The organism is Parundibacterium terreum, from assembly GCF_014636315.1.
GTDB classification, from domain to species: domain Bacteria; phylum Pseudomonadota; class Gammaproteobacteria; order Burkholderiales; family Burkholderiaceae_D; genus Undibacterium; species Undibacterium terreum.
On sequence record NZ_BMED01000002.1, the window covers coordinates 230,685 to 288,355 of the forward strand.

55 protein-coding genes (2 of these 55 cut by a window edge) are annotated in these 57,671 nt (G+C 53.9%); 16 read left to right on the forward strand and 39 right to left on the reverse strand.

Features of this window, described 5'->3' with window-relative positions:
* The 5 genes from IEW12_RS10045 to IEW12_RS10065 form a co-directional block, all read right to left on the reverse strand.
* On the reverse strand, positions 1-770 hold the 5' portion of the coding sequence (locus tag IEW12_RS10045) for a competence/damage-inducible protein A (protein WP_188565928.1). 16 nt of this gene lie to the left of the window's left edge; only the first 770 of its 786 coding nucleotides appear in the window; it begins with the start codon at positions 768-770; the stop codon falls past the left edge of the window.
* 356 nt (positions 771-1,126) lie between these two features.
* A complete protein-coding gene (locus tag IEW12_RS10050) occupies positions 1,127-1,933 on the reverse strand; it encodes an EI24 domain-containing protein (RefSeq protein ID WP_188565929.1) in 807 nt (268 codons plus the stop codon).
* A complete protein-coding gene (locus tag IEW12_RS10055) occupies positions 1,933-2,970 on the reverse strand; it encodes a sterol desaturase family protein (protein WP_188565930.1) in 1,038 nt (345 codons plus the stop codon). Before IEW12_RS10055 ends, IEW12_RS10050 begins: the two co-directional genes overlap by 1 nt.
* Positions 2,971-3,029: 59 nt before the next feature.
* Positions 3,030-3,785: a polysaccharide deacetylase family protein gene (locus IEW12_RS10060; protein WP_188565931.1), complete on the reverse strand. Its 756-nt coding sequence runs from the start codon at positions 3,783-3,785 to the stop codon at positions 3,030-3,032.
* 35 nt (positions 3,786-3,820) lie between these two features.
* A complete protein-coding gene (locus IEW12_RS10065; RefSeq protein ID WP_188565932.1) occupies positions 3,821-4,822 on the reverse strand; it encodes a YVTN family beta-propeller repeat protein in 1,002 nt (333 codons plus the stop codon).
* A 241-nt stretch (positions 4,823-5,063) separates the two neighbouring features.
* Here IEW12_RS10065 and IEW12_RS10070 point away from each other — a divergent pair, with 241 nt between their 5' ends.
* Positions 5,064-5,420 (forward strand): FKBP-type peptidyl-prolyl cis-trans isomerase, encoded by a 357-nt coding sequence (locus tag IEW12_RS10070; RefSeq protein WP_188565933.1) that lies wholly within the window; start codon positions 5,064-5,066, stop codon positions 5,418-5,420.
* A gap of 113 nt (positions 5,421-5,533) precedes the next feature.
* Here IEW12_RS10070 and orn read toward each other — a convergent pair whose 3' ends face one another.
* Positions 5,534-6,133, reverse strand: a complete 600-nt coding sequence (orn, locus tag IEW12_RS10075) for an oligoribonuclease (protein ID WP_188565934.1) — start codon at positions 6,131-6,133, stop codon at positions 5,534-5,536.
* A gap of 213 nt (positions 6,134-6,346) precedes the next feature.
* Here orn and IEW12_RS10080 point away from each other — a divergent pair, with 213 nt between their 5' ends.
* The 3 genes from IEW12_RS10080 to rsgA are packed head-to-tail and all read left to right on the forward strand — an operon-like array spanning position 6,347 to position 8,869.
* Positions 6,347-7,615, forward strand: coding sequence for a M48 family metallopeptidase (locus IEW12_RS10080; protein WP_188565935.1), 1,269 nt, complete (start codon positions 6,347-6,349; stop codon positions 7,613-7,615).
* A gap of 1 nt (position 7,616) precedes the next feature.
* Positions 7,617-7,967 (forward strand): 4a-hydroxytetrahydrobiopterin dehydratase, encoded by a 351-nt coding sequence (locus IEW12_RS10085; protein ID WP_188565936.1) that lies wholly within the window; start codon positions 7,617-7,619, stop codon positions 7,965-7,967.
* Positions 7,967-8,869, forward strand: coding sequence for a ribosome small subunit-dependent GTPase A (gene rsgA, locus IEW12_RS10090; protein WP_188565937.1), 903 nt, complete (start codon positions 7,967-7,969; stop codon positions 8,867-8,869). Before IEW12_RS10085 ends, rsgA begins: the two co-directional genes overlap by 1 nt.
* Positions 8,870-8,993: 124 nt before the next feature.
* On the opposite strand, the gene IEW12_RS10095 is transcribed toward rsgA, so the two are convergent.
* Positions 8,994-9,431, reverse strand: a complete 438-nt coding sequence (locus IEW12_RS10095; protein WP_188565938.1) for a hypothetical protein — start codon at positions 9,429-9,431, stop codon at positions 8,994-8,996.
* Positions 9,432-9,737: 306 nt separating this feature from the next.
* On the reverse strand, positions 9,738-12,404 hold the full coding sequence (locus tag IEW12_RS10100; RefSeq protein ID WP_188565939.1) for an ATP-binding protein: 2,667 nt from the start codon (positions 12,402-12,404) through the stop codon (positions 9,738-9,740).
* A 432-nt stretch (positions 12,405-12,836) separates the two neighbouring features.
* Here IEW12_RS10100 and argF point away from each other — a divergent pair, with 432 nt between their 5' ends.
* From argF to ppnP, 3 genes are all read left to right on the forward strand, one after another.
* Positions 12,837-13,760 carry an ornithine carbamoyltransferase gene (gene argF, locus IEW12_RS10105; RefSeq protein ID WP_188565940.1) on the forward strand — a complete coding sequence of 308 codons (924 nt, stop codon included), beginning with the start codon at positions 12,837-12,839 and terminating at the stop codon, positions 13,758-13,760.
* Between the two features lie 82 nt (positions 13,761-13,842).
* Entirely contained in the window at positions 13,843-15,075 is a 1,233-nt protein-coding gene (locus tag IEW12_RS10110; RefSeq protein ID WP_188565941.1) for an argininosuccinate synthase, read from the forward strand.
* Between the two features lie 73 nt (positions 15,076-15,148).
* Positions 15,149-15,463: a pyrimidine/purine nucleoside phosphorylase gene (gene ppnP / locus IEW12_RS10115; protein ID WP_188565942.1), complete on the forward strand. Its 315-nt coding sequence runs from the start codon at positions 15,149-15,151 to the stop codon at positions 15,461-15,463.
* 82 nt (positions 15,464-15,545) lie between these two features.
* On the opposite strand, the gene murB is transcribed toward ppnP, so the two are convergent.
* Positions 15,546-16,574: a UDP-N-acetylmuramate dehydrogenase gene (gene murB, locus IEW12_RS10120; protein ID WP_188565943.1), complete on the reverse strand. Its 1,029-nt coding sequence runs from the start codon at positions 16,572-16,574 to the stop codon at positions 15,546-15,548.
* A 91-nt stretch (positions 16,575-16,665) separates the two neighbouring features.
* Between murB and IEW12_RS10125 the strand changes: the two genes are divergently transcribed.
* Together IEW12_RS10125 and IEW12_RS10130 are read left to right on the forward strand one after the other, a co-directional pair.
* Entirely contained in the window at positions 16,666-17,151 is a 486-nt protein-coding gene (locus tag IEW12_RS10125; RefSeq protein WP_188565944.1) for a YajQ family cyclic di-GMP-binding protein, read from the forward strand.
* Between the two features lie 34 nt (positions 17,152-17,185).
* Positions 17,186-17,827, forward strand: a complete 642-nt coding sequence (locus IEW12_RS10130; RefSeq protein ID WP_188565945.1) for a retropepsin-like aspartic protease family protein — start codon at positions 17,186-17,188, stop codon at positions 17,825-17,827.
* Between the two features lie 21 nt (positions 17,828-17,848).
* On the opposite strand, the gene aroG is transcribed toward IEW12_RS10130, so the two are convergent.
* The gene (aroG, locus tag IEW12_RS10135; RefSeq protein ID WP_188565946.1) at positions 17,849-18,910 is read right to left on the reverse strand and encodes a 3-deoxy-7-phosphoheptulonate synthase AroG; all 1,062 of its coding nucleotides are present in this window, start codon (positions 18,908-18,910) and stop codon (positions 17,849-17,851) included.
* Positions 18,911-18,939: 29 nt separating this feature from the next.
* Between aroG and IEW12_RS10140 the strand changes: the two genes are divergently transcribed.
* Positions 18,940-19,212 carry a hypothetical protein gene (locus IEW12_RS10140; RefSeq protein ID WP_188565947.1) on the forward strand — a complete coding sequence of 91 codons (273 nt, stop codon included), beginning with the start codon at positions 18,940-18,942 and terminating at the stop codon, positions 19,210-19,212.
* An 11-nt stretch (positions 19,213-19,223) separates the two neighbouring features.
* Here IEW12_RS10140 and tldD read toward each other — a convergent pair whose 3' ends face one another.
* From tldD to IEW12_RS10155, 3 genes are all read right to left on the reverse strand, one after another.
* Entirely contained in the window at positions 19,224-20,684 is a 1,461-nt protein-coding gene (gene tldD / locus IEW12_RS10145; RefSeq protein WP_188565948.1) for a metalloprotease TldD, read from the reverse strand.
* Between the two features lie 297 nt (positions 20,685-20,981).
* The gene (locus tag IEW12_RS10150; protein ID WP_188565949.1) at positions 20,982-21,779 is read right to left on the reverse strand and encodes a carbon-nitrogen hydrolase family protein; all 798 of its coding nucleotides are present in this window, start codon (positions 21,777-21,779) and stop codon (positions 20,982-20,984) included.
* A 41-nt stretch (positions 21,780-21,820) separates the two neighbouring features.
* Positions 21,821-26,029: a YhdP family protein gene (locus IEW12_RS10155; RefSeq protein ID WP_229751030.1), complete on the reverse strand. Its 4,209-nt coding sequence runs from the start codon at positions 26,027-26,029 to the stop codon at positions 21,821-21,823.
* Positions 26,030-26,382: 353 nt separating this feature from the next.
* On the opposite strand from IEW12_RS10155, the gene glnE reads away from it, so the two are divergent.
* Positions 26,383-29,124, forward strand: a complete 2,742-nt coding sequence (gene glnE / locus IEW12_RS10160) for a bifunctional [glutamate--ammonia ligase]-adenylyl-L-tyrosine phosphorylase/[glutamate--ammonia-ligase] adenylyltransferase (protein ID WP_188565950.1) — start codon at positions 26,383-26,385, stop codon at positions 29,122-29,124.
* A gap of 56 nt (positions 29,125-29,180) precedes the next feature.
* Here glnE and pbpG read toward each other — a convergent pair whose 3' ends face one another.
* The 5 genes from pbpG to IEW12_RS10185 form a co-directional block, all read right to left on the reverse strand.
* Positions 29,181-30,251: a D-alanyl-D-alanine endopeptidase gene (gene pbpG, locus IEW12_RS10165; protein ID WP_371874526.1), complete on the reverse strand. Its 1,071-nt coding sequence runs from the start codon at positions 30,249-30,251 to the stop codon at positions 29,181-29,183.
* A gap of 210 nt (positions 30,252-30,461) precedes the next feature.
* Positions 30,462-30,938 carry a hypothetical protein gene (locus IEW12_RS10170; RefSeq protein WP_188565951.1) on the reverse strand — a complete coding sequence of 159 codons (477 nt, stop codon included), beginning with the start codon at positions 30,936-30,938 and terminating at the stop codon, positions 30,462-30,464.
* Positions 30,928-31,536, reverse strand: coding sequence for a hypothetical protein (locus IEW12_RS10175; protein WP_188565952.1), 609 nt, complete (start codon positions 31,534-31,536; stop codon positions 30,928-30,930). Before IEW12_RS10175 ends, IEW12_RS10170 begins: the two co-directional genes overlap by 11 nt.
* Positions 31,533-32,222 carry a nitroreductase gene (locus IEW12_RS10180; RefSeq protein ID WP_188565953.1) on the reverse strand — a complete coding sequence of 230 codons (690 nt, stop codon included), beginning with the start codon at positions 32,220-32,222 and terminating at the stop codon, positions 31,533-31,535. Before IEW12_RS10180 ends, IEW12_RS10175 begins: the two co-directional genes overlap by 4 nt.
* Before the next feature lie 55 nt (positions 32,223-32,277).
* Entirely contained in the window at positions 32,278-32,709 is a 432-nt protein-coding gene (locus IEW12_RS10185) for an acyl-CoA thioesterase (protein WP_188566773.1), read from the reverse strand.
* A 384-nt stretch (positions 32,710-33,093) separates the two neighbouring features.
* Between IEW12_RS10185 and IEW12_RS10190 the strand changes: the two genes are divergently transcribed.
* Entirely contained in the window at positions 33,094-33,660 is a 567-nt protein-coding gene (locus tag IEW12_RS10190; RefSeq protein WP_188565954.1) for a phasin family protein, read from the forward strand.
* A gap of 157 nt (positions 33,661-33,817) precedes the next feature.
* On the opposite strand, the gene IEW12_RS10195 is transcribed toward IEW12_RS10190, so the two are convergent.
* The 6 genes from IEW12_RS10195 to IEW12_RS10220 form a co-directional block, all read right to left on the reverse strand.
* Positions 33,818-34,540: an ABC transporter ATP-binding protein gene (locus tag IEW12_RS10195; protein ID WP_188565955.1), complete on the reverse strand. Its 723-nt coding sequence runs from the start codon at positions 34,538-34,540 to the stop codon at positions 33,818-33,820.
* The gene (locus IEW12_RS10200; RefSeq protein WP_188565956.1) at positions 34,540-35,310 is read right to left on the reverse strand and encodes an ABC transporter ATP-binding protein; all 771 of its coding nucleotides are present in this window, start codon (positions 35,308-35,310) and stop codon (positions 34,540-34,542) included. Before IEW12_RS10200 ends, IEW12_RS10195 begins: the two co-directional genes overlap by 1 nt.
* A 10-nt stretch (positions 35,311-35,320) precedes the next feature.
* The gene (locus tag IEW12_RS10205; protein WP_188565957.1) at positions 35,321-36,517 is read right to left on the reverse strand and encodes an ABC transporter permease subunit; all 1,197 of its coding nucleotides are present in this window, start codon (positions 36,515-36,517) and stop codon (positions 35,321-35,323) included.
* 11 nt (positions 36,518-36,528) lie between these two features.
* A complete protein-coding gene (locus IEW12_RS10210; protein ID WP_188565958.1) occupies positions 36,529-37,458 on the reverse strand; it encodes a branched-chain amino acid ABC transporter permease in 930 nt (309 codons plus the stop codon).
* 514 nt (positions 37,459-37,972) lie between these two features.
* A complete protein-coding gene (ispH, locus tag IEW12_RS10215) occupies positions 37,973-38,908 on the reverse strand; it encodes a 4-hydroxy-3-methylbut-2-enyl diphosphate reductase (protein WP_188565959.1) in 936 nt (311 codons plus the stop codon).
* Positions 38,909-38,966: 58 nt separating this feature from the next.
* Positions 38,967-39,434, reverse strand: a complete 468-nt coding sequence (locus tag IEW12_RS10220) for an FKBP-type peptidyl-prolyl cis-trans isomerase (RefSeq protein ID WP_188565960.1) — start codon at positions 39,432-39,434, stop codon at positions 38,967-38,969.
* An 87-nt stretch (positions 39,435-39,521) separates the two neighbouring features.
* Here IEW12_RS10220 and radC point away from each other — a divergent pair, with 87 nt between their 5' ends.
* Positions 39,522-40,196, forward strand: coding sequence for a RadC family protein (gene radC / locus IEW12_RS10225; protein ID WP_188565961.1), 675 nt, complete (start codon positions 39,522-39,524; stop codon positions 40,194-40,196).
* Positions 40,197-40,274: 78 nt separating this feature from the next.
* On the opposite strand, the gene IEW12_RS10230 is transcribed toward radC, so the two are convergent.
* From IEW12_RS10230 to IEW12_RS10240, 3 genes are all read right to left on the reverse strand, one after another.
* Positions 40,275-41,012, reverse strand: coding sequence for an alpha/beta fold hydrolase (locus IEW12_RS10230; protein ID WP_188565962.1), 738 nt, complete (start codon positions 41,010-41,012; stop codon positions 40,275-40,277).
* A 178-nt stretch (positions 41,013-41,190) separates the two neighbouring features.
* The gene (locus IEW12_RS10235; protein ID WP_188565963.1) at positions 41,191-41,862 is read right to left on the reverse strand and encodes a type 1 glutamine amidotransferase domain-containing protein; all 672 of its coding nucleotides are present in this window, start codon (positions 41,860-41,862) and stop codon (positions 41,191-41,193) included.
* Between the two features lie 138 nt (positions 41,863-42,000).
* The gene (locus IEW12_RS10240) at positions 42,001-42,303 is read right to left on the reverse strand and encodes a DUF1330 domain-containing protein (RefSeq protein ID WP_188565964.1); all 303 of its coding nucleotides are present in this window, start codon (positions 42,301-42,303) and stop codon (positions 42,001-42,003) included.
* Positions 42,304-42,865: 562 nt separating this feature from the next.
* Here IEW12_RS10240 and IEW12_RS29190 point away from each other — a divergent pair.
* From IEW12_RS29190 to rpmG, 3 genes are all read left to right on the forward strand, one after another.
* Positions 42,866-42,913 carry a hypothetical protein gene (locus tag IEW12_RS29190; RefSeq protein ID WP_503826891.1) on the forward strand — a complete coding sequence of 16 codons (48 nt, stop codon included), beginning with the start codon at positions 42,866-42,868 and terminating at the stop codon, positions 42,911-42,913.
* A 140-nt stretch (positions 42,914-43,053) separates the two neighbouring features.
* The gene (gene rpmB / locus IEW12_RS10245) at positions 43,054-43,290 is read left to right on the forward strand and encodes a 50S ribosomal protein L28 (RefSeq protein ID WP_188565965.1); all 237 of its coding nucleotides are present in this window, start codon (positions 43,054-43,056) and stop codon (positions 43,288-43,290) included.
* Positions 43,291-43,315: 25 nt separating this feature from the next.
* Positions 43,316-43,483, forward strand: coding sequence for a 50S ribosomal protein L33 (gene rpmG / locus IEW12_RS10250; RefSeq protein ID WP_110257750.1), 168 nt, complete (start codon positions 43,316-43,318; stop codon positions 43,481-43,483).
* A gap of 278 nt (positions 43,484-43,761) precedes the next feature.
* On the opposite strand, the gene IEW12_RS10255 is transcribed toward rpmG, so the two are convergent.
* The 12 genes from IEW12_RS10255 to kdsB all read right to left on the reverse strand — a co-directional run.
* Complete coding sequence (locus tag IEW12_RS10255) at positions 43,762-44,964, reverse strand: DesA family fatty acid desaturase (protein ID WP_229751031.1); 1,203 nt, start codon at positions 44,962-44,964, stop codon at positions 43,762-43,764.
* Between the two features lie 101 nt (positions 44,965-45,065).
* The gene (locus tag IEW12_RS10260; RefSeq protein WP_188565966.1) at positions 45,066-46,379 is read right to left on the reverse strand and encodes a mechanosensitive ion channel family protein; all 1,314 of its coding nucleotides are present in this window, start codon (positions 46,377-46,379) and stop codon (positions 45,066-45,068) included.
* 193 nt (positions 46,380-46,572) lie between these two features.
* Positions 46,573-47,880 (reverse strand): RsmB/NOP family class I SAM-dependent RNA methyltransferase, encoded by a 1,308-nt coding sequence (locus IEW12_RS10265; RefSeq protein WP_188565967.1) that lies wholly within the window; start codon positions 47,878-47,880, stop codon positions 46,573-46,575.
* An 82-nt stretch (positions 47,881-47,962) separates the two neighbouring features.
* Positions 47,963-48,577: a phosphoribosylglycinamide formyltransferase gene (gene purN, locus IEW12_RS10270; protein ID WP_188565968.1), complete on the reverse strand. Its 615-nt coding sequence runs from the start codon at positions 48,575-48,577 to the stop codon at positions 47,963-47,965.
* Positions 48,578-48,677: 100 nt separating this feature from the next.
* On the reverse strand, positions 48,678-49,139 hold the full coding sequence (locus tag IEW12_RS10275; protein ID WP_229751032.1) for a barstar family protein: 462 nt from the start codon (positions 49,137-49,139) through the stop codon (positions 48,678-48,680).
* 45 nt (positions 49,140-49,184) lie between these two features.
* Positions 49,185-49,565: a ribonuclease gene (locus IEW12_RS10280; protein ID WP_188565970.1), complete on the reverse strand. Its 381-nt coding sequence runs from the start codon at positions 49,563-49,565 to the stop codon at positions 49,185-49,187.
* 130 nt (positions 49,566-49,695) lie between these two features.
* Positions 49,696-50,898 carry a patatin-like phospholipase family protein gene (locus IEW12_RS10285; RefSeq protein WP_188565971.1) on the reverse strand — a complete coding sequence of 401 codons (1,203 nt, stop codon included), beginning with the start codon at positions 50,896-50,898 and terminating at the stop codon, positions 49,696-49,698.
* Positions 50,899-50,970: 72 nt separating this feature from the next.
* Positions 50,971-52,779: a gamma-glutamyltransferase gene (gene ggt / locus IEW12_RS10290; RefSeq protein ID WP_188566775.1), complete on the reverse strand. Its 1,809-nt coding sequence runs from the start codon at positions 52,777-52,779 to the stop codon at positions 50,971-50,973.
* A gap of 81 nt (positions 52,780-52,860) precedes the next feature.
* Complete coding sequence (locus IEW12_RS10295; protein WP_188565972.1) at positions 52,861-53,619, reverse strand: 3-hydroxyacyl-CoA dehydrogenase; 759 nt, start codon at positions 53,617-53,619, stop codon at positions 52,861-52,863.
* A 221-nt stretch (positions 53,620-53,840) separates the two neighbouring features.
* A complete protein-coding gene (locus tag IEW12_RS10300) occupies positions 53,841-56,099 on the reverse strand; it encodes a sodium-translocating pyrophosphatase (RefSeq protein WP_188565973.1) in 2,259 nt (752 codons plus the stop codon).
* Between the two features lie 305 nt (positions 56,100-56,404).
* Complete coding sequence (gene adk / locus IEW12_RS10305) at positions 56,405-57,061, reverse strand: adenylate kinase (protein WP_188565974.1); 657 nt, start codon at positions 57,059-57,061, stop codon at positions 56,405-56,407.
* Positions 57,062-57,371: 310 nt separating this feature from the next.
* Positions 57,372-57,671, reverse strand: the 3' end of a protein-coding gene (kdsB, locus tag IEW12_RS10310; protein WP_188565975.1) for a 3-deoxy-manno-octulosonate cytidylyltransferase. The gene runs 453 nt beyond the window's last position; the window shows 300 of its 753 coding nt (coding positions 454-753); its start codon lies beyond the right edge, outside the window; its stop codon occupies positions 57,372-57,374.

The following is a 57,671-nucleotide window of genomic DNA, read 5'->3' on the forward strand; positions in this document are numbered from 1 at the left end:
TCTGCGTTGAATTGATCCAGGCCGGCGAGCAGCATATCAAACGCAGCATCCACCTGCCGCGGCTCGCCTTTGACACCCAGCTCTATATGCCGGCGGATCTGATGATTGCCGACACTGGGCAGGCTGAAGACCTTGACCAGCGGGAAGTCTTTTTCGATTGCCTCCATCAGCGGAGTCAAGGTCGATTCCATCGCCTCGAATACCAGTACCGACTTTTCCACACGCGGTTCCTGGTGGAACAAATGGGAATAGCGATTATCCAGCACCCACTCCATCATCGGCCACGCCATCACCGGAAAGCCCGGAGCAAAGTAGTGATTCTGGATCGCAAAGCCGGGAATCTTGTTATACGGATTGGGTATCAACTCTGCGCCATCAGGAAACTCGCCCATCTTCAATCGGTGCAAATTATCGGGCGCATCCAGGTCCACCGTTTTGCCGGCCTCCGCCGCCATATCGGTGATTCTTTGCTGTATCAGTTTTTTTGCTTCCGGATGCAATGCCAGCGGGACGCCGAGTGCCGCCGCAGCGCATTGCCGCGTGTGATCATCCGGCGTCGCGCCTATGCCGCCAGTCACAAAAACAATATCGTTGCCGGCAAAGCTGCGCTCCAGCGTGGAAATGATCCTGGCCGGCTCATCGCCGACGTATTGCGCCCACGATAGCTGCAAGCCACGCGCAGCGAGTATTTCTATGAATTTGGGAAGATGCTTGTCCGCTCTCTTGCCGGACAAGATTTCATCGCCGATGATGATCAGACCAATTGCCATCTTGCTCTCCGATTGGAATTAGAACTCATTTCATAAATAGGAGCGAGTGCGAACGAGTCCATTTGGGATGCAGTGCAAGGCGGTGTAGCAGGGATTTCAGATAGCAAAGCTATCTGCCTGCGTAACGGTTCCCGCTTGCAAGCGGGAATTCCTCGCCCCACGTAAAGGGTGGTTCCCTTTACTAGCGCCACAACGCTGCAATGCGCCCAAATGGGCCGTTCCCGAAGGGTTTGCCTTAAAAGAGGCGCCGACTGCGTTGCACTCGTTGTCAATAGCTAAGGCTATTGACGCCTCCTACGCCTTGCCAGCGCCTCTTTTAAGGCAAACGCATCTCACTCCTACTTATGAAATGAGTTCTACTTGGAGAGTTGCCTCTCCCGGTGCCGCTGCAATGCAGCCATGCAATAGTACTGGAACCACAGTCCGGTGAACACGAATACCAGTAAATACAGCCAGACGGAGATACCGGCCAGTACCGGAAAAAATACCACCGACAACGCACCACCCAGCCACAACAAACTCGGCGCCGCACCGAAGATGCCGGCAATCGTACCTATCGCCAGCAAAGGCAACCTATACGTCTGCGTCAGGAAATCCCTTTCGTCTGCATCTGCGTGCTCCGCCAGTGCATCATAAACCATCACGCGGTAGGTCAACCAGCCCCATAGCAAGGGCTGGGCGATCAGGCTCAGCGGCGGTATCAGCGCCAAAGGCAGGGTGATCAGCCATAGTACTGCAAAAATAATAAACGAAGATATCGCACGCCAGAAGCTGCCCAGCAAGCTGCCGCCATGGCGCTTTTCCAGCTCAGGATAGTCGCGCCGCGTCACATAGCGGTTAATCGCCGGCATGGCCAGCACGCCTATGCATAGCAGCGATGTCACTATCATCAGCGGCAACAGAAGCCACATCGCAATCAGCGGCACGATTACCGTTTTCAGTGCAATCAGGCCAACCATGCCCAGCACATGCCCGGCCAGTGCAAAGCCGTCATGATCTATAAAATAGGCCTGTATCGCATCAATCAGCGACTGCAGCCCCCACCACATGGCCACGCCCCATAACAGCACAGATAGCACGAAAGGCAAGGCCGTCAGCAGGAAGATCTTGTAGTGGAATTGTGCCGTCAGTGCCTTGGCCCAGGAGCGGATGATGTCATTCATCAGCCCAGGCCCTCGCTAGTATGCTGCGCTGGCCGAATATCCTGCTGCGCTTGCGCAGGCTTACTGACCGGCCGATCGCGCCCTACCATGCGCTTCAAACCCAGCCATTGCTGCGACCAGAAGCCCTGGCCATATTCACGGCCGCTGCCATCCGGACTTGGCAACTGGTCACGTATGCCGGTCATCGCAAATTCCTTGTCAAACAAAGCGGTACCGAAAATGATGTCCCAGACAGGAAACAGCACTGCGAAATTATGCCCTCCCAGCGTACCCTTGCCGCGAGTCTCATGGCCTATTCCTATTGCGTGATGGGTGCGGTGAAAACGCGGCGACACCAGCAGGCGCTCGCCGATCGCGCCGAAATGGATGCGTACATTGGCGTGCTGCAAGCTCTGCACCATTTGCGACAAGGTCACCAGCAAGATGTATTGACCAGGCTCTACGCCGATCACGATGGCGATCAGCCCCATATAGACGCCGCGGATAAAATCATCCAGCAAGTGGTTACGGTCGTCACTCCACAAATTCATATTGCGCTGGCTGTGGTGCAGGCTATGCAAACCCCACCACCAGTTGAACTGGTGCGAGGCACGGTGGTACCAGTAATCAAAGAAATCCAGCACAACCAGGTACAGCAAGAACACCAGCACCGGATGATCCAGCATGCCCGGCCACAGGTTTTCCAGGTTGAACGGGTTCACGCCTTCCAGGTGCAGCAAGCCTGTCAATGCATCCAGCACTGGGTCCAGCACGAAAAAGATCAATACGGAGAAAGCGCCCAGCCGGTGCAGGGCGGTATAGATGAAGTCATTCCAGCGCGCTTTCGGATCAGTGAATTTGTGCACCGGCAGCTTGGCCTCTAGCGGGCGCAATACGATATACAGGAGTACCAGTTGGCACACGCCGATCAGGAACCATTCAACGCCTTCAAACGCGTCTTCAATGAATTCGCCCAGGCCCACATAAAACATCAGCGGCTGCACGATGGTTTCAAAAATCCAGGCTTGCGCCGTCGCGAATAAATCTGAAAAATTCATCAAGAAATCATGTCCCAAAGGTATTTTGGAAGGGAGGCATCACCGCCATGCCGCAGCATTCAGCGATATTGCGGATGTTCACGTAATGTAGCAAAACAATAGCCTTTTTGCTTCAGTCCGCTAATCAGGGGTATCAGGTTCTCCGGCATCCATGCCTGCTTGCGTGACCAGATCCCCAGGTGCGCCATAAAGATGTCGCCATCCTTCAGATGGTCCAGCGCGCGTTTCAGCAATACCGGATTGCTCCATTTTTCGCTGGGCAGCTCGTCGCCGGAGAAGCCCGCTGGCGGCCAGCCTACGTGGGCATAGCCGCATGCCTGCCCAGCTTTTTGCAGGTTCGGGGTCAGTTTACCGCCAGGGGCGCGCCAGTAATGGTCAATGTGATGGCCCGTCAGTTGCTGGAAGCGCTGGTCCACCCTTTGCATTTCCTCGCAATATTGCTGCGGACTCCAATCCAGCAGCTTGCCTGCTTGCGCGCCGAACTGTGGTTTTACCTGGATATGGCCGTCAGCCAGGTCGCGCACCGCATATACGTGGTCGAAGGTATGGGTACCGAATGCATGGCCGTCTTGCACCAGGCTGCGCCAGTAAGGCGCCCAGGCAGGGTCCAGCGAGTAATCACCGTTGACGGTTTTTTCGTTGGCCAGGAAGAATGTCGCCTTGATGTGCTGCTCACGCAGGGTCTTGGCAATGAATTCGGCCTGAGACTGGCTGCCGGTATCGAAAGTCAGATAGATGGTGCCCTTGCAGTCATTTCCGGCAAGGGCCGGTTGCATGAATCCAGCCATCGTACAGGCTGCAAGGAATGCTTTCATCTGGGTCCAGGTTGAACGCTGTCTTTAAAGATAAATTAAATACGCGGTGCGCTATTGAGGAAAAACACGCCATGCGGCGAGCGTCCGACAGGAATCAGCTTGATGACTTTTTTGCTGGCAACGTCGATCACGGCGACTTTCTTGATCCAGCGCAGCGTTACCCACAGGGTCTTGCCGTCATCGGTTAATTCCATGCAATCTGGACCGCCGGGAACAGGAATAGTTCCCACGTTTTCCAGCGTATTCTGGTCGATGATATTGATCGTATTGGAAATACGATTGGAAACAAAGGTATAGCGCTTGTCGCCAAAGGCGCGGAAATTATGCGCACCGGCACCAGCCTTGATGCGTTTGACGGTTTTCTGCGTGCGCCAGTCTATGACTTCCACGTAGTCGCTACCCATGATGCCGACCAGCAGGTATTTGTCGTCCGGCGTCATCGCGATGCCTGCCGGCACCTTGCCGACTGGAATAGTCCATTTGACCTTCTGCGTGGCGAGGTCAATTGCGGAAATCTGGTCGCTGCCCTGCTGCGTAATAAATACGGTGGTGCTGGCGGCATCGAAAGCCATGTGGCTGGGCAGCTTGGCCAAGGGCACGCGCTTGGCCAAAGTCAGTTCCTTGCCGTCGTAACGGTACATATCCACCCGGTCCAGCCGCAGTGAGTTGGACACGAACCATTTCTGGTCGGGAGAAAAACCGATCTGATAAGGATCGGCGATATCCTTGACGCGTCTTTGTATTTGCCCGGACTTGGGATCGAGGAACACCAGCTCATCGCCGACCGCATTGGCCACGATCAGTGATTTGTTGTCCGGGGTCGCCATCAAGTGATGCGGCTCTTTGCCGACGGCAAAGGTACTGAGTTCCTTGTAGGTATTCTGATCCAGCAGACTGACGGTGGCATCGCGCGAATTCAGGACGACGACTACATTGGAGGTACCACCGGCTGCGGGCACACTACCGGCCGCATAGGCATTAACGAGGGAACTACAGACAGACAGGACAAACGACAACCGGAGGAAACGACTACGCATGAATAAATACCGCTTAAAAATGAGGACTAATGTGATCTACGCACTATTTTACTCTGCATGACGTATCAAAATTGATATTGAAGACAATTTCTCACTTTTTTTACCTTCTTTTGCGAAATATCAAATGAAAATGCAGGCAGTATCAGGGCAGGACAGGCCCGTTACGGCAGCTGTTAATGATGGAAAGGCATTTTTGGACTACAATTGCGCCAGTTTTTGATCAAATTTTGAGGAAATCAACATGTCCACTATTACTACAGTGTCCGGCCTGCAATACGAAGATGTTACAGTCGGCGCAGGCGACGAAGCCAAAGCAGGCGATCACGTTGTTGTGCATTACACAGGCTGGCTGCAAAACCCTGACGGCAGCGCCGGCAAGAAATTCGATTCCAGCAAGGACCGCAATGATCCATTCTCCTTCCCTTTGGGCGCAGGCCATGTGATCAAGGGCTGGGATGAAGGCGTTCAAGGCATGAAAATCGGCGGCACTCGCCTACTGACAATCCCTTCCGCACTGGGCTACGGCGCACGCGGTGCAGGCGGCGTGATACCACCGAATGCAACATTGATATTTGAAGTGGAACTGCTGGGCGTTTAATCCACCTGCAATCCACGGCCTGTACCTGGGCACATATTAAAAAGGCTCCGATTGATTCGGAGCCTTTTTCTTTATGACAACTAAATGTCGCCCTACACTACTTACTCCGCGGTTTATTCTTTAATAAAGTGTTCGCGGTAGTATTTCAGCTCTTCAATCGATTCTATGATGTCCGCCAGCGCAGTGTGCTTCTGATGTTTTTTGAAGCCGCTGGCCAGTTCCGGCTTCCAGCGCTTGCACAATTCTTTCAATGTGGAAACATCCAGGTTACGGTAATGGAAGAAGCTTTCCAGCTTGGGCATGCCGCGCGCCATGAAGCGCCTGTCCTGGCAAATGGTATTGCCGCACATAGGCGATTTGCCCGCAGGAACATATTTCTTCAGGAACTCGATCAAGGCCGCAGACGCCTCTTCTTCTGTCACAGTGGATGCCTTGACGCGGTCGATCAGGCCGGAACGGCCATGTGTGCCCTTATTCCAGGCATCCATCTTGTCCAGCACTTCATCAGGCTGGTGGATTGCAAATACAGGACCTTCGCCCAATATATTCAGTTGAGAATCGGTCACCACAACCGCCACTTCAATAATGCGGTCGGTATCCGGATCTAGGCCTGTCATTTCCATGTCCAGCCAGATCAGGTTAAACTCGTTCGGTTTTGCCGGTGGGGTGTTAATTGCCGGTGTAGTTGCTTGATCGCCCGTAGCTTGTGACATAATTCTTTCCTTATTCTAATAAAATGGCTGCTTTATCCGGCTTTTAACCTAAGCTTTAGTCCAAACTTAGTCCAGCTCGTATCTTGTCTGGTTCTGCTTTTACCTGGCTAAAAGCGCGCTCCGGCTCTTGTGCAAAATGCAAAACAGGAGCGCATAATAGATTAAAAAGCTGGTTTAAAAGCTTCCGATACAGCATTTTCTCACAGGCATCGCATGTATTCACTGTTTTCTGTTTTATTCATTATTTTCCTGCTTGTCTCGCTGGGAGTGCGTTTTTGGCTGAGTTCACGCCACATCCGGCACATCTTGCAGCACAGGCAAGCGGTACCGCCTGAGTTCGCAGAAAAAATACCCCTGGCAGCGCACCAGAAGGCCGCCGACTACACTATCGCCAAGACCAAGCTGGGCATGCTGGTGATGCTGTTCAATGCTGCGGTACTGGTGGGCTTCACCTTCTTCGGCGGCCTGCAATGGCTGAGTGTGGAATTGTTCAAACTGACGGGCCCAGGCATGGGTTATCAGCTCAGCCTGCTGGCGTCCTTTGCCCTCATCAGCAGCCTGCTGGAATTGCCGTTTGATTACTACTCCCAATTTGTGCTGGAAGAAAAATTCGGTTTTAACAAAATGACACTGGGCCTGTTTTTCGGCGACATGCTGAAGAGCGCTGCGCTCGGTGCCGCGATCGGCCTGCCCCTGGTTTGGGTTGTGCTGGCATTGATGGAAAAATCCGGCGACCTGTGGTGGCTGTATGCCTGGATAGTATGGAGCGTGTTCCAGTTGCTGATGATGGTGATCTTCCCCACCGTGATCGCACCGCTGTTCAACAAATTCACGCCGCTGGCAGATGATGCCTTGCGCAGCCGGATCGAAGGCCTGATGCAGCGCGTGGGCTTTGCCTCCAGCGGCCTGTTCGTGATGGACGGCTCCAAGCGCAGCGCACACGGAAATGCGTATTTCTCCGGCTTTGGCGCAGCCAAGCGCATCGTCTTCTTTGATACCCTCTTGTCGCGCCTGGCACCGCAAGAGATAGAAGCCGTGTTAGCGCATGAACTGGGCCACTTCAAGCTCAAGCATATCGTCAAGCGCATCGTCGTGATGTTTATTGTCTCGCTGGGATTCCTGGCTTTGCTGGGCTTCCTGAAGCAGCAGGTCTGGTTTTACACCGGCCTCGGCGTCACCCCCATCCTGTTGACCGATCTGCTGTCCAATAATGATGCGATGGCGCTGATACTCTTCATGCTGAGCCTGCCGGTATTCACCTTCCTGCTGTCGCCGCTGACTTCGATCAGCTCGCGCAAGCATGAATTTGAAGCCGACGCCTTTGCAGCAAAATACACGAGCGCGGACGACCTGGTGGCTGCCCTCGTCAAGCTGTATGAGGACAATGCGTCCACGCTGACGCCCGACCCCTTGCACTCAGCCTTCTATGACTCGCACCCGCCGGCCTCGGTGCGCATCAACAAATTACTTATGGTGAACTGACATGATCAAGACTTCAGACCTGCTGGCAAAAAAATGCCAGCACACAGAAACCGGACTGGACGATGCCAGCCTGCCCATCTATCTGGCAGCGACGCCGGGCTGGGAACAACAAGGCCCACGCATCGTCAAGACTTACCAGTTCAAGAATTATTATGAAACACTGGCCTTCGTGAATGCGATCGCCTATGTGATCCATGTGGAAGACCACCATCCGGAGCTGGTTGTGACCTACAACCGCTGTGTCGTGAAATTCGATACGCATACCGTCAATGGCGGACGCGGCGGCATCTCGGAAAATGATTTCATTTGCGCCGCCAAGGTGGACACTGTTCACCAGCAGACGTTCTGCTGATGGCAACAGTACAGAAGCAACTCGGCACCGTGATTGCGGCCCATGGCCGCCACTATCTGGTGCAGGCGGAGGAAATCAAGCTGCATTGCGTCACCCGCGGCAAGAAGAGCGATGTCGCCGTCGGTGATATTGTCGAGTATCAGCTCACATCCAAGAACCAGGGCGTGATAGAGGCAATCACACCGCGCAAAACCCTGCTCTACCGCTCGGACCAGTACAAATCCAAGATGCTGGCAGCCAACCTGACGCAATTGTTTATCGTGGTGGCGACAGAGCCCAGCTTTGCCGACGACCTGGTATCGCGTGCGCTGGTCGCTTCCGAATCCTCCGGTATCAAGCCGCATATCATCCTGAACAAGACCGACGTCACCGAACTCCTGCCGCGAGCCAGGGAGCGGGTTGCCTTGTACCGCAGCCTGGGCTATCCAGTGCATGAAGTCTCTGTCACCGCCACACCGGATGAGACCCGTGCCACTTTGCTGGCGCTGCTGCAGGGACAAAGCACGATCCTGATCGGCCAGTCCGGCATGGGGAAGTCTTCGCTGATTAATTTGCTGATTCCCGACGCCGAAATTGCCACACGCGAAATTTCTGCTGCGCTGGATACCGGCAAACATACGACCACCTTTACCAGGCTGTATCAGATGGACGCATCATCTGCGGTGATTGATTCGCCGGGCTTCCAGGAGTTCGGCCTGCACCATCTGAGCGAAGGCATGCTGGAACGGGCCTTCCCGGAATTCCTGCCGCACCTGGGGCACTGCAAATTCTACAATTGCCATCACCATGCCGAACCCGGCTGCGCTATCCTGGCAGCCGTCAAGTCAGGCGAAATTGCAGAAATGCGGCATGACTTGTTTGAGCAACTGGTGCACGAAGCGGCACAGACCATAGGCTATTAGGGCTGCCACACTGAGGAATCAAGGCGTGCGCTGCGCCTTGTCTTTCCGCTTCCGCCGCTATTTCCGCCGCCGCAGCAGGCTCAAGCTTGGCCGAAGGCCCGTGCAGCCGATTCGCCGGTGCCATTTAATGCAAACCAACGACTACCATTTTCTCGCCGGCACCAGCTTGACCGGCCACCTGCTCGGAAGGAACCAGCATGAGCAACTCGCCGCGGACCTCATCGTTATCAAGAAGCTGTATCGTCATTTTAAGCTTTTGATCCAATGCAATGAAAGAGTTCGAGGTGATCGCGGCTATTTCATGGGCAGGCTGGCCATTGATCTCGGCAAACATACTGCGGCCCCGGCTGAACAACGACAGCGTCTTGCCGTTTGATAATGAGTAAGCTTGCTTGTAGTACTTGAATTCCTCCGGCAGCATTCTGTAAAACTTGCCAGGAAGCTCAATCTTTGGTTCCCGCGCGGAAATCGTGACGGTGTCCGAAGCTGATTCAGTTTGGGCCTGGGCAAGCTGCGTGGCGGATAGCGCTGTCAACAGCGAAATTAAGGCTAGCGTTTTCATGTTTATTCTCCATGGGTATGCACAAAAAAATGAAACTGGACTATTGAAAAATAGTGGTGATCGCACTGGAAAAACGGCTTATTGAAGACGGATTGCGCAAAGTTTCACGCACCCCTGCAAAGAGCAATCAATTAGCAAAAGAACAATCACGTGATTCATTTTATGCAATACTGTCAGGCTGCATATCGGTAGGGATACCTAATTTTCGGATTGGTAGCACCTAATTTTGGAAACAGTGGTCGAAGGTGAAAACTCCGCACCGGCATGACAATGCGCAAGGATGTGCAAGGATGTGCAAGAAATAACTTAGCGGTGGCCGGCAGGAGGATAGAAGTACAGGTCAGGCTGCTTGCTGACACGGGCCAGTATATCGAGCCGGCTACTGGCGCCGATTTTATTAAACAAGGTAGAAACATGATGTTCCACCGTACGCGATGAGCGGCTCAGGCGACGGGCAATTTCTGCATTGCTCAAGCCCTCGACAATCAGGCTCAAGACCAGCTCTTCGCGCTGCGTTAATCCTAGCGGGTGCTGGCGAGCAACTGAATAAGGGCCGCGTTTTGCCTTCGGCACTCTATGGCCCACGCCCAGCTCCATCGCCCGCTTGCGCGCCAGCAAAACACCAGTACGCGCACCTATCTGGCTGAACAGCGTGGCTGCCTGGATGCTGCTTTCTTCCGCCCTTTCCCCATCGACATGCAGCAAAGCCAGTGCCGCCTCGAACGGAAGGCCTAGCGTCAGCCAGATATCGGCAGCCGCCAGAAAATCACCGGCAAGCTCAGCCTGCATGACCGCAGGCACGCTGTGATTTGTGGCCAACGCAGGAAACAGCAGGCCGGTGCGGCGATGCCAGGCGAGGATCTCGCCTTTGTGCCATGGATCCAGGCCGGACAGGTCAAACTGGGCCAGCGACTCCAGCCAGTTCCGGCAAGCAGCCTCATCCTGAGCAAGCCATGCTGCTTCGGCCAATGCCAGCCGAACCGGTACGATACGCTGGATTTCGCCGGTCGCCGAAGCGCCATCAAGGGCCTCCTGCAGATAATTCAAACCGTCCGGCTCGCCTATGCGCGCCCTGACCCTGCCCAGCACCGTGAGTGCGGGCAGGCGCATGACCAGGCTCAGCTTTTCAAGGCTCAGCACGCGCCGGGTAATTGCCTCTGCATCGCGGAAATTCCCTTGCTCCATGCGCAGTTGCGCCTGCCAGCCGACCAGATAATAAGTCCATGCATCCAGGTCGTGCGATTCATCGAAGGCAATCCCCTCTTCCAATAAACGGTCTGCCAGGTCAAATTGCTTGAAGATCACTGCATATTCGGAAAAATTGGTATAGACCCGGGCCGCATGCTCATGAAAGTCGTGCTGCAAGGCGAGTTCCAGGCTGCGCTCCAGCATAGGCTTGCCCTCTTCCCGGCCGCTGAACAGCATCGCCGTGCCTACGTTATTCAGCGCATGCACTTGGGTCTCTACATCGCCCAGCTCCTGCGCCAGAGTGATTGCCCGCTGCCCCCACGATATCGCGTCCTCCGGGCAATCCTGCAGCATATAGTGCTGAGACCGCAGGCTATAGGCCATCGCAAGGCCGGCGCTGGTTGGCAGCCCTTCCAGCTCAGCCACCGCTTCCATACTGTAACGGTTCGCCAGTTCCGACTCCCCCCGATACCAATGCAGCCGGGATAGCCAGCGCAGGTTCAGGCCCGTCTTGTCAGTCCGTCCCAGACTGCGCCAAAGTTCCAGCGCCTTTCCCCTTGCATGGATGACGGCATCATCAATACTGGACAGTCCCTGCTCGTAAGCCCAGTCTTCGTAAAACTGGGCAGCAACCGGCGCCGAAACATGGCTGACAAATTTGAGCGCCCTGGCGAGCAATGCGGCCGCTTGCTTGTGCGCTCCGAGCCGCGCTGCCTCGCTGGCGGCGCGTGGAGCAAAATCAAGCAGCCGGGCAATATCTTCCGCCTCGGCAGCATGGTGGGCCTGCCGCGTCAACTCCGGCTTGCCGCCACTCGCGGCGTAGGTTTCCAGAGCAAGCAGAACGCGTGCATGCAAAGCACGCCGCCTGGAAACAGACAAACGCTCCAGCACCGCCTGGCGCGCAAGTTCATGGCGAAACTGGATGTGACCATGTTCGTCCTCAATCAGAATGCCGCGGTTCAGGCAGGTATCGAGCAATATGCCGGCCTCGGAGCCGGCCAGCATATTGAATAGCCATTGCTCTACAGACCCGGGAATAACGCTGATCATTTCCAGAAGCTGTTGCTCCGATCCGCCAAGGCGAGAAACGCGTGCCCATACCGCCTCCCGTATCGATGCCGGTATCCCGCCTTCCGACAAGGCCTGGCCGCCCAGCAATTCGGTCACAAAGAAAGGATTTCCTCCCGTCACAAGGTGCAGCCCGGCGGAATCTTTTCCTGCCGCTTTCGTCATCTCGTCGACGGCTTGCGGCGACAGCGGCTGCAGCATGATCCTCGCCACCAGATGAGAAGGAATATCGCCGATAACCTGCCAGATGGCATGGTCGGAAGAAAGTTCGTCGGTCCTGACGGTCGCTATCAACAGGGCAGGAACACTGGCCAGCCGGCGCCCGAGATACTTCAACAAATCCAGCGTCGCCTCATCCGCCCAATGCACGTCTTCAAAGATCATGACGATGGCTCGCGGTGCCTGCTTCAGATGATCCAGTATCTTGGGAAACAGGCGCGCGGAGTCAATTTGCTCTTCCAGCAGGGAAATCAGCTCATCCCCCATGTCTTGCGCCATGTCCCTAAGAGGGCCAAGGGGGCGGGCGGTAAACAATGCCTCGGATGCGCCCTTCAATATCAGGCAATCCCGCCCAAGGCGCGCCGTAAACTCATTGAGCAGCGAAGTCTTGCCTATGCCGGCCTCACCAAGGATGAAGACAAGCTCACCCCGGCCAGCAGCAAGACCCGCAGCCGACTTCAAGAGCTTTTCCATGGGAAAATCGCGCTCGATAAGCATGTATATCCAGACAAGTTGAAAGGCAAGACCATCCAATCGCCTCTGCTGCAGGCGGTATCATTTTAAGAATCTGGCAAGCCTCGCTATAGCACCGGCGGTTGCCGGTCTTCAAGGAAAGGAATCCGAGGCGATATCAATTGATTATGGAGAGCAGATGTAAAAATTTCAATGGATTGTAGTGAACAAAACCACAAGAATTTCTCTGCCTGGCCTGCAAATAAGGCGAAGGACTTACGCCAAATAACATTTAATAAATAGCCGAAACTATTGATCTTAAACAAATCTACTTTGGGCAAATTCTTGTTGGGCTAAATTAAATGTCAGAGAGTTAAATAAATCCCTTATAATCGAATAGCTCTCGCTGGTCTGCGCGAGATGCGTCCAAAGCAACTATATTCAAACGGCGGCGGTATTTTGCTGCCGATTCTATTTATGGCTATCAAACATTTCTTGCAGTTTTCTGATTTTACGCGCGACGAATTCGAGTATGTAATGGAAAGAGCTCGAGTCATCAAGCGCAAGTTCAAGAACTACGACACCTACCACCCCCTGCTGGACCGTACGCTGGTCATGATTTTTGAAAAAAATTCGACCCGTACCCGCCTGTCCTTTGAAGCCGGCATGCATCAACTCGGCGGCGCCGCCATCTACCTGAACACCCGCGACAGCCAATTGGGCCGCGGTGAGCCGGTGGAAGACGCGGGCCAGGTCATGTCCCGCATGTGCGACATCATCATGATCCGTACTTTCGGCCAGGACATCATAGAGCGTTTCGCTGCCAACTCGCGCGTGCCCGTGATCAACGGCCTGACCAATGAACATCATCCTTGCCAGGTATTTGCCGACGTGTTTACTTACGTCGAGCACCGCGGTTCCATCACCGGCAAGACCGTTGCGTGGATAGGCGACGCCAATAATATGCTTTACTCCTGGCTGCAGGCTGCACAGGTATTCGGCTTCCACCTGAATGTGTCCACGCCCAAGGGCTATGACCTGGATGCAAAACTGGTCGACCCGGCCAACAAGAATTACACGCTGTTCGATAATCCGTCGGATGCCTGCGCAGGAGTTGACCTGGTCAACACCGACGTCTGGACCAGCATGGGTTACGAAGAAGAAAACCAGGCACGCCTGAAAGCCTTCGACGGTTGGATCGTCGATGAAGCGAAAATGGCCCGCGCCAAACCGGACGCCTTGTTCATGCATTGCTTGCCTGCCCACCGCGGCGAAGAAGTGTCGGCCGGTGTCATCGACGGACCGCAATCGGTAGTCTGGGATGAAGCGGAGAATCGCCTGCACATACAAAAGGCGCTGCTGGAATACCTGGTAGTCGGAAAAATCGAAGAGAAACAATAAGGCAGGCGCAGCCCGGCTCTGCGTTGGAATTGCGCTGAAACTGAACAATCAACACCCATACTGCAATATCGGAAAGTGAATCATGAGCGACATCAAAAAGGTAGTACTCGCCTACTCGGGCGGTCTGGACACTTCGGTCATTCTGAAATGGCTGCAAGATAATTATCAATGCGAAATCGTCACCTTTACCGCCGACCTCGGTCAGGGTGAAGAGCTGGAACCGGCGCGCGCGAAGGCGATCAAGTTCGGCATCAAGCCTGAAAACATCTATATCGACGACGTGCGCGAAGAATTCGTGCGCGACTTCGTATTCCCTATGTTCCGCGCCAACACCATCTATGAAGGCGAATACCTGCTGGGCACGTCCATCGCGCGTCCGCTGATCGCCAAGCGCCTGATAGAAATCGCCCGCGAAACCGGAGCAGATGCTATTTCCCACGGTGCGACCGGCAAGGGTAACGACCAGGTACGTTTTGAGCTGGGTGCGTATGCGCTGATGCCAGGAGTCAAGATCATCGCCCCTTGGCGTGAATGGGATTTGCTGTCGCGTGAAAAACTGCTGAAATATGCAGAAGACGCCGGCATCGATATCGACATGAAGCATAAAAACGGTGGCGCTCCTTACTCCATGGATGCCAACCTGCTGCACATCAGTTTTGAAGGCCGCCATCTGGAAAACCCAAGTGCGGAAGCCGAAGAGTCGATGTGGCGCTGGACCGTCAGCCCTGAAGCGGCGCCGGATGCACCTGAATACCTGGATGTGGAATTCGAGAAAGGCGATATCGTTGCACTGAACGGCAAACGCATGTCGCCAGCCGCGGTGCTGACAGAATTGAACCGCCTGGGCGGCAAGCACGGCATAGGTCGTCTGGACCTGGTGGAAAACCGCTACGTCGGCATGAAATCCCGCGGCTGCTATGAAACACCTGGCGGCACGATCATGCTGCGCGCGCACCGCGCGATCGAATCGATCACCCTGGACCGCGAAGTAGCGCATCTGAAGGATGACCTGATGCCGCGTTACGCATCGATGATCTATAACGGCTACTGGTGGGCGCCTGAACGCGTCGCGCTGCAAACCTTGATCGACCAGACACAGCAAACGGTCAATGGCTGGGTACGCCTGAAACTGTACAAAGGCAATGTGATCACCGTGTCGCGCGACTCCAAAACCGATTCGCTGTTCGACATGAATATTGCAACCTTTGACGAAGACGGCGGTGCCTACAACCAGGCCGACGCCGGCGGCTTTATCAAGCTGAACGCGCTGCGCATGCGTATCGCAGCGAATGCCCGCGCAAAACGCGGCCAGTAATTCCCTCTATCGGCACATACAATCAGCCTGCTCCTTAAAGGATGCGGGCTGTTTTTTTATCTACTTAAAGAATATGACTACACAATTCGATCAGGTAAGCGTCGTTAAGCAGGCCAATATTTACTTCGACGGCAAATGCGTTTCACATACCGTGTTGTTCGCGGATGGCAGCAAGAAAACCATAGGCGTTATTTTTCCTTCCAGCCTGGTATTCAATACCGGCGCGCCAGAGCTGATGGAAGTCAATGCGGGCAAGTGCCGCATCCGTCTGCAAGGAGAAGAAAACTGGAATGAATACAGCGCCGGCCAGCAATTCAATGTGCCGGGCAATTCAAAGTTTGATATAGAAACAGTAGAAATGCTGGATTACGTCTGCCACTTTTTGTAATCCGCGTTATTGATAATCCGCTTTATCGAGCCGCCGCCGGATAAAGCAAGCGCGGCGATCCTCCGTTGCAGATCGTCCGCCTTCATACAAAGACCGGCTCGACTTCCAGCCTGACGGCAAATTTTTTCTGCACATCGCGCTGTATCTGTTGCGCCAGCCGCCGCACTTCCACACCGGTAGCGCAACCCAGGTTCACCAGCACCAGCGCCTGCTTCTCATACACGCCTGCACTGCCAAGGCTCTTGCCCTTCCAGCCGCACTCCTCTATCAGCCAGCCCGCCGCCAGCTTGTAATCGCCGCCCGGCTGTGGATAGCTGACCATCTTGGGATAAGAGTGCAATAGCTCGTCACGCAAAGTTGCGCTGACAATAGGATTCTTGAAAAAACTGCCCGCATTGCCGATGACGGCAGGATCCGGCAGCTTGGATTGGCGGATTGCGATGACTGCATTGCTTACATCCAGCGGTGTGGGAGAGGCGATTTCCTTGTCCGCCAGATAGCGCGCCACGTCGGCATAATCCAGTTTTGGTATCCACTTCTTCGGCAACGCAAACACTATGCCCAGGATTACCATCTTGTCCTTGTAATCATGCTTGAAGATACTGTCGCGATAGGCAAAGCGGCAAGCCGCCTTCCGCATCGTCAGCACCTCGCCTGTGCTCAGGTCAAAAGCATCCAGCGAATGGAAGACATCCTGCATCTCCAATCCGTAGGCACCGATATTCTGGATGGGCGCAGCGCCGACCGTGCCTGGAATCAGCGACAGGTTTTCCAGCCCGCCGTAGCCTTGCTCCAGCGTCCAGCGCACAAACGCATGCCAGTTTTCACCGGCTTCGGCACGCACATAGACATGCTCATCATCTTCGCTGAGGACTTCTTTCCCCATCAGCGAGATTTTGACCACGAGGCCGGGCACCCTGTCCGACAAAACCAGATTGCTGCCGCCGCCCAGTATCAGCTTGGGCATGCTGGCCAATGCGGCATTCGCCCTGAGCGCGTGCAACTGCGCAATATTGTCTATGCTCAGGAATTCCTGGGCGTAAGCATCAATACCGAAGCTGTTCAGCTTCTGCAAAGGATAGTCGGTCTGCAAAGACAGTAAGGTAGTCATAAGCGCAGAATTATACCTAGCTGAGTTAAAATACTGTCATATTTTGATGTTTTATGATGTTTTGTAATGTCTTATTTAGCAAGGAAATGCCATGCCCTCATTTGATACCGTTTCAGAAGCCAATATGGTCGAAGTCAAGAATGCCGTTGAACAGGCCAACAAGGAAATCACGACCCGCTTCGACTTCAAAGGCAGCGACGCCCGCGTAGAACAGAAAGAACGCGACCTGACCGCTTATGCCGATTCCGAATTCCAGCTCAACCAGGTACGCGACGTACTGACCAACAAACTGGTCAAGCGCAATGTGGACGTGCGTTTCATGGATGACGGCAAAATAGAAAAAATCGGTGGCGACAAGGTCAAGCAAGTCATTAAGATCAAAAACGGCATCGAAACCGAAGCCGCCAAAAAGATCGTGCGCATCATCAAGGACAGCAAGATGAAAGTACAGGCCAGCATCCAGGGGGACGCCGTACGCGTGACAGGCGCCAAGCGCGACGACCTGCAGGCAGCGATGGCGATGCTGCGCAAGGAAGTGGCCGACCTGCCGCTGGAATTCAATAATTTCCGCGACTAAGCATTAACCCCTCTCCATCGACACCACTGAACGGATGAAATCCCTTCTCGCACTGGCACTGGCCTGCCTGTCAGCCTGCATTGCTTCTGCCCAGGCTGCCAGCATAGGCGTGGTAGGCCTGTTTCCGGGCAAGGCTGTGCTGGTCATCGATGACAGGTCACCAAAGACTTATTCAGTCGGCAGCCAGCTCGCCGAAGGTGTCAAACTGGTGGCAGCGGATAACAATACGGCCACGATAGACACCAACGGCAAGCGCCAGGTATTGACGATGGGGCAGTATGTCCACCATGCAGCCGCATCGGGCGGCAGTTCCAGCGTGACGCTGCAGGCGGACATACAGGGTCATTTTGTGGCGAAAGGCCAGATCAACGGCGGCGGTGTCAGCATGCTGGTCGACACCGGAGCCAGCCTGATTGCACTACCGGCATCGGAAGCCGCCAGGCTGGGGATAGACTACAAAAAGGGCCAGATGGGCCGCGCCAGTACGGCAAACGGCGTCATCAATGTCTATAAAGTGACTCTGGATACCGTAAAAATCGGCGACGTTGAACTGCATCAGATCGATGCCATGGTCCAGGAATCCGGCCTGCCTATCATCCTGCTCGGCATGTCTTTCCTGAACCGCATGGATATGCAGCGCAATGGCCAGCAAATGGTGCTGACCAAGCGCTTCTGAGAACTCTGACGAGGCCCCTGGCTACTCGCGGTCTTTCAGGCGACGCTGCCTTACTGCTTCTGCCAGACCGTCCAGCACCTTGATACTGTCTTCCCAGGCGATACAGCCGTCGGTCACGGACTGTCCGTAGACCAGTTCCTTGCCGGGCACCAGATCCTGGCGGCCCGCCACCAGGTGCGACTCCACCATCACGCCGACAATGCGCGTATCGCCACCGGCGACTTGCGATGCGATATCCGCACAGACAGGAATCTGGTTGGCCGGATTCTTGGAGCTGTTCGCATGCGACGCATCTATCATCAGGCGTGCCGCCAGGCCGGCTGCGGCGATATCCTTGCAGGCGACTTCCACGCTGGCAGCATCGTAGTTAGGAGTTTTGCCGCCGCGCAGGATGATATGGCAATCTTCATTGCCGTTAGTTGACACGATCGCCGAGTGGCCGCCCTTGGTCACTGACAGGAAGTGATGCGGCTGTGACGCGGCCTTGATCGCATCGACAGCAATCTTCACATTACCGTCTGTACCGTTCTTGAAGCCGACAGGGCAGGACAAGCCGGAAGCCAGTTCGCGATGGACCTGCGACTCTGTCGTGCGTGCGCCTATAGCTCCCCAGCTGATCAGATCCGCAATGTACTGCGGGCTGATCACGTCCAGGTACTCGGTGCCGGCCGGCAAGCCCAGTTCATTGATGTTCAGCAGCAGCTCGCGCGCAGTGCGCAGGCCGTCATTGATGCGGAAGCTGTTGTCCATGTACGGATCGTTGATCAGGCCTTTCCAGCCTACCGTGGTGCGCGGTTTTTCAAAGTACACGCGCATGATGATTTCCAGGTCGGCCGACAGGCGCTCGCGCTCAACAGCCAGGCGCTGCGCGTATTCCATCGCCGCCTTGGTATCGTGGATGGAGCAAGGTCCGATGACGACCATCAGCCTGTCGTCCTGCGCATGCAGGATGCGATGCAAGGCGGTACGCGCATTTGCTGCAACGCCGGCCGCTTTCTCTGAACAGGCGAATTCGCGGATCAGGTGCGAAGGTGGAAGTAGTTCTTTCATTTCCCGAATACGTAGATCGTCAGTCCTTAGCATGTTCTCTCCTGTGCATTTTCAAAAATTAAATGGTCAAAAAAAAACCGCCATTCCTGGCGGTTTTTAAGAATTTGGTTTGGCTCTCTTTAACTTACTGCTTTTACGTGAGCCTGCCGCTTCTCCACCGCCGTTGGGCTGGAATAGCTAAAGTAAAAGAAGAAATAAAAGCGCGCAAAAGTCATTTTTTAGTGCATAAAATTAGGTCTGAACTCATATTGCCTCAAATTTTTACGTTTGGCAAGCGTTTATATGTGACACCGGCCAAACGAAAAACGGACAATCAACAAGCGGCCAAACAGTGATCACAGAGCGATCAAGCAGTGCCGCCCACGGTCAAACCATCTATGCGCAAGGTCGGCTGTCCCACGCCGACCGGCACGCTCTGCCCTTCCTTGCCACATACACCTACGCCGGAATCCAGACGCATGTCATTGCCTATCATGGATACCCGGTTCAACACTTCCGGACCATTGCCGATCAGGGTTGCGCCTTTGACCGGATACGTGATCTTGCCGTCTTCTATCATGTAGGCTTCGCTGGCAGAGAACACAAATTTGCCGTTGGTGATATCCACCTGGCCGCCGCCGAAATTGACTGCAAACAAACCGTTCTTCACAGAAGCCAGAATCTCTTCAGGATGCTTGTCGCCGGCCAGCATATAGGTATTGGTCATACGCGGCATAGGCAAGTGGGCAAAGGATTCACGCCTTGCATTGCCGGTAACAGGCATATTCATCAGCCGTGCATTCATCGTATCCTGGATATAGCCTTTCAGGATGCCATCCTCGATCAGGGTCGTGCATTGGGTAGGATTGCCTTCGTCGTCCATATTCAGCGAGCCGCGGCGATCGGCAATAGTGCCGTCATCCACCACAGTCACGCCCTTGGCGGCAACGCGTTCACCGATACGGCCGGAGAAGGTGCTGGATCCCTTGCGGTTGAAATCGCCTTCCAGTCCATGGCCTATCGCTTCGTGCAGCAGTATGCCGGGCCAGCCAGGGCCAAGTACCACCGTCATCGGACCTGCAGGGGCCGGCCGGGCATCCAGGTTGACCAGTGCCGACTTAACAGCCTCATCCGCATATTTTTCCAGCAGTTCATCGGAAAAGTACGAATAGTCGTAACGGCCGCCGCCGCCGCTGGAACCCATTTCACGCCTGCCATTCTGTTCAGCGATCACCGTCAACGATACACGCACCAGCGGACGTATGTCGGCAGCGATAACGCCGTCACTGCGCGCGACCAGCACTACGTCGTATTCGCCGGCAAGACCGGCCATCACCTGCACTACGCGCGGATCTTTGGCTCGGGCTATTTTTTCCAGTCTTTCCAGCAGCTTCACTTTTGCATTGGCGTCCAGCGAAGCCAGCGGATCATCCTGCAGATACAAGGCGCGACCGCCCACATTGTGCATCTGCGATGCCACCTTGATCTTGCCTGCTCCCTGGCGGGCTATCGTGCGCGTGGCTTTTGCCGCATCCAGCAAGGCACGCTCGGAAATTTCGTCCGAATAGGAAAAGGCTGTCTTGTCGCCGGACACCGCACGAACGCCAACGCCCTGGTCTATCGAAAAACTACCGGTCTTGACTATCCCTTCTTCCAGGCTCCAGCCTTCGCTCTTGGTGAATTGGAAGTACAGGTCGGCGTAATCCACCTTATGGCTGAACATCGACGCCAGCGCCTGATTCAGCTTGCTCTCATCCAGCCCAAACGGGGTCAGCAAAATATCACGGGCGATGGCAAGATGACGCAGGGTCGGTTCGTATTGATTCATAGTAATCTTTATTTCAAGAATGTCATTGCTGAAAAATAGCTAATACAGGATTGTAGAACATATATAGGTGGATGCGTACTAGTGCTCTATTCCATAAATTCGTCGCATAAAAGATGACGAGAATCGAACCGAGCACTACGTCAGAAATACTCGCAAGGATTCATCCTTGCTGTGTTTTCTTCCTTGCTTCGATCCGATTTCGTCACTTTTAGTTTGCGACGAACTTACGGAACAGGACACTAGACAAACAAGGACGGCGAATTGCATTTACTGTCATTTGCTGCAGTTGACCGGCATTCAGGCCAGTACCCTATGCTTCAGTGCCGGTAAATTTTCACGCACCTTGTCCATGTAATCGAGCTTCAGCTCGCCTGCAACCACGCCCTCGCCTTCATCCAGCACGCTGATAATCTCACCCCACGGGTCGATCAGCATGCTGTGGCCCCAGGTACGGCGTCCGTTAGGGTGCTTGCCGCCTTGCGCGGATGCCAGCACGTAGCACTGGTTTTCCACTGCCCTGGCGCGCAGCAGTATCTCCCAGTGCGCTTGTCCCGTCGTATAGGTAAATGCGGCCGGCACCACGATCAGACTGCACGCGCCCATGGCCCGATACAGCTCGGGGAAACGCAAATCGTAGCAAACCGACAGACCCACTTTGCCGAAACCCGCATCGAAGCTCACCACATCCTTGCCGGGCGTGATGGTCCTGGATTCCTGATAAGATTCCTCGCCCTTGGTAAAGCCGAATAAATGGATTTTGTCGTAACGCGCGGCCTGCTCGCCGGCCGGGTTATAGACCAGCGTAGTATTCAGCACCTTGGAAGGGTCCCCGGAGGCCATGGGCAGCGTACCGCCTATCAGCCAGACACCCAGCGAGCGTGCCGCATCGGCCATGAAATCCTGGATCACGCCATGCTGCGGCGTTTCCGCCAGCGCGATCTTGTCGGTTTCCTGCATGCCCATGATGGGCCAGTACTCTGGCAGCAACAGCAAACCTGCCCCGCCATCCACCGCTTGCTGCATCAGACGCCTGGCCGTTGCCAGATTCTGTTCCAGCACCGGAGTGGAAATCATCTGTATCGCTGCAACTTTCATTATATTTCCTCACGCATCGGCTGGCTTGGTTGCCGGGCTGTCTAAAAATTTTTGCTGTCCGCCCTGGCCTGTTTCAATGAAGATTGCGGACTCAGCTTGCCATCCAGTTTGGTCACCGTCGGATCATTCCATGGTCCGGTAATCTGATATTCAAAAGTAAAGGCTCTGGCCAGTGGGTCGCGCAGGAAAAGTTGTGCCAGGAAGGTACCAAGGCCGATGACAGGATTTACCGCCAGCCCATACAATACCGAGGCGGTACCGGCATTCACTTCCGGAATCACCGCCACATGCAGGTTTTGCGACTCCTTGGAAATATCGGCACTACCGTCCATCAGCACAGTTGCATTGACACTGCGCATCTTAAGATTATCAGTTTTCAGCACACCCTGCTGTATCAGAGCGCCGCCATTGATCGCATCAAACGCAAACCCCTCGGAAAATACGTCACGGAAATCCAGTGTGAGGCGGCGCGGCAGCGACTGCAGGCTCAACACGCCAAGCAATTTCGCGGCACCCGGATCAACCTTCAGGAACTGCCCAGCAGCCAATTCCAATTGTATTTGTCCGCTCATGCTAGGGATGTCCATCGCAAACGGCAAGCCGTTCCAGTGCACATCGCCATCCAGCTTGCCATGCCCACCCTTGAGTACATTGGCAAAACCCATGCGTCCCAACAATTTGCCGGCATCGGCAATATCCAGTGCATAGGTCAGGCTGGTAACACCATCGCCGGTGCCCGTCATCCATTTGCCGCTGGCGCGCAATTCCGCATCGGAATTTTTCAGCGACAGCTTGTTGATGCGCCACTCGCGACCATTCGGAATTGCGGCATTACTCGCCAGCAGTTCTATCCTGCCCAGCTTTTTATTAAACAGTTCAAAATTCTCGGCAACGATATCCAGACCAGGGATCTGCGATGAAGTATTTTTCCCTTCCAGCAAATCGGTCACATCCGAGGCCGCCGATTGCGGAATGATCATATTGCTGAGCCGTGCCGTCACATTGCCTATGCCCTGGCCATTGCTGCCCTCGTTCCAGGTCACGTAGCCGGATGCCTGGGTAGAATCGATATTGGCTTGCCAGCTTCCTTTCTGATGCGAGGCGCCGACCACGACATTGTCCAGCTTCTTGCCCATCACCAGCAGTTCCGATGTCCTGGCCGCCAACACATCCGGCTCAACGTAGGCAGAGATATCCAGCTTTACCGGTTCCAGCGCCAGCGTGCCCGGCGACTCGGCAACCGTAGCTACCGGCGCCACCGCCACAGAACTGACGAGGCTGGTCCATTCATCCACGTTCAAGGATTTGAAGTCGATATTTGCAGTCAGCCCGCTATCCGGCTCGGGCGCTGGCGTATTCACTCCTATGCCGCCGCGCACGACCTGCCACGCGGTATTCTTCTCTATGTTCTTCTGGCGTAAGTAACGCACGGACATGGAAGAACCAAGGCCTATCCGGATTTCATCCCGCCACAACGCAGGATCATTCGAAGCCAGCGGATTCATTTCAAAACGCAGCGGCAGATACTCATTGGCGGACTTGCGCAATGGCGCAGGGAAGTTCAGCGCCAGGCCCTGCAAAGAAGATTCGACGATGATTTCCGGCTGCTTTTTCCGGACATTGATGGTCACGCCATAGCGGGTAGAGCCTGCAATCCGGTCCGCCACCTTTTCTACCGGCGTGCCAGGGAAGGCCCGGCGCAAGCCATCCGAAGTAGCGACGCCATCTGCCTTGATACGGATAAACCCTTCCTTCTGCGTGCCGCCGGTGATTGTTACTACCCCACCCAACAAGTTCGCTTTCAGCGTATTCAGGTTCACGCCTTTTTCATTGAACTCCAGCTTGCCGGCGACCATCGTCAGCGGAGGCAGGCCTGTAATCAATGCAACGTCATTGTTCGCGAACTGCAAACCGCCCTGCACTTTGGAGTCAATCAGATGGCTAAGCGGCAGTTGTAGCTTGAGTGCCAGCTGCGCGCCGCCTGCGGCCTTGCTCTCTTGCAGGAAATGCCCCAGCCAGCCATTGACAGGACTGGCATTTACATACTGCACCATGGTTTGCAAATTACCGCTGGCATTGCCGTCCACGCTCAGCATCTGGTTTGGATGCGCCAGATCGGGAATGACGGCAAGCACCTTGCTCAGGTCGGCTCCCAGCGTGGTGGCGGTGTCGGCACGAATTTCCATCCGGGCCCGCTCGAATAGGAAGCTGCCCTTGATATTGTCGATGACAGGCCAGAAAGGCGACTTCCCATCTTCGGCAAAGTTACCCGGAGAAAAATTGAGGACGCCGTCTGCGATACTACCCTTGACGAGAAATTCGCCTTTGTGATTGCCTTTGCTGTCGGCTGCGGCAAAAGGAAAATGGGCCAGATCGCCCTTGAGGCGCAGACTGACATCGTCGGCACGGCCGCCCAGCAAGGCGCCAGTCAGCCAGCCGCGTAAATGCTCATCCCCACCCAGCGGGATGAATTTATCAATCTGGTTAATGCGAAATCCACTCAGCTTTCCCGACACGTCGATATCGCTGACATGCTGGTCCTTGGCCGAACGCAGCGAAGTCAGATATTTGCCGCTGAAGGAGCCGACCATACCCTCTTGCTCAAAATCCAGCTGGTTGACCTGCAGCAGCAGTTTATCCTTTTCTTCAAATTGCCACTTCGCCTGCATTTGCAATTTATCGAAAGGCATTACTGGATCGCTAAAGTAGCCGCCCAATTGAAAAGCCAGCTTGGAAGAGTCCAGCGTGAAGCTTCCCCCTTTGTCGCTGGCGTCAACGCTGCCCGACAGGTTATCAAAACCCGGCAAGGCCGGAACGGCGGCCTTTGCAGACTCAGTCGCCGTCTTAGCCCGTGCCAAGCGGGCGGCTTGCGGCTTCATCGACAAATTGACGAACGATCCTTTAACGCTATATGAGGAGACAGCAGGATAACTTCCCTGCCACTTAGCGCTAAAGTCCTTCAACTGCCCTTGGGGTGCAAAATCGAGCAGCAGTTGACGCTGGTCGCCCGGCAAAGGCAGATGCTCGGCAAAATTGACCAAGGTTTGCAGGTCCAGCAGCTTGGCGAACAGTTCTACTTTTTCCGGCTGGCCGTTTTGTGCCGGGATAAAATTTTCCTGTATCGTGGTGGCAGGCAATACGGTACCGTCACGCGTTTGCATGGAAAAATCAATCAACGCCAGCGAGTGGCCGGCATCGCCAAAAATCGCCGACAGGAACTTCTTGTTGCGATTTTGTCTTTCACTGGCAAGCACGCGTCCCTTGACCTGGGCCATATCCAGCACAGGCAAATCCTTGCGGAATTGCGCCGTCACATCCGCCAGCCTGACATCGGCAGTCAATTCGTCCACATGCCCCCGGTCCAGCTTCACCCACGCACGCACAGTGCCGAAACCTTTTTGCAGATCGATGGGATAATCAAAATAGGTTTTTAATGCGGCAAGATCGGTCTGTTGCAGGTCGGCGAACAGTTCGCCCTTCCATGTAGAAAAATCGGAAATCTTTCTGGAAAAGACCTGATGCTGGAAATCGCCGCGTATATCCACCGGTGCAGCAAGTGCCGCGGGTGGCGTGGCCTTCACGGCAAACTTGTGATGCCGCCACTGGTTGTTCAGCATTAGGTTCACGCCGGTCAGTGCGAGTTCAGGCGCTGCACGCAGCTTGTCGGACCAGATGACCGAACCGTCGCGTATCACGATCTGTTTTTGCGACAGCACCCAATCCAGCCCGCTGCCGTCACCCTGCTTTTTCGGGTCGATGAAGAATCCGGCTACATAGATACGGCCATCCGTTTGCCTCTCCAGATCGAGGACAGGTTTAACTATTTCTATATTTTCGAAACGCAGCTCCGCTGCAAACAGGCTCCACCATGACAAGGTGGCGGACACTTGTGGCAATACCAGAGCATTTTTCCCTCCCTCGTCTTTCAACACGACATTGCCGAGTTCCAAAGTAGGGTTCAGGCCTTTCCAGGATGCCTGGATGGAGGATATGCCAACCGGCCGGCCGATAGCGGTGCCGGCCATTTTTTCAATTTGGGGTTTGTAGTGCTCAATGTTCGGCAACACGCCATAGCGCAAGCTCAGGAACAAGGCACAAAACAGGAAGTAGCAAACTGCCACCGTTTTCAGGATAACGCGCAGCACGTGACCGCAGGCATATCCCGCAGTACTGCAACCGCCATAGAAACGGCGGTACATCCGATCCAGCCATCTATCTTCAGCAAGCGGAGCTGGATTTTCTATCGTCATAATCTACAAACATGGGGCTCGGCATGGAAAAAGGCATTGAGGATCGCCTCCCTTTTCGATTAATTTCCTAAGCAAAACGATTAATAAGCCGTTCCCTGAACAACACTTGATGCGGCATGCAATCCTTGCCGATTTATATTCTTGCCAACTTACCTGGTTTCCTGCTCATTCTTCCGCTTGTTTTCCTGCACACTTACCATCAGGATACTTGCTAGGAGTATAAGTTCAATGTGCACGCCTCTCAAAGCGAATTCGCCGCAAATCCGACAAGAATTCAACATTCAAAGTCATGTTGCCCGGTTTGACTTAAAATCAATATAAAAACCCTACTGACTTTAGCCTCGCTAGCCTACATGAATGATTCCCAGCCCTCGCCGCAATCTGAATTTCACACGCCATCCCGATTTGTGCAGCGCTGGCTCAATGCCGACGACAAGCGTCGCGGACTGCTGGAGCAAGTATCCAGATTATCCTTGAGAAGAAGCGATTTTTCCGTTTTTTTACAAAAAGAAATAGATGTTGGCGCCAGCCTACAAAAGGCTATGCGCCGCCTGCGAAATCTGCTTGTTTCGAATCTTGTCACCCGTGATCTGGGCGGCCAGGCAGACCTGGACGAAGTGGTCACCAGCATTAGCGAATTTGCCGATTTTGCAGTGCAGACGCATTTGCAGGCCTTGATGGCCGACATGGTCCTGGCGCACGGCATGCCGATAGGCGAGGAAAGCGGCGAGCCGCAGCAAATGATCGTGCTCGGCATGGGCAAGCTGGGCGGCATGGAGTTGAACGTTTCCTCCGATATCGACTTGATCTTTTGCTATGCAGAAGACGGTGAGACGCTCACTTCTTCAGAAGAGCAACGCCAGTTGTCCAACCATGAATTTTTCAGCCGTCTGGGCAAAAAACTGATCGCCGCCATCTCGGAAGTGACGGAAGACGGCTACAGTTTCAGGGTAGATATGGCATTGCGGCCGAACGGCGCATCCGGCCCGCTAGTGGCGAGTTTTGCAATGGTGGAAGAGTATTTCATGATCCAGGGCCGCGAGTGGGAGCGCTATGCCTGGGTCAAGGCGCGCGCGCTGACCGGCACACAATCGGACATTGATGCATTGGAAAAGATCGTGCGGCCTTTCGTATACCGCCGCTATCTGGACTACGGCGCCATTGACTCGCTGCGTTCCATGCATGGCCAAATCCGTGCCGAGGTGATCCGCCAGGAGACCCGGCACCCCGAGCGCAGCAACAATGTGAAGCTGGGCCGCGGCGGCATACGCGAGATCGAATTCCTGAGCCAGGTATTCCAGTTGATACGCGGCGGCCGCGAGGCCGCGCTGCGCGACCGCTCTACCCGCAGTACGCTGAAGATACTGGGTGAAAAAGGCATACTGGAACCGCTGGTGGTCGAAAAACTGCTGGACTCGTATAGCTTCCTGCGCAATGTGGAACACCGGTTGCAATACCTGGATGACGCGCAAACCCATACCTTCCCCGCCAAGCCTGAAGATCAGCAGATCATTGCGCAAATGATGAACTACGACAGTACGGAAGAACTGTTTGCGCAATTGGCAAAACACAGAGAATTCGTCGCCGAACAGTTTGACGCCATCTTCAAGGAAAAGAAATCATCCAAGTCCCATCCGCAGGATGAGGAACGGATGATAGCTTCCACCTTGTCGGAGTCCGACGGCCATGAAGTCGTGGAGGCGCAACTGATTGCGCTCGGTTTCAATGATGTTCCCGGCGCAGTGCAAAGGCTGATGCTGACCTGGCATTCGCCGCGCCTGCAATCGCTACCGGAGAATAGCCGCAACAAGCTGATCGCGCTGATCAACAAGGCCCTAGGCATGATCGTTGCCCAATCGGCGATGCACTTGCAGACGCTGAATCGTCTATTGGATTTCATGGAGGCGATTGCGCGCCGCGCAGCCTATCTGGCCTTGCTGACCGAATATCCGCATGCGCTGGAACGCGTAGTCAGGATGATGGATTCCAGCGATTGGGCGGCGAAATTCCTGACCCGCCACCCTATCCTGCTGGATGAATTGCTGGATGAGACTTCATTGCACCAGCAGCCGGACTGGGCCGCCTTTGCACACGAACTGCAACAGCAACTGGATCATGCTGAAGGCGATACCGAACGGCAGATGGAAACCCTGCGCGAAATGCACCACGCCTTGCTGTTCCGGCTATTGGCACAGGATCTGGAGGGCCAACTGACGGTAGAACATCTGGCGGATGCGCTTTCCAAACTGGCCGACCTGATCGTGTCGGCGACGATACAGGCAGCATGGCAAACCATTTCCACGCGGCACAGGGAAAAGCCCAAGTTTGCAGTGATTGCCTACGGCAAACTCGGCGGCAAGGAACTGGGCTATGCGTCCGACCTGGATGTCATCTTCCTGTATGACGACGACGATCAGGACGGCCCTGCCGCTTATGCCAAGCTGGCGCAGCGCTTCATCACCTGGATGACCAGCCACACGCCGGCCGGCATCCTGTTTGACATCGATATCGCCTTGCGGCCAGACGGCGCCAGCGGCTTGCTGGTGTCTTCAGTCGCATCCTTTGCACGCTACCAGGAAAAGTCGGCCTGGCTATGGGAGCACCAGGCGCTGACAAGGGCACGCTTTTGTGCAGGAGAACCTGGCATAGAAGCGCAGTTTGAGCAGATACGGGAAACCGTGCTAAGGCAACAGCGCGATCCTCAAAAACTCAAAACCGAAGTCTTATCCATGCGCCAGAAAATGCGCGACGCGCATCCCAACCGTAGCGACTTGTTTGACCTGAAGCAAGACGCAGGCGGCATGATCGATATTGAATTTATCGTGCAATTCCTGGTGCTGAAGTATGCGCATCAATTCCCCCAGCTGACCGCAAACTCCGGCAACATCGCGCTGTTAAGATTATGCGCCGAGCTGGGCTTGATTGATGTGGACCTGGCTGCCAAAACCGCCGACGCCTATCGCAGCTTCCGCAAGCTGCAGCATAAACACCGATTGCAAGGCGATGAAAAGGCACGCGTGACTCCCGAGCTGGTAGTCAATGAAGTGGCGGCAACACAGAAGTTGTGGGGAATGCTGCTGGAGGGTGAGGCTTAAAATAAAAATCCCCGAGGGTGAAGTGAACCCCGGAGATTTTTTTCATTCATGCGGGATCAGGATCCGGCCAGGGCAGGCGATTTCGCCATGATCGGAGATTTCAAGGTCTCCAGCCATTTACGGATACGGCCGGCATCAGCCTGGCGTGAATACTTGCCCTTGGAGTCAAGGAACACCATGACAATAGCGCGGCCTTCTATCATCGCCTGCATCACCAGGCAGCGGCCCGCTTCAGCGATATAACCGGTTTTTTGCAAGCCGATTTCCCATCCCGGATTGGCAACCAGGTGATTGGATGTCGAGTATTGCAAAGGACGTCCGCCCGGCTCAACCACATATTTGGAATCGGTAGAATACTGGCGTATCAGCGGCTGCTGATACGCGGCATTGACCAGCTTGACCAGATCGCGCGCACTGGCGACGTTGTGCGGCGACAAGCCGGAGGAATCCACGTAATGGGTATCGCTCATGCCTAACTGTGCGGCCTTGGTATTCATCGCGGCAACAAAGGCAGGCAAGCCGCCCGGATAGTTACGGCCCAGCGCAGAAGCGGCGCGGTTTTCCGAACTCATCAAGGCAATATGCAGCATGTCGGTGCGAGACAATTTTGCGCCTATCTTCAGACGTGAGCTGGTTCCCTTTTCCTTGTCGATATCTTCGTTGGTGACTTCGATCATCTCATTCATGTCCTGATTTGCTTCTACAACAACCAGGCTGGTCATCAGTTTGGTGATGGACGCGATAGGCAACGAGACTTCAGAGTTTTTCTCAAACAAGACCTGGGAGCTGGCCTGGTCAACCACATAGGCGACATTTGATTTCAGATCGAGGGAATCATTGGCGTGGTTCAATCCCGCGAGATCACCGGCAGAAGCTCTTTCAGGGATGACCGGGGCAATCGCTACGCGCTGCAGTACTACCCTGCGCTTGCCATTAACCATCACGGTGTGCCGGACCAGCTTCGTGGCTGGCGCCTTTGCAGCGACTTTATGCGCAACGGGTTTCTTGACCACGTGCTTCTTGGTTTCAGCGGCGTGCGCCGATATCAGGGCTACTGGCAATGCGGCGAATGTGAAGACAACGAGCGCTTTACGAGTAAATTTAGCAATTTCAGCAAATTTCACCACCGCTTACTCCAGTAAATTTTATGACAGAAAATTTAGTGCAGTGTAGCAAAATTCAAAAAAATCGCAAGAGAATTAAAGGCTTAGCGCAATTATCTGATGCGAAGTCTTGTGTCATAAACATCAGAACTCATGGCCGGCATGCCGGATGGCGAAGCTCTGTGTATTTTCACTATAGACTAAATGCCACCGGGCTTTCAGCATTTAAAGGATTCAGCGATTTTGCAAAGCTGGCCGCATTTGCGCTGCCAGGGTTTCCGGAAAGCGCATGCAAAAGGCTTCCTGCAGCAGCAGTTGCAGGTAGGAGGCATCGGAAACATGCAAGCTATTATTTAAATAGAAACGGGGCAGCAGCCTGGCTGTCAGGCGGTGCCTGCCGGATTTTTCTGCAGGCTGCTCGGGGAAAAAGCTGAGATTGAAGCTGCTCAGTCCATTGTCTGCAAAATAAGAAACCACCTGCGTCAGAGAAGCGGCGAACACAGCTATCTCTGCGTCACTCAATTCTTCGATGGCGCCCCTCTGGTGAAATACCGCCATCACATCGCCCAGCGCGCCTATCGGTGCAAACGGTGCTATCCAGGCAGCGGTGCTGTCTTCCATCAACCATCTTGGCCCATCCCGCTCGGACCTGATCAAGTCGTCTGCGAACACTGAGCCGTTTGCCGACAGATAGGCAGTTTCAGCGCTCAACTCGCGCGCCAAACGGTTTCCTGGATGCTGCGTCAAGGCCACCTGCATATGCGGATGCAATTGGGAGCCACCTGATGCAGGCAGATAATTCCAGGTCAGCAAGCCATACGCAGTCTTCAATTCTGCCGAACTTTTTCTTGCGTGGATAAAAAATATCACGCGCCAGCTTTATCGTCTCCGCGATCAGGCCAGACGGCATCGCTTTCGCATCAAATGCATGCGCATGAGAAACCGCAGCGATCGCGGATATCTCATCATACGGAAAGAGGTTGGGAAACAGCGTCGCTTCCCCGCGCACCAGGCGGCCGTCTGCGACCATAGTGCCCTGGGCACCAAAACCATGCAGGAACTCATCGGTAAATTTGGGGGTAATCCTGCCAACCTGTGACTCACAAAACGGGCAATGGGGGCGGGTAGATTCCAGCAGCGCGCTCATGTCTTCGGCCTGCGGCACTACGCCGGAGAAATGGCAGATCCGCGCAGTATCCTGCGTCAGGGGGTCGTAGCGGATCTCGCTTTCGATCTGGGCCGGATCAAACTGCCGGCGCGGATCCAGCAGGCTGCTGAATTTTTTCTCGGCCTTGAAGGAGATACTCATTCCAGGAAAGTAACAAATCCGGATACCGCTTCACGCTCGGTAGTCAGTGTGTTTTCTATCTTGCTATTGTCGGCATAGCCCAGGGACATGCCGCAGACCACCATTTCACTCTCCGCCAAGCCGAGGATTTCTGAAATCAGCTTGTGATATTGGTTAAACGCAGCCTGAGGGCAGGTATCCAACCCGCGCGCACGCGCGGCCAGCATCACATTCTGCATGAACATCCCATAGTCCAGCCACGAGCCCTGCTCCATCACCCGGTCTATCGTAAAGATAAAGCCCACTGGAGCATCGAAAAATCCGTAATTGCGCCCATGCTGCGCATGCATACCTGCCTTGTTTTCGCGGCCCAGTCCCAACAGCGCATACAGATCCCAGCCTATCTTGCGCCTGCGGTCCACATATGGCGAGACCCATTTGACCGGATAGTAGTTATATTCCTCTGCGTGCCCCGATGCGGCATTGTTGTGCGCCTCCAGGATGCCGGTCGACAATTGCTTGAGCTTCGCACCTGTCAACACATATACCTTCCACGGCTGCGTATTGCTGCCGGATGGAGCGCGGGCCGAGATTTCCAGAATTTTTTCTATGTCTTCCCTGGCAACAGCATTCGGCAGGAAGGCCCTGACCGAGCGTCGCGAAGTAATCGTTTCATCAACAATGTTTTGAGCAGGTGTTGTAATCATGGCTGGATCTTTGAAAATCAATAGATGGTCGTATAAGTCTAAACCGGCGCTTGGGCTAAGACTGTATGGTTTTTAACAAGGCACGCATATTATCGGGGATGGATGCCGGCCTGCGGCTCTCCCGGTCAACATAGACATGCACGAAATGCCCTTGCGCCGATGCGCTGGTTTCTTCATTTTTGAAGATACCGACCTCATAGCGAACGCTGGAATTGCCCAGCTTGCTGACGCTGACCCCGGCTATGACCACATCCGGAAAAGCGACTGAAGCCAGGTAGTTGCACTGGGTTTCTATGACCAACCCGATCACACTGCTGGTTTCTATATCCAGCACACCATTGACGATCAGGAATTGATTCACGACCGTATCGAACCAACTGTAATACACCACATTATTGACATGTCCGTACGCGTCATTGTCCATCCAGCGCGTCGTAATTGTATGAAAATGCTGAAAATCGCTGCGTTGCTTTGCTTCCACCGGCATCATGTCCTCGCAATAAGATAAGCGTTTGGTTCAAGCATGGGACGCCGACCATCAAGGCGTGAAATAGTGGCTTGAATACCATCGAAACGAGTCTAGCATATCAGCAATGTTTCATCTGCCAGTCACAATCGTCGGCCATAATCTGGCTTGCCGGTGTATTAGTCAAATGACAAATATATTGGTGCGGTGAAAGCTTCTTTGCATCATCGATGTATGAAAAAGACAATTTTATTGCAATGCACAAAATTGGCTTGACATGCAAGTTTAAATCCTTAGAATGCATCATGGTGCAACGCACAAATCAGCTTTGCACGGGTCTTCTGCCCTGTTTCCTAGATACAACTTTTAATTCCCCCAAGTTCTACATCTTCTTAGGAGATATCAATGTTTTCAATCCCTGAACAGTTTTCCGCAGCTACCAAAGCGAACTTCGATGCCCAACTCGCACTGATAACAGCGTTGACCGGCAAAGCATTTGAAAGCGTAGAGAAATTTGTTGACCTGAACATGACAGTTGCCAAGACTTCCATCGAAGAATCCACCGCCGCTGCAAAACAGATTTTCTCAGCAAAAGACCCACAAGAATTTTTTAGCCTGACAGCAGCACACGCGCAGCCAAACGCTGAAAAGGCGCTGGCCTATGGCCGCCACCTGGCAACGATCGCCTCCGGTGCGCAAGCAGAGTTCACTAAAGCCGCAGAAACACAAATTGCAGAAACCAACCGCAAGGTACTGGCGCTGGTAGAAGAAGTTTCCAAAAATGCACCTGCCGGATCTGAAAATGTAGTTGCGATATTTAAAACAGCAATCGGCAATGCAAACGCCAGCTACGATCATCTGACCAAGACTACTAAGCAGGCAGTAGAAGCTTTGGAAGCCAATCTGAACACAGCAGTCAGCCAAATCTCACAAGCCGCAGTCAAATCGACACCACGCGCAGCAAAAAAATAATTGCCGCCTGATGGCAAGTAGGCCTTAGTGCTTGCAGCTAGACAAAAACCTCGCTGATGCGAGGTTTTTTTGTGCCTGAGAATTCGTTCCCTCAATAAAAAATGCCCTGCATAAGCAGGGCATTGTCATTCCAGGCTACTTGGCCACCTGGTAGATATTACTCGCCCAGATAAGCAGCCTGTACTTTCGGATCATGCAGCATCTCTTTGGCATCACCACTCATGGTGATGGAACCGGAGTCCATCACATAGCCGCGATGGGCTGCCTGCAATGCCAGCTTCGCATTCTGCTCCACCAGCAGTATGGTTACGCCTTGTGCCGACACATTGCGCACCACCTCGAAGATTTTTTCAACCATGATAGGCGACAGGCCCATCGAAGGTTCATCCAGCAAGAGCAGGTTGGGATGCGACATCAAAGCACGGGCCATCGCCAGCATCTGCTGCTCACCACCGGAAAGCGTACCTGCCAATTGCGCAGCACGCTCCTTCAGGCGAGGGAAAACGGTGAACCATTTTTCGATATCGGCATTGATACCGGCCTTGTCATTGCGGGTATAGGCGCCCATCATCAGGTTTTCCTGGATGGTCATGCGGGTAAATACGCCACGCCCTTCAGGCACCATCGCCAGATGGCTATTCACCAGCTGGAAGGAATTGATACCCTTGATGGACTTACCCAGATAATGAATTTCGCCCTCAACCTTGCAGCTTGGCAAAGTACTGGTAATCGCTTTCAGTGTCGTGGTCTTGCCCGCGCCATTCGCGCCGATCAGCGTAATCAACTCACCTTTGTTGACTTCCAGATCGATACCCTTGACGGCCTTGATGCCGCCGTAAGCAACCTTCAGATTGCTTACCTTCAATACATTTTCAAGCATTAGTGAGAACCTCCCAAGTACGCCTCGATCACAGCGGGATTTTTTTGTATGTCTGCAGGAAGGCCTTCGGCAATCGGCTTGCCGTAATCCAGCACGGTGATCCGGTCGCACAGACCCATCATCAGCTTCACGTCATGCTCAATCAGCAGAATGGTTTTACCCTCGGCCTTGATCTTGACCAGCAGTTCACGCAGCGCCAGTTTTTCAGTCGCGTTCATACCCGCCGCAGGCTCATCCAGCGCCAGCAATTTAGGATCCGTCGCCAGCGCGCGTGCAATTTCGAGCCGGCGCTGATCGCCGTAGGACAGGAACTTGGATGTGCGCTCTGCAAATTTGCCGATACCGACAAAATCCAGCAGCTCATGGGCGCGCTGACGGATTTCTGCTTCTTCCTTGCGCGCTGCCGGGCTGCGGAACACTGCACCGAACACACCCTGATGGGTACGGATATGCCGCCCTACCATGACGTTTTCCAATGCGGTCATTTCACCGAACAGGCGGATGTTCTGGAAGGTACGGGCAATACCTGCCTTGGCCACTTCATGCGGGGCAGAAGGAGAATAAGGCTTGCCATCCAGCTCGAAAGTACCGGTATCAGGCTGGTACAGGCCGGTGATCACGTTGAAGAACGTGGTCTTGCCCGCACCGTTAGGGCCGATCAAGCCATAGATCTGGCCCTGCTTGATCTCGATTCCCACATTGGACAGCGCTTGCAAGCCGCCGAACCGCTTGTTGGCGCCTTCAATTTTTAAGATTGTTTTATCAGTCATGTCGATATCCTTATGCCGCAGCCGCAGTGTCTTTATTGCTGGTCATTCTGTCTTCATGCTTCGGTGCCGGCCACAAGCCCGCGGGACGGTTCAGCATGATCACGACCATTGCCAGGCCGTACAGTAATTGACGCAATACTTCGGCTTCAATCAGGATTTTGCCGAACAGCAGATTTTGTATCGGTTCCACGCTATGGCGCAATACTTCAGGCAAGGCTGCCAGAATCACCGCGCCCAGCACCACGCCAGGGATATGGCCGATACCGCCCAGTACCACCATCGCCAGTACCGAGATCGATTCCAGCAGAGAGAAGGACTCAGGAGACACGAAACCCTGGAATGCCGCAAACATCGAACCCGAGATGCCGCCGAAAGAAGCACCCATCGAGAATGCCAGCAGCTTGATATTGCGGGTGTTGATGCCCATCGCCTTGGCAGCGATTTCATCTTCGCGTATAGCTACCCAGGCACGGCCCAAGCGGGAGTGCTGCAGACGGGATGATATAAAGATGATCGCGATACACAGTGCCAGGAACAGGAAGTAGTAGGCGTTCACGGAAGGCAGGCTGAAACCGCCCAGATGCACCGTTGCCTGCGAACCCGCTTCGCCATTCAGGGAAACGCCGAAAATGCGGATAGGGTCGATCAGGTTGATACCTTGCGGACCGTTAGTGAAATTGATGGGCGCATTCATGTTATTCATGAAAATACGGATAATTTCACCAAAGCCCAGCGTGACGATGGCCAGGTAATCGCCGCGCAGTTTCAATGTCGGTGCGCCGAGCACTGCGCCGAAGAAGCCTGCCAACGCAGCAGCTATAGGGACAATCAGCCATACCGACAGGTGCAAGCCGGTTTTGGTGATCTCAGGACCGCATACCGCAATCAGGAAATTCCCTACCGCGGGATAGCTGTTGACAAAGGATTCCAGCACTGTCGCGAACTGTGGCGATGCCAGCAAACCTGCCGTGTAAGCGCCTACCGCATAAAACGCGATATAACCCAGATCCAGCAAGCCGGCAAAACCGACCACGATATTCAAGCCCAGCGCCAGCATGATGTACAGCAGCGCAAAGTCGATGATACGCACCCAGGAATTACCGAAGTTGGATGCAACGAACGGAAAGGCTACCAGCAGCACCGCCAGGATGGCGAAGTTGGTATAGGCCTTTTTAGGATTACTTTTTATATCAAATGCACTCGACATGTCTGTTCTCCTTAGGCGCGGTCGGCAACACGTTCACCCATGATGCCGGATGGCCGCAAGGTCAATACGATAATCAACACGATGAAAGCGAAGATATCCTGATATTGGCTACCTAGAATGCCACCGGTCAGGTCGCCGATATAACCGGCGCCTAGGCTCTCGATCAGGCCCAGCAGAATACCACCCACCATCGCGCCGTAGATATTGCCGATACCGCCCAGCACCGCTGCGGAGAATGCCTTCAGGCCCGGAACGAAGCCCATCGCGAATTGCGCGGAAGAGTAGTTCGCCGCCCACATCACGCCGGCTATCGCTGCCAGCGCAGCACCGATCGCAAATGTAGCCACAATCACCTTGTTGGAATCAACGCCCATCAAGCCGGCGACCCTTGGGTTTTCCGCTGTAGCGCGCATAGCGCGGCCCATGCGGGTTTTTTCAACCAGCAGCACCAGTCCCACCATCGCCAGTGTCGCCAATACCAGCAGCACGACCTGGGTTTGCGAGATGACCGCACCGCCAACAGGAATCGGCGTGAAAGGCAACACGGATGGGAAAGGTATCGGGCTGCGGCCCCAGATCATCATCGCAAACACCTGCACCAGGATGGACACGCCAATCGCCGTGATCAACGGAGCCAGACGCGGCGCATTACGCAATTTGCGGTAGGCCACACGCTCGATCAATACATTGACGGCGATACATACCGGTATCGCTGCGATGATGGCAATCAGCAGTTGCACCATGCCAGGCAGGCCCGGGGCAACTGTCTGTAATAGCTTGACGACCGTAATACCGACCATGGCTCCTACCATCAGCACGTCGCCGTGGGCGAAGTTGATCAGGTTCAGGACCCCGTACACCATGGTGTACCCGAGCGCGACCAGGGCATACATGCTCCCCAGCACCAGTCCATTAATAATTTGTTGGATAAAGGTATCCATATTGTTTCTCTCTCTTTTAAACGAATCAAAATTTTGCCGAAAAACAAAACTCTTGGCTTAGAAGCATGTTCAGCAAAAATCATTCCTGATAACAAAAGCGGCACCCGGTCGATGCTGGGTGCCGCTGAAGTCTGGAAAGCTGTTATCCGAAAGGACGCGTTAAGGTATTCGGAGCAATGGAAGTGTGGTGAAAACACATGATAGGACTCTCCTCGACAACTTTTAGTAAAAAAGCTTTTTTATATTCTGGCACTACTTTATAGGTAATCCAGCAATTGCGGCGAGATTATACAGGCTAGTTATATCGTCGCAATGGCAAAAGAACCACTGGTGTTTCGATATGAACATAAATACTACTATACCCGTTCCCGCCAGGACAGCAGAAACCGGAAATTTCCGGTTTTCAGCTGCGCAGCAATGTTAGCGACGAAATCGCCTAATAAAATATGGAATAAAAGAAGAGTTACAAATTTAATTTCAAGACAGAAGCAAGAAATTGATGGAAAACAAATATTTATTTTGTTGTATTCAAGCCCTTGGGCATAGGAAAAGTGACATTTTCGATCGCCCCATCCAAAGCGCGCACACTTTTGGCGCCCAGCTGCTTGAGCTTGGCAATCACATCCTGCACCAATACTTCCGGCGCTGATGCGCCCGCAGTCACGCCTATACGCTGCACATCGGTGATCCAGTCGGGATCAATCGCTTCTGCGTTGTCCACCATATACGACGCAGCCCCCTTCTTCAACGCCACTTCGCGCAAGCGATTGGAGTTGGAGCTATTTGCGCTACCGACCACGATCACCAGGTCCACCTGCGGCGCCATGAATTTGACAGCTTCCTGGCGATTGGTCGTGGCATAGCAGATATCGCCCTTTTTGGGTTCGCTGATATTCGGAAAGCGCTGCTTCAGTGCAGTAATGATTTCCTCAGTATCGTCAACGGACAGCGTGGTTTGCGAAACATAGGCCAGCAAGTCGGGATTATTCACTTGCAGGACATTGACGTCCTCCACCGTCTCGACCAGGTACATGCCGCCTTCGCTCTGCCCCATCGTTCCTTCTACTTCAGGATGCCCCTGATGGCCTATCATGATGATCTCACGGCCTTCGCGGCGCATCTTTGCCACTTCCATATGTACCTTGGTCACTAGCGGACAGGTGGCATCGAATACAGTCAGCCCGCGGGCTTCAGCATCTCTCCTGACACTTTGCGGCACACCATGCGCTGAAAAGATCAAGGTATTACCAGCCGGCACATCGTCCAGGTCTTCTATAAAGATGGCGCCCTTCTCCCGCAAATCGCTGACTACGTAGGCGTTATGCACGATTTCATGGCGCACGTAGATAGGAGCACCAAATTGTTGCAGCGCGCGCTCTACGATTTCTATCGCACGGTCTACCCCTGCGCAAAAACCGCGGGGCTGGGCCAGTAAAATTTCTTTATCCATGTTGAAGCCGAATTCCACTTAAATGATGACTTGAGCTGATGTTTTTAAAAGGCAGCTTTTACAATATACCGATAATCCTGGTTTCAAACAGCAAAGTCTGTCCGGCCAGGGGATGGTTGAAGTCAAATAAAGCACTGTCTTCGTCCAGCGCACGCAGGATGCCGGCAAAGCGCCCTCCGGAAGGCGCGGAAAAATCGACCATGTCGCCAATCGCATACTGCTCGCCAAAGTTGGAGTTCTCTTTCAGCGTCGCCAGCGACACGCGCTGCAATAGCTCTGGGTTGCGCGGACCAAAGGCTTTTTCTGGCGGCAATTCCTGAGTGGTATGCGAGCCCTCTTCCAATCCCAGCAAGGAAGCTTCCAGTTCAGGCGCCAATTGTCCTGTGCCTAATTGTAATGTTGCAGGATTTTCATTAAAAGTGCTGATAATATCTTCACCTTGCAAGCTTGCAATTCTGTAATGCAGGGTAAGGTAAGCGTCCGGAGTGACGACGGGGACGGTTGCGGGCGTATTTGGTGTAGACATAATTCAATGCGAAATCAGGGTAAGCCAGTATTGTAAGCTAGCTGGGGCGTGTTGACATTTTCTTCGCAATTTAAGGGCATATCTATTATGGCAATTACCGACTGGCCGGAAGACCAGAGGCCGCGCGAACGCTTGATCAAGAACGGCGCGCAGGCATTGTCGGACGCCGAATTACTGGCAGTCTTCCTGCGCGTGGGAGTCAAAGGGAAGAGCGCGGTAGATCTGGGCCGCGACATGATCAGCCGCTTCGGCTCCTTATCTGGCCTGTTTTCCGCCGGCATCAAGGATTTCTCTGCGATGCATGGGCTGGGCGACGCCAAGTATGCACAAATGCAGGCCGTACTGGAGCTGGCCAAGCGTGCCATCTCCGAAGAATTGCAAAGCAACACCAGCCTGTCATCGCCACAGGCGGTCAAAAATTACCTGCAGCTAATGATAGGCAACAAACCGCATGAATCTTTTGCCGTGTTGTTCCTGGATATCAAGAACAGGCTGATTGCATCGGAAGAATTGTTTCGCGGCACACTTAGCCACGCGAGCGTTTATCCGCGCGAGGTCGTCAAGGCAGCGCTGCAACATAATGCCGCCGCCATCATCCTGGCGCACAACCACCCCTCAGGCTCCTGCGAGCCCAGCAATGCCGATCTCAGCCTCACGCAGACCTTGAAACAAGCACTGTCATTGGTAGATGTAAGGGTGCTGGACCATTTTATTGTTGCCAATCCGAATGTGTATTCCTTTGCAGAACATGGTCAAATTTAGGCTACTCTCCATGAAAAGTCTTAATTGTTAAATATTAAAAATCAACAAGACACAATGATCATGGGCCATTTTTAATTTTCAGTTCTTAGAGGCAGCCTCTTCAATGACAGCCGCCACTTCCGCGGGACGTGAAATGTAAACAGCATGGCTGCTTTTGATCTCCGTAACGGTGAAGCCGCCGCGCTTGTACATAAACCGTTCCAGTTCTGGGTTGATGGCCCGGTCCTCGGTCGCAACAATCCCCCAACTGGGCTTACTCTTCCAGGCCGGATTGCTGATCTTGGTGCTGAATGCGGCCGCATTTGGAAGCACTTGCGAAATGGACATGAAATGGGCAGTTTTTGCCGGCAAGTCAGCCGCGAAATCCTGGTGGAACATGGCAGGATCAAGCTGGAGATAACCATCGGGCGTGCGTTTGGACGCAGTGGATGCGGGGGGAAGTTTCTGGCGCAGCACCGCAGCCGATTCACCTTCATCCGGCGCATAAGCTGCGACGAATACCAACGCGCTCACCTTCGGCTCGCTGCCCGCCTGAGTGATTACCAAACCCCCATAGCTATGCCCAACAAGAACGACCGGTCCATCTTGGGCAGCGAGCACCCGCTTGACGGCCGTCACATCCTCCTCCAGCGAAGTTTCCGGATGCTGCACTACGGTTACCCGGTAGCCTTTAGCTTCCAGTATTTCGGCAACATCACGCCACCCCGATCCGTCTGCGAATGCACCATGGACAAGCACGACATTTTTAGCAGCAATCGCAGGAACGGCCTGAGCCAAGGCAACTGCGATTGCAATTGAGGAGATAATACGGTTCATACAGCGCTCCTTTCACTTGTGAACCCATCTATCCGAACCATTCAGACGCAGCGAAGCAGTCACGGAAGCTCTATAGTCTCAGTTCCCTGCGGCACACTTTGGACTGCACGGAACTGAAAGATTGCCAAAGCCACCATCAGTCACAGTCATTTTCCCAAAGGGAATTGGGGTAGCGCAGTTACCCACGCAGCGCTTTGACAATTTCCTCGGCCATTGGACCTCCTGATGCAGGGTTCTGTCCGGTAAACAAACGCCCGTCTACGACAACCTTGGGTTGCCATGGTTCGACAGAGGAGAATTGCGCCCCCTCCTTGACAAGTGCATCTTCCAAAAGGAAGGGTACATCGTCCTTAGCGTAATCAAATTCTTCCTTGTTGGAAAAGCCAGTTACTTTCTTCCCCTTAACGAGTGAGGAGCCGTCTTTAAGCGTAACGCCGAGCAGTGCGCAGGGGCCGTGGCATACCGCTGAAACCAGCAATCCTCCGTCCCAGGCTCGCGCAACCGCAGACTTTACTCCGGGATCAGTCGCCACGTCGGCCATTGGACCAAGACCGCCAGGTACCAGGATAGCGTCATAGTCAAGCACATCCACTTCGGATAATTTGCGGCTCTTGCCGAGCCGGCGAATAGATTTACTGTTGCGGAAAGCCACCTGGACAGGATCTTTCTCGTCATAGCCATCTTCTGAGGGCTTGCCACCCAATGGAGACGCATACTCCACAGCGATACCATTTTTCTCAAACACTTCGAGTGGATGCGCAATTTCGGGAAAGAAGAATCCGGTGGGACGTTTGTTTGGGCCGATAAAGTGCGTGTTAGTCACGATGAACAGGATATGTTTCAAGCTCATGTCAATCTCCTACAGGTAGAAAGTAAGGACCGTCTTACTTCAAAATAACTTCGAAGAAGGAATACCTCTTGTCTTAGCCCTGATGCATTAGAGATCGTCAGAGCCAGGCAAAATCTATGTCTGCCGCGGCAACTCTACTTAAGCCGGGTTGACATCGCTGCCTTCGACCAACAAGAGACGGTATTTCGCGCCCTTCAACCGGTGCTGGCGGGCCTCCTGATACGCGGGACTTTCGTACCATGCGTGCGCAGCTGCCATGTCGGGGAAACGCAGTATCGCGACGCCATCCGTTGCCGCGCCCTCTAGTACGTCGAGCTTGCCGTAGAATGCTACGCGGGCAATGTCGTGACCTGCACGTGCGGCAGGCGCGGTTTGCGCGTATTTGTCCATCTCCGCGGCATCGACAACACTCTCACGGATGAAGATAACGTAAGCAGACATTGCAAGCTCCTTTAAGCAGATTAGAATTCCTGCGCCACGGGACGAAGGACAATTTCATTGATGTCAAAAACTTGAGCTTGCTCAATGGCGAAAGCGATAGTGCGCGCAACGGAATTGGCTAGTATCGCCATCTGTAATCAGAACCACTTTACCTTGCACACCATTATTCATCCCGTTTCCCCTTGTTGCTGGGGCAAGGCAACGTCGACTGCTAGCTAACATCGAATCCAAGTTTAGCAATAGCAACTAACGGGGCATTTTTTAGAATTTTCGTTGCCAACCGCAACCCTGATATTGAACAGCACTGCTGCGCGCACAGGAAGCGAACCCATGAATGACTTGAGAGGGCATTAATATTGGATGCAACAAGGCTAACGATCAAGATAGTATAGGCCTTGATGAATAAATGTTAAAAATGGTAAAAACACTATCATCCTGGTACTCAAGCACCGTTCAGGCTCCTGCGAGCCCAGCAATGCCAATATCAGCCTGACGTAGACTTTGAAACAAGCGCTGTCGTTGCAGGATACTGATATGTATAAGGCTGCTGGACCATTTTATTATCGCCAATCCGCACCTGTATTCCTTTGCCGAACATGGCCAAATCTAGGCTTTTCTCTATGAAAATCCAAATTGTTAAATCTTAAAAATCAATAAGACACAATTAATTTACGCAAGTCGTTGATAATTCGCAGAATTTTCGTTATACTCACGTTTTTTCCAATTCTGGAAACCACTAAGGAGTTAAGCATGGCACGTGTCTGCCAAGTTACTGGGAAGGGGCCAATGGTTGGCAACAACGTTTCCCACGCTAATAACAAAACTAAACGTCGTTTCTTGCCTAACCTGCAAAATCGTCGCTTTTTCGTAGAATCTGAGAATCGCTGGGTTTCCCTGCGTTTGTCTAACGCTGGCCTGCGTATTATTGACAAAATCGGCATCGATGCCGTTTTGGTTGATCTGCGTGCTCGCGGCGAAAAAGTTTAAGCGAAACTATTGTTAGGAAAATATCATGGCTAAATCTGGTCGCGACAAAATCAAACTGGAATCGACTGCTGGTACGGGTCATTTCTACACAACATCCAAAAACAAGCGCACTATGCCTGAAAAAATGGAGATCATGAAGTTTGATCCCAAGGCTCGTAAGCACGTTATCTACAAAGAAACCAAGATCAAGTAATCTTCGTTTTTTTGTCAAAGAATCCCTGCTGTTGTATTCGCGGGGATTTTTTTCGTCTGTCGCAAACTCTACGCACTTTACCAACAAAACAACTCCCGGAACTCAGGCTCTTGATAGGGATAGGTATTGATAGCCTCCTACCCCAGCCTTCCCCTACTTATCACTCGGCCACTTTGGCAGCAAGCAGCCCGCCTGCACCTTTCATTGACAGACAAAGCATCGAACAATAAAAAACGGCGCCTCAAGCGCCGTTTTTTTACCAACTCAAACTCAGGCTATTACGCGTAGCTGCGCAGCCTGCGGGAGAAGTCATGCAAAGCCTGGATACCGGAGGCTTCTGCGCGGGTGCACCAGTCTTGCAGCTGATGAACCAGTTGCTCGCGGCTGACTGTAGAACGTTCCCAGATCAGACCGAGTTCAACACGCATGTCATGCATGGTTTTCAATGCCTTGCTATGCGCCAGCACTTCAGACAGATGCTGCTGCTGTGGCGCTTCCAATTTGGTCGGTTCACGCTGCAGGAACTTCTTGGCAGACTTCAGGAAGCCGGCTTCGAACTCGCTCTTTTCACGCAAATGGGCAATCTCATCACTCCAGGTGCGGCGCAGGGATTTCGCATATTTGGACATTACGTCATAGCGATTGGTAATCACGGCCTGCAGTGTTTCCATATCGATAGAGGATTTGATCTCCGCGAATTTAGGCGCTGGAGCCACTTTCTTGACCTTGGCCAGACCCACGATTTCCATCATGCGGATATACATCCAGCCGATATCGAACTCGTACCATTTGGACGACAGCTTTGCTGATGTACCAAAGGTGTGGTGATTATTATGCAGTTCTTCACCTCCAATGATGATGCCCAAAGGCAGGATGTTCCTGGATGCATCAACGCAATCGTAATTGCGGTAACCCCAGTAGTGACCGATACCATTGATGATGCCGGCAGCAGTAATAGGGATCCACAGCATTTGCACTGCCCAGACAGTGACGCCAATCGCGCCAAACAGCAGGATGTCGATGATCAGCATCAGTGCCACGCCCTGCCAGCTATATTTGGTGTACAGGTTGCTCTCGATCCAGTCATCCGGCGTGCCGTGACCGTACTTTTGCAGGGTTTCCTTGTTTTTGGATTCGGCGCGATACAACTCGGCACCTTGCCAGAATACTTTTTTAATGCCACGTGTCACAGGGCTGTGCGGATCTTCTTCTGTTTCGCACTTGGCGTGGTGCTTGCGGTGAACGGCTGCCCATTCCTTGGTGACTTGACCCGTGGTCAGCCACAGCCAGAAACGGAAAAAGTGGCTAGGGATAGCATGCAAATCCAGTGCACGGTGCGCCTGGCAGCGGTGCAAGAAGATCGTAACGCTGGCAATCGTGATATGTGTCACTACCGCCGTAAAGATAAAAACTTGCCAACCAGTGGCACGGGTAATGCCATTTGACAGGAAATCAACTACGGTTTCAATAAAAGTGCTCAAAATGACATGTACTCCTTGGTTAATGACACTATCTCAGCGTATTTCTATCGCTATAAGCGGCAAAGTATATATATTTTTTTCCGCATTGTACGTGATTTTTTTCACTTCTGGTCTGAAACTTTATCAGGTGCATTGTTAATCAAAGTCACAACCCGTTGTGCATAAGGCAATTCCACCTTGCGCTCTTGCAAAAGTTTCCACACAGCGCGATTCACGTCAGAGATCACGCCTGTGCGCCCGTTTTCAGGATCGCTGATCCAGAACCCCAATCTCAGTTCCAATCCATCCGCACCAAATTTGACCAAATAGGCCGATGGCGAAGATTCCTTGGAGACACGTGCGATGGTTGTTGCTGTTTCTACCAGAAGCGGCAGAAGTGCCTCGACATCGGTGTTATAGGCAACCACAAGATCAGTAGAGACCCAAACCGAGCGGTCGCTCAGCGAATAGTTCTGCACCGGATTGGAGACCAGCATTTCATTCGGGATGACTGACTCGCCACCATCCAGGCCCTTCAGCACCGTATACCTGGTATTGATCTGGGTGACTTTGCCATTGTATTTATCCACGGTAATGATGTCGCCGATGGACATACTCCTATCCAGCAGGATGATGAAGCCGGACACATAGCTGCTGGTAATTTTTTGCAAGCCGAAGCCCAGGCCGACACCCAGCGCACCGCCAAATACTGATAGCACCGTCAGATCAATACCTACCAAGGTCAGACTAACAAGGATGGCAACCAGGATAAGTACGGCACGGCCGGTGCGTGACAGTACGACACGCAGCGACATGTGCATATTGGGCAACTGCATAAGCTTGGTTTCCAACGCAGCGCTTGCCCACAAGGCGGCTATCATTGTTACCAGCACCGATGCAATAGCTTGCAATATCGTCAACAAAGAAACTTTGTTATGCGCCAAGGGCAGTTTTGTGTCATCCAGCAGATCGAACAGGTCTTGCCACAGGCCAGTAAAGTGCAGAATCAACCCCAGCCAGACCAGGCCGGCAAACAGCTTTTCAAACACGGCCAGGAAAGTACCGATCTCACCATCACGCACGAAGGTGCGGCGGAAGATATAAAAGCCGAGACGTATCAACGCCAGCGAGCCTATCAGCGGAATCAGCACAGTCAATAAATGCACGGGCTGCCATCTGCCCAATACGGCTCTGGCGATAAAGATCAGGCCCAGGGTCAGCATCAATTGCAGAGCATGGAAGAAGCGGTCTACCCTGAGCTTTTCAGCCTTGCTCTGATCAAGCTCTTTCTTGGTGAATAGCTTGGTCAGCAGCCTTGCGAGATACCAGCCCAGGCCCCAGCACAGCAAGACGGCCACCACTTGCCATACGAAATTAGTATTGCGCAAATCATCGGACAAGTCCGACAGCAAGGTCGTTAACAGGGGTGTGCTCATAGTGGGAGACTGGCTAATGGGAGTGAATCCATTGGAAATAAATCCGTTTATTTACACAGGCGTGGCGTGGCAAACAAGGATTATCACTGATGCAAGGGATTTTGTGTGCGTTGAATAATTGCTTACGGCGAAGTTCCCGATGAAACTACGCAAGACATGCTGCCCCGGCTTAGCGGAGCAGCATTGGAGCCTGTTAGTCTTCTTCGACTTCCGCTTCCGAGACTTCGGCTTCAGGCTTTGCCGCCAATTTGTTCCTTTGCAGGATGGCCGCGAAGAAGCCGTCCGTCTGATGAACGTGCGGCAGTAATTTCAGATAGTCGCCCATTTCCAGCTCTACTTTTTGCTCAGCCAGAATCTTCGATGCGGGGATCAGTTCAAAATCAGGATGCGTTGCCAGGAAGCCTTGCACAATGCCTTCATTTTCTTCATCCAGCACGCTGCAAGTTGCATACACCAAGCGGCCGCCGGCTTTGACCATGCGCGCAGCACCGGCCAGGATGGAGCTCTGCTTAACGTTCAGCTCAGCAATGCCGTCCGGGGTCTGACGCCATTTGACGTCAGGGTTGCGGCGCAAGGTGCCCAGTCCGCTGCACGGTGCATCAACCAGCACGCGGTCCAGCTTGCCTGCCAGCCGTTTGATCTTCGCATCTTTTTCATGCGCGATGACGACCGGATGCACATTCGACAAACCGCTGCGCGCCAGACGCGGCTTCAGCTTGGTCAGGCGTTTTTCGGAAACATCGAACGCATACAGACGCCCGGTATTGCGCATCATTGCCCCCAGAGCCAAAGTCTTGCCGCCGGCACCGGCGCAAAAGTCCGCTACCATCTCACCGCGCTTGGCGCCAACCAGTTGGGCCAGCAACTGACTACCTTCATCCTGCACTTCTATCGTGCCGTCTTTAAACAGCGGCAGATTCTGGATAGAAGGTTTTTTCTTGATGCGCAAGCCGGTTGCCGAATAAGGCGTAGGCTCGGCAATGATAGGCGCAGCCGCCAGCGATGCAATCACGTCTTCGCGGTTGGACTTCATCGTATTGACACGCAAGTCCAGCGACGCCGGGGTATTCAGCGATTCTGCCAATTGCAAGGCTTCCGCCTCACCCAGCTTGGCAACGAATTTATCCCAGACCCATGCAGGCATATTGGACTTCATCGCCAACGACAGGTGCGAACGGTCAATTTCCATCACGCGCGTCAGCCATTGCGTTTCTTCTTCGCTCAGGCCGCCGAGTGAATCTACGCCGACCGCATCAGCCAAGCCCAGCAAGGTGAGGCGGCGCATCGCGGGGCCGACACCGGATTCGGAAAAACTGGTGTACACCGATTTATTGCGCAGCAGGCCGTAAATCGCTTCGGCAATTACGCCCCTTTCACGCGAGCCCAGTTTGGGATGGTCGCGAAAATAGCGCGACAGCGTGACGTCGGCAGGGCCGGTAAAGCGCAGTATTTCACGTAAAACTTCTTCGGCATGGCCGACGATGGCAGGAGGTAATCTCATGCTGCTTCCTTATAATTTCTTGTTGATACCTGAAAACTCAAAGAACTGCTTCCGCGAGTACATCGGGCATGACGGATGGGGTTCAGGCGGCGTCTTTGGCGATATGCACCAAGTCGCCGTCCAGTGTCAGCTTGCCCTCGACAAACCAGCGCACTGCCCTTGGATAAATGACGTGCTCTTCGACCAGTACACGTTCAGCCAGGCTTTCCTCGCTGTCCCCTGGCAAGACCGGCACTGCCGCCTGGGCAATGATAGGGCCATGATCCAGTTCAGGCGTGACGAAATGCACCGTTGTTCCATGGATCTTGACGCCGGCAGTCAAAGCCTGCCTGTGCGTTGCAAGCCCGGTAAAGCTGGGGAGCAAGGAGGGATGGATATTCACCATCCTGCCTGCATAATGCGCCACAAAAGACGTGGTCAGGATACGCATGAATCCCGCCAGCACGACCAGATCGGGAGCAAACTGATCTATCTGCTGTTGCAGTGCCTGGTCGAAGGCTTCCCGCGAAGAAAAATCCTTGTTGGCGACAACTGCGGTGGCAATACCCAGGCCGGCGGCATAGTCGAGGCCGCTGGCATCGGCTTTATTACTGATTACGGCGACAATTTCGGCAGGCCATTGCTCATTTCTCGCTGCCTGGACAATGGCTTGCATATTGCTGCCACGTCCTGAAATTAATATGACAATCTTTCTCATGGCGGCATTGTACCGCTGTCCGGAGCCAAGCCCAAATAAAAATGCCGGGCTTGAGGCCCCGGCATTATGCATTTCACAAGAAATTTAGCTTATTGCAAGCTCATTCGAAGGAATAAAACACGCGGAAAGCGACCTTTTTGTCTGCCCAGAAATCAGCCGCATCGCGGAACACATCCAGCAGGGTTTCCCGGGCTTCCTTGTCAAATTTTGCGGTATTGGGAAGCTGCTCCAGTACGATCACAAAGCCGGACTGCGGGCCCGCCTTGTAGGGCAAATCTGTCAGGCAATCGGAGAGTGCATCAAAATTCTTGGCAAAATGCCGGGGAAAACCGAAGGACTGCGCAATCTTGCCCAGCACCTGCTGCTTGGTGCTGGCTTCGAGGCAATATGCATAGAGGAAGTGCTGGCCCTGCTTGGCAGCTTGCGACTGCAAATCGCAAATCCTGAACGCGCGTATCGACTGCACCACGTTAGGCGCGACACTTGCCAGCAAATTTTCTCCATCCTCCGGTACTGCTATGCTCATTGGGTCCCTTGTTGAATTCATCAGCCTTTGCGGCAAAGCATGCGCTATGCGCGCCAGTGCCCCTAATGCTCTTAGTGCGCTTTATTCGCGGATCTTCCTGAAAGATTCGTAATGATCGTCGGTGTAATAATATTCACCCGAGGTTCTGGGTTCGCCGCCTGCAATGATACGGCGGACGCCGCGATTCCTGGCCCGGGGAGTTTTCACCGTGTATTCATGATAGTAGCCTCGCTTTTGCTTGGGCAACCTGGCTTCATAGTTGCCAAATACGACGCCATCCTTGTCATACGCAAATGGGCCGCCCTGCTTGATCAGCATCAGCGTGGTTCTTGCCTCCGGCGGCAAATCCGCGATGCTGACGCTGCCCGTTAGCGGAGCCTCCCTCGCAAAGACGGAGACTGACAATACGAGCATTGCCAGGAAAGCGGTCCATTTTTTCAGGATTGTTGCATTCAGTGTCATAGCGGCTTTTTAGTGCAACAAATACAAATCAGGCCCATAGGGTAAGGTTTTTTTTTCAGTGAATCAACCAAAATTATTTAATTAATAATATTTTCCTGTAGAAGCAAATGCCTAAAACACCATACTGCTATCACGCGGATTTTTGCGCCAGGCATTCATCGACAGAAACCGAAAAGAATTTCGACACCTCGTCACGCTTCTCATAGGTATCCTGCTTGCCAAGCTCGATCAATTCCTTCGTATAGCTGGATTCGAACAGCAAATAAGACGCCAGCGCAGAGCCGCGGACCTCGGTTGCCCCTATGCTGCTCAGCATGGTCCTGACCGGTAAAGGCAGGTTGCGGGTATGGCGGCTGGCAATTTCATCCAGCCTCTGCGATGGTGCAATGACCAGGATATCGACCGGTTTGAGCGGCGTCATCTTGCGCAGTTCCGGCGGCAGCATCGCCAGGGTTTTGTTGATGCGCGACAATCTTTCTATATCCACTGCCAGCCCGTCCAGGAAAATGCTGGACATCGCATGGCCTGCAATTTGGGCCAGACTCGGGTAATGTGCAACTTCCGTGCTTTCGCTGGGCGGCTCGCTCAGGCGGCCGGCGCCGATGATCAATACCTTTTCTGCGCCCAGATGGATGGCGGGAGAGATAGGCGCGAGCTGGCGCATGGAGCCGTCGCCACAATATTCGAGCCGCCCTCCCCAGTTCAGTGGAACAGATGGAAAGATAAAAGGAATGGCCGAGGACGCCAGCAAATGCTGCACGCTGATGAAATCCCTTTGCGCCAGCCGCTGGCTGCGCACCCAGGGCTCAATATCTTCCAGGGTCTGGTAAAAGGTCAAGTGATGGCCTGCAGTGTACGAGGAGGCAGTCACCGCCAGCGCGCGCAAGGCGCCGGATGCCAGCGCCTGGTCCAGGCGCGGCAGATCCAGCATGCGGTTCAGCAAATTTTCCAGTGGAGAATTATCCAGCAGTGAATTCGGTGGCGACTTGCGCCATTTGTTCAGCAGCCAGCCAAAAGACATGATGGATAGCCAGCGGGCACCGGAACGTATTACTCCCAGCGAGTCGGCACGATACACCTGGGCCGCCTCAAAATGCTCCCACACGTCGACGATACTATTGATGGCTTCGCCAAAATTATCGGTGCGGCAAGCCAGTGCGGTGGCATTGATGGCGCCCGCAGAGGTGCCGCAAATAATCCCGAAGGGATTGGTATTGCTATGCCAGCCATCGTCCTGCAATATTTCCGAGATGGCTTTCAGCACGCCCACCTGATAGGCAGCACGGGCGCCGCCCCCGGTTAAGATCAGGCCTGTCGTTGCATTCTTATTCATGATGCCCGCTATCTTCGTCTCTGTTTTTTTTCACGATCAAGCTCCAGCCCGTGCAAAATCCTGGAGGCCTGCTTAGTCTCCTGCTGCCACACCCTCGCGCCGCGGATCTGCGGCGCCAAACCAGGCGTCGTGCCCACCCACGCTGGTGCGTGCAATACCATGCAAACCCGAGGTTTGATCAAACACGCGTATATTGTGAGCCTTTGCCTTCAGCGCATCAAGGGTAGCATCCGGAAAGCGCCCACGCTCCAATTCTGTCGCGCCGTTGCGGCTGCCGAAATTGGGCAGATCTATCGCCTGCTGCAGATTCAGCCCCCAATCCAGTTCAGCGATCAAGACCTTTGCCACATAGTTGATAATTGCCGAACCGCCGGGCGAGCCTATCGCCAATACAAACTGCTTGTTTCCCCTGTTAAATACCAGGGTAGGCGACATCGCGCTGCGCGGACGCTTGCCGGCTTGCACCCGATTCGCAATCGGGCCATTTGCATCCTTGTCCAGCGCGGAAAAATCGGTCAGCTGGTTATTCAGCAAAAAGCCGTCCACCATCTGCCTCGAACCAAATGCGTCTTCCACCGAGGTGGTCATCGCCAGCGTATGACCTTCTGCATCAACAATGGACATATGCGAGGTCGACGGCAGTTCGGGCGACTGGTCATTGCCCCATGCCAGTTGCATGCCCGCAGGCGTGCCGGCCTTGGCGATTCCCATGGATTTCTCAGTGATCAGCGCGGCGCGGGAAGCCAGATATTTTTTATCCAGCAAGGGCTGGTAGCTGTTTCCCGGCAAGGGTACAAAATCCGTGTCGGCAATATAGCGGTCGCGGTCCGCATAGGCCAGGCGGCCAGCCTCGGTAAACAAGTGCACGGCTTCAGGATTGAGTACACCGTTCAGCGGTGCTAGTGAACGGATATTGGTGTTTTCCAATATGCCCAGCATCTGCACGATGGCGATCCCGCCGGAGGATGGCGGCGGCATGCCGCATACCGTCCATTTCTCAAAGTCGCCGCATACCGCATCGCGCACCCGTGCCTGGTAAGTCGCCAGGTCTTTCATACTAAGCAAGCCAGGGTTGGCAGCGTGCGCATGTACCTTGTCCACCATGTCTTGCGCGATGCGGCCTGCATAAAATGCCTGCGCACCCTGCTCCGCAACTGCTTTCAGGGTCTTTGCATAATCAGGATTTTTCAGCACATGGCCAACAGGCAAGGCCTCGCCCTGTGCATCATAGAAATAAGCGCGTGCTATCGGGTCCCGTTTCAGGAAACGCTCATCCTGCAGCAGGGTATGCAGGCGTGGGCTGATGGCAAAGCCGTTTTCAGCAAGTTGTATCGCGGGAGAAAAAAGATTTTTCCAGGGAAGTTTGCCGTGCTGCTTATGCGCCAGCTCCAGCATGCGCAATACGCCAGGCACGCCGACCGCACGCCCGCCTATGACGGCATCATAAAATCCCAGTGGTCGTCCGTTAGCGTCTTGAAACAGTTTTTCCGTTGCCGCAGCCGGTGCGGTTTCCCTGCCGTCAAACGCCTGCACCGCCTTGCCGTCAAAATGCAGCATGAAGGCGCCGCCGCCTATCCCGGACGATTGCGGCTCCACCAGGCCAAGCACCATCTGCGTCGCGATAGCGGCATCAATCGCGGAGCCACCCTGCTTCAGCATTTGGTAACCCGCATTCACTGCCAGCGGATTGGCGGCAACCACCATATACTTCTGCGCGACCCAGCCTGTCTTGGCGGTATAGCCGGAGGCAATTTCGGGAGCCTTGCCGGCTTCATAGTGGGCGGCTTGAGCGCCATGCACATCCTGGGCTATACCATGTCCCGCCAGCAGGCCGTTACCGAGCAAGAAAACTGCTAACCTCAAAAAACGCATCGCAACCATCTCCGAAAATAAAAAGGGCAAGCCTGAGCTTGCCCTAGTGTAGTTGCCTGTCATGAAAAAGTCATGCGGCGAAACAATCTATTATTTCGGCTGCATGCGAATCGCGCCGTCCAGGCGTATCGTCTCGCCGTTCAGCATCACGTTTTCAATGATGGATTTGCTCAATTGCGCATATTCATCCGGTTTACCCAGGCGAGGTGGGAACGGTACCATGCGGCCCAGCGCGTCCTGCACCTCTTGCGGCATGCCGAGCAGCATCGGTGTTTCAAAAATACCTGGAGCAATCGTCATCACGCGGATGCCGTTACGGGACAGATCACGTGCCATCGGCAAGGTCAGACCCACTACCGCAGCCTTGGAGGACGCATAGGCAGCCTGTCCGATCTGGCCATCATAGGCAGCAACCGATGCAGTATTGATGATGACGCCGCGCTCACCTTGGTCTGTGGCCTCTGTTGCAGACATTGCTTCCGCCGCCAGGCGCGCCATGTTAAAGGTGCCGATCAGGTTGATATTCACCACGCGCTGGAACACGTCCAGCGGATGCGCGCCATCCTTGCCCACGGTCTTGACCGCAGGTGCGACACCGGCGCAATTGACCAGGCCGCGCAATGTGCCCATCGCAGTTGCCGCAGCAACCACGGCCTTGCCGTCCGCCTCCGATGTCACATCGCACTTGATGAACTTGCCGCCCAATTCGGCTGCGAGTTTCTCACCGGCTTCTACCTGTACGTCAGCCAGCACTACCTTGCCGCCATTAGCGACGATCATGCGGGCAGTCGCCGCGCCCAAGCCGGAAGCACCGCCGGTGATGATAAAAACACTATTCTGAATTTGCATGGATGGTCTCTTTCTTTGTCTCTTCTTGTGAGCGTTTCAACTGAAATCTACTCTAGTTATAGAGAGAATACAGCGAAAATTCTTTGCCTTTTACAAATTTGGCCAGGATTGACGTTTACGTAAACGTAACCACACCCGTATTGTACTCAATTTTCATCGCAAAATAAAAAAAGGCGGCCGCGGCCGCCTTTTGCTGGCAATCAACAACAGCTACACAGCAGCTATTTTGATGCTGAATCCGCCGCCGGTGAACTGGCAGGCGCGCCGGCCGTTGCTGCCGGCTCTGTCGCCGGGACATTGGCCGACATCGTATTTGCAGGCGCCTCGGATGAAGCTGCAGCAGGTTTGGCTTCCATCATCATCGAGTTCGATGCCGGTGGATTTCCTGCCGGCTGCACCAGGGCTGCCGGTGTCTGCGGATGTGCAACCGACTGTGCGACGGCGGCGGGCAATATAGGCACCAGCAACAAGGCCACGATATTGATGATCTTGATCAGCGGATTTACCGCAGGACCAGCCGTGTCCTTGTAAGGATCGCCAACCGTGTCGCCGGTGACCGCAGCCTTATGGGCTTCTGAACCTTTGCCGCCGTGATGACCGTCCTCTATGTATTTCTTCGCGTTGTCCCAGGCACCGCCGCCGGTCGTCATCGAGATCGCAACAAAGAGGCCGGTCACGATGGTACCCATCAGCAAGCCGCCCAGGGCAGCAGGTCCAAGTATCAGCCCCACCAGGATGGGTACTATCACCGGCAGCAAAGACGGAAGTATCATTTCCTTGATGGCCGATGTGGTCAGCATATCGACCGCCTTGTCATACTCCGGCTTGCCGGTACCGTCCATGATGCCCTTGATTTCCTTGAACTGACGCCTGACCTCTACCACCACCGCGCCAGCCGCGCGCCCTACCGCCTCCATGGCCATCGCGGCAAACAGGTAGGGAATCAGGCCGCCGATAAACAAGCCGACAATCACCTGCGGATTGGACAAATCAAAAGCCGTGCTCTTGCCGACGGAATCCAGCGCATGCGTGTAGTCGGCAAACAGCACCAGCGACGCCAGGCCGGCAGAACCGATGGCATAGCCTTTGGTGACCGCCTTGGTCGTATTGCCCACTGCATCCAGCGGATCGGTGATGGCCCTTACGGAAGAAGGCATTTCCGACATTTCGGCGATGCCGCCGGCATTATCGGTAATCGGTCCATACGCATCCAGCGCGACAATGATGCCCGCCATCGACAACATGGAAGTCGCAGCAATTGCAATGCCGTACAGGCCGGCCAGCCAGTATGCAACGATGATCGCAGCGCAGACTGCCAGCACCGGATAGGCCGTGGATTTCATCGATACGCCCAGACCGGCAATGATATTTGTGCCGTGGCCGGTAGTGGAAGCTTGCGCAACGTGCTGCACCGGTTTGAAATCGGTGCCGGTATAGTACTCAGTGATGTAGACCATCAGCCCGGTCAGCACGATGCCGACAACGGTGGAGCCCATCATCGGTACACGCATGGGTTCCGGCATCACCATCCAGGTCACAATCGCAAAGCCGATCAGCGACAGGCCGGCGGCCCACCATAAGCCGGTATACAAAGCCGACATGATTTTCTTGCCCGGCTTGGCCTTGACCATGGAGCAGCCAACGATGGAAGCCAGGATGGATACAGCGCCCAGCAACAAGGGATAGATAATCGCCTGTGTCGTTGCATTGGTGATCACCAATGCGCCCAGCAGCATGGTGGCGATCAGCGTTACGACATAGGTTTCAAACAAATCGGCAGCCATACCAGCGCAGTCGCCGACATTGTCGCCGACGTTATCTGCAATCACCGCAGGATTGCGCGGATCGTCTTCCGGAATACCGGCTTCGACCTTGCCCACCAGATCGGCGCCGACGTCAGCGCCCTTGGTAAAGATACCGCCCCCCAGGCGCGCGAATATCGAAATCAGCGAAGCGCCGAAGGCCAGGCCTATAAGGGGTTTGATCAGGTCGTGCGCAGAGACTGCGGCATCGCCCTGCGGTGCCATGCTCACCAGCACCCAGTAGAAAAGCGTCACGCCCAGAAGTCCCAGGCCCACCACCAGCATGCCGGTGATTGCGCCGCCCCTGAATGCCACATCCAGCGCCTCGTTCATGCCTTTGGTTGCTGCCTGGGCGGTGCGCACATTGGCCCTCACTGACACGTTCATGCCGATGAAGCCACAGGCGCCTGACAATACCGCGCCGACAAGGAAACCCAGCGCGGTAATCAGCCCCAGGCCCGGTATCACGGCAATTGCGATAAAGAGCACGACACCGACAATGGCTATCGTTCTGTACTGCCTGGCCAGATAGGCCGCTGCTCCCTGCTGTATCGCCGCGGCGATATCCTGCATGCGGGCATTTCCTGCATCCTGCCTCAAAATCCAACTGCGCGAAATCAGGCCGTACAGCACGGCGACGATTCCGCATGCGACGACAAACCATAGTCCAGCTACCATGTTGACTCCTCCACTTGTTATGGGCATTTCAGCGTCTGCTTTTGATGGCAGGCGTAAAAATGTTTTTTTATGACGACAAAGTAAAACAACGACGAAACTTCAAGCCTCTGCGATCAGTTGACCGCATCTGAGTCTATGAAAACTACGCACTGCAAAACTTGTACGCTGCCCTTTTTTTATGGAGTGCCCGGGCTGGCTGGATACTTGGCTAAACGAAACCGGAATTAATGTAAGGCTGCCTCTGAATGCTAATTTGACTGCGATTGTATGAACAATAAAAAAGCGGGCAAACAGCCCGCTCTTTTTTACTCGGCCAGTGCCGCGAATGCACTATCGCGGATGGTCTCTACCGGACCAACGCCGGCGATCTTGCGGTATTTCGGCGCGCCTGGCGCTCCTGACTTCGCCCAGTCGCCATAGTAGCTGACCAGCACTTCAGTTTGTTCATGATAGACGGACAGGCGCTTCTTGACGGTTTCTTCCTTGTCGTCGTCACGCTGTATCAGTTCGTCACCGGTGACATCGTCACGGCCTTCCACTTTAGGCGGATTGAATTTGACGTGATACACGCGGCCCGAAGCCGGGTGCACGCGGCGGCCGCTCATGCGGTCAACAATAGCTTCATCCGGAACCGAGATTTCCAGCACATAGTCGATTTTTACGCCGGCATCCTTCATCGCATCTGCCTGGCGTGTGGTGCGTGGAAAGCCGTCGAACAAATAACCATTGGCGCAATCCGCGTCCTGCAGGCGGTCTTTGACCAGGCCGATGATGATGTCGTCGGAAACCAGTCCGCCTGCATCCATCACTTTTTTAGCTTCGATCCCGAGAGGAGTGCCGGCCTTCACAGCGGCGCGCAGCATGTCGCCGGTGGAAATCTGAGGAATATTGAATTTTTCCTTGATGAAATTGGCTTGTGTGCCCTTGCCGGCTCCCGGTGCTCCCAACAAAATAAGACGCATTTTATTTCCTAAGACGAGTTTGAATTCTTACGTACTGCATGTCCCCTGCGGACAACAATACCTTGATGTTGTCGATATTTTATTTTTTCTTTACTTCAATATTACCTGTTTATTTTGCCAGGCTGGCGACCTGCGAAAAAAATTCATGCTACTTATTTTCCGCGGTACTGCGCATTTGAGCCAGACACACATTATTAATAAACAGTAATAACACAGTATCTTTTCACGAAACTTACCACAAAAATTTAAATAATTGATGCTTTGCCATGAAATCAGGCAAGCCAATGATTCATTTTAATGGCGGCAGGACTCAGCTGTAAAACTTCCTGACCCTGATCAGATCCTCTTCCGTGTCCACACCCGGCGCAGGCATGGCCTCTGTCACATGGACCGCAATCGGGTAGCCATTCCATAAAACCCGCAGTTGCTCCAAGGCCTCAATCTGTTCCAGCGGCGAAATGTCAAGACGCGGATATGCCTTCAGGAAATCATTTCTATAAGCATACAAGCCTATATGCCTTAGCGGCGCATAGCCTGCGGGCAATTTATCCCGCGACGCAGCAAATCCATCCCTATGCCAGGGAATCGTTGCGCGAGAAAAATACATTGC

Excerpts from the sequence above, each read along its gene's own strand:
- IEW12_RS10060 (WP_188565931.1), bottom strand. The coding sequence starts at position 3,785 with ATGAAAGCATTCCTTGCAGCCTGTACGATGGCTGGATTCATGCAACCG.
- aroG (WP_188565946.1), bottom strand. The coding sequence starts at position 18,910 with ATGCTAAGGACTGACGATCTACGTATTCGGGAAATGAAAGAACTACTT.
- IEW12_RS10190 (WP_188565954.1), top strand. The coding sequence starts at position 33,094 with ATGTTTTCAATCCCTGAACAGTTTTCCGCAGCTACCAAAGCGAACTTC.
- IEW12_RS10265 (WP_188565967.1), bottom strand. The coding sequence starts at position 47,880 with ATGAGATTACCTCCTGCCATCGTCGGCCATGCCGAAGAAGTTTTACGT.
- IEW12_RS10175 (WP_188565952.1), bottom strand. The coding sequence starts at position 31,536 with ATGAGTATCTCCTTCAAGGCCGAGAAAAAATTCAGCAGCCTGCTGGAT.
- IEW12_RS10155 (WP_229751030.1), bottom strand. The coding sequence starts at position 26,029 with ATGACGATAGAAAATCCAGCTCCGCTTGCTGAAGATAGATGGCTGGAT.
- IEW12_RS10140 (WP_188565947.1), top strand. The coding sequence starts at position 18,940 with ATGGTCAAAAAAAAACCGCCATTCCTGGCGGTTTTTAAGAATTTGGTT.
- IEW12_RS10125 (WP_188565944.1), top strand. The coding sequence starts at position 16,666 with ATGCCCTCATTTGATACCGTTTCAGAAGCCAATATGGTCGAAGTCAAG.
- IEW12_RS10180 (WP_188565953.1), bottom strand. The coding sequence starts at position 32,222 with ATGATTACAACACCTGCTCAAAACATTGTTGATGAAACGATTACTTCG.
- IEW12_RS10110 (WP_188565941.1), top strand. The coding sequence starts at position 13,843 with ATGAGCGACATCAAAAAGGTAGTACTCGCCTACTCGGGCGGTCTGGAC.
- IEW12_RS10095 (WP_188565938.1), bottom strand. The coding sequence starts at position 9,431 with ATGAAAACGCTAGCCTTAATTTCGCTGTTGACAGCGCTATCCGCCACG.
- rpmB (WP_188565965.1), top strand. The coding sequence starts at position 43,054 with ATGGCACGTGTCTGCCAAGTTACTGGGAAGGGGCCAATGGTTGGCAAC.
- IEW12_RS10080 (WP_188565935.1), top strand. The coding sequence starts at position 6,347 with ATGTATTCACTGTTTTCTGTTTTATTCATTATTTTCCTGCTTGTCTCG.
- IEW12_RS10220 (WP_188565960.1), bottom strand. The coding sequence starts at position 39,434 with ATGTCTACACCAAATACGCCCGCAACCGTCCCCGTCGTCACTCCGGAC.
- IEW12_RS10300 (WP_188565973.1), bottom strand. The coding sequence starts at position 56,099 with ATGGTAGCTGGACTATGGTTTGTCGTCGCATGCGGAATCGTCGCCGTG.
- IEW12_RS10285 (WP_188565971.1), bottom strand. The coding sequence starts at position 50,898 with ATGAATAAGAATGCAACGACAGGCCTGATCTTAACCGGGGGCGGCGCC.
- IEW12_RS10150 (WP_188565949.1), bottom strand. The coding sequence starts at position 21,779 with ATGAAAGTTGCAGCGATACAGATGATTTCCACTCCGGTGCTGGAACAG.
- IEW12_RS10240 (WP_188565964.1), bottom strand. The coding sequence starts at position 42,303 with ATGTCTGCTTACGTTATCTTCATCCGTGAGAGTGTTGTCGATGCCGCG.
- IEW12_RS10280 (WP_188565970.1), bottom strand. The coding sequence starts at position 49,565 with ATGACACTGAATGCAACAATCCTGAAAAAATGGACCGCTTTCCTGGCA.
- IEW12_RS10235 (WP_188565963.1), bottom strand. The coding sequence starts at position 41,862 with ATGAGCTTGAAACATATCCTGTTCATCGTGACTAACACGCACTTTATC.
- IEW12_RS10260 (WP_188565966.1), bottom strand. The coding sequence starts at position 46,379 with ATGAGCACACCCCTGTTAACGACCTTGCTGTCGGACTTGTCCGATGAT.
- orn (WP_188565934.1), bottom strand. The coding sequence starts at position 6,133 with ATGTCACAAGCTACGGGCGATCAAGCAACTACACCGGCAATTAACACC.
- IEW12_RS10230 (WP_188565962.1), bottom strand. The coding sequence starts at position 41,012 with ATGAACCGTATTATCTCCTCAATTGCAATCGCAGTTGCCTTGGCTCAG.
- purN (WP_188565968.1), bottom strand. The coding sequence starts at position 48,577 with ATGAGAAAGATTGTCATATTAATTTCAGGACGTGGCAGCAATATGCAA.
- murB (WP_188565943.1), bottom strand. The coding sequence starts at position 16,574 with ATGACTACCTTACTGTCTTTGCAGACCGACTATCCTTTGCAGAAGCTG.
- IEW12_RS10055 (WP_188565930.1), bottom strand. The coding sequence starts at position 2,970 with ATGAATTTTTCAGATTTATTCGCGACGGCGCAAGCCTGGATTTTTGAA.
- IEW12_RS10295 (WP_188565972.1), bottom strand. The coding sequence starts at position 53,619 with ATGCAAATTCAGAATAGTGTTTTTATCATCACCGGCGGTGCTTCCGGC.
- rsgA (WP_188565937.1), top strand. The coding sequence starts at position 7,967 with ATGGCAACAGTACAGAAGCAACTCGGCACCGTGATTGCGGCCCATGGC.
- IEW12_RS10100 (WP_188565939.1), bottom strand. The coding sequence starts at position 12,404 with ATGCTTATCGAGCGCGATTTTCCCATGGAAAAGCTCTTGAAGTCGGCT.
- IEW12_RS10210 (WP_188565958.1), bottom strand. The coding sequence starts at position 37,458 with ATGGATACCTTTATCCAACAAATTATTAATGGACTGGTGCTGGGGAGC.
- rpmG (WP_110257750.1), top strand. The coding sequence starts at position 43,316 with ATGGCTAAATCTGGTCGCGACAAAATCAAACTGGAATCGACTGCTGGT.
- IEW12_RS10050 (WP_188565929.1), bottom strand. The coding sequence starts at position 1,933 with ATGAATGACATCATCCGCTCCTGGGCCAAGGCACTGACGGCACAATTC.
- IEW12_RS10200 (WP_188565956.1), bottom strand. The coding sequence starts at position 35,310 with ATGACTGATAAAACAATCTTAAAAATTGAAGGCGCCAACAAGCGGTTC.
- argF (WP_188565940.1), top strand. The coding sequence starts at position 12,837 with ATGGCTATCAAACATTTCTTGCAGTTTTCTGATTTTACGCGCGACGAA.
- ggt (WP_188566775.1), bottom strand. The coding sequence starts at position 52,779 with ATGGTTGCGATGCGTTTTTTGAGGTTAGCAGTTTTCTTGCTCGGTAAC.
- IEW12_RS10195 (WP_188565955.1), bottom strand. The coding sequence starts at position 34,540 with ATGCTTGAAAATGTATTGAAGGTAAGCAATCTGAAGGTTGCTTACGGC.
- ppnP (WP_188565942.1), top strand. The coding sequence starts at position 15,149 with ATGACTACACAATTCGATCAGGTAAGCGTCGTTAAGCAGGCCAATATT.
- IEW12_RS10065 (WP_188565932.1), bottom strand. The coding sequence starts at position 4,822 with ATGCGTAGTCGTTTCCTCCGGTTGTCGTTTGTCCTGTCTGTCTGTAGT.
- IEW12_RS10085 (WP_188565936.1), top strand. The coding sequence starts at position 7,617 with ATGATCAAGACTTCAGACCTGCTGGCAAAAAAATGCCAGCACACAGAA.
- IEW12_RS10205 (WP_188565957.1), bottom strand. The coding sequence starts at position 36,517 with ATGTCGAGTGCATTTGATATAAAAAGTAATCCTAAAAAGGCCTATACC.
- radC (WP_188565961.1), top strand. The coding sequence starts at position 39,522 with ATGGCAATTACCGACTGGCCGGAAGACCAGAGGCCGCGCGAACGCTTG.
- tldD (WP_188565948.1), bottom strand. The coding sequence starts at position 20,684 with ATGAATCAATACGAACCGACCCTGCGTCATCTTGCCATCGCCCGTGAT.
- IEW12_RS10185 (WP_188566773.1), bottom strand. The coding sequence starts at position 32,709 with ATGCCGGTGGAAGCAAAGCAACGCAGCGATTTTCAGCATTTTCATACA.
- IEW12_RS10130 (WP_188565945.1), top strand. The coding sequence starts at position 17,186 with ATGAAATCCCTTCTCGCACTGGCACTGGCCTGCCTGTCAGCCTGCATT.
- glnE (WP_188565950.1), top strand. The coding sequence starts at position 26,383 with ATGAATGATTCCCAGCCCTCGCCGCAATCTGAATTTCACACGCCATCC.
- adk (WP_188565974.1), bottom strand. The coding sequence starts at position 57,061 with ATGCGTCTTATTTTGTTGGGAGCACCGGGAGCCGGCAAGGGCACACAA.
- IEW12_RS10070 (WP_188565933.1), top strand. The coding sequence starts at position 5,064 with ATGTCCACTATTACTACAGTGTCCGGCCTGCAATACGAAGATGTTACA.
- ispH (WP_188565959.1), bottom strand. The coding sequence starts at position 38,908 with ATGGATAAAGAAATTTTACTGGCCCAGCCCCGCGGTTTTTGCGCAGGG.